The sequence below is a fragment of the Rhodococcus sp. NPDC060090 genome (assembly GCF_042729855.1).
Lineage (GTDB): Bacteria > Actinomycetota > Actinomycetes > Mycobacteriales > Mycobacteriaceae > Rhodococcus.
The window spans coordinates 56,153-113,618 of the sequence record NZ_JBHWXB010000007.1; the positions used below are offsets into that span (position 1 = coordinate 56,153).

Here is a 57,466-nt window from a genome sequence, read left to right on the forward strand (position 1 = left end):
TTCGTCTCGTGGCGCGACCACGTCGCGCTCTCCCACGATCGCGCGGCGCTACTGCGCAGCATTCTCGATCCGTCGCGTCCCCGGCACATCGGTCTGCTGCTCGACAACGTGCCGGAGTTCTCGCTCCTGCTCGGAGCGGCCGCGTTCTCGGGATCGGTGGTCGCGGGTCTGAACACCACCAGGCGCGGCGAGGCGCTCGCCCGCGACATCCTGCTCGCCGATTGCCAGGTGGTGTTCACCGAGACCACCCACCTGAGTCTGCTCGAGGGGCTCGACCTCTCCGGGGTGCGGGTGATCGACATCGATTCCGACGAGTGGCACACGATGATCTCCTCGTACGCGGGATCGGAGCAGATCGTCGACACCACCGATCCGGACGACCTATTCATGCTGATCTTCACGTCCGGCACCAGCGGCGACCCGAAAGCGGTGCGCTGTACCCACGCGAAGATTTCCGGGCCCGGTCATATGCTGGCCGAAAGGTTCGGGCTGGGTCCGGCCGACACCGTCTATCTTTCGATGCCGATGTTCCATTCGAACGCGATGATGGCAGGGTGGGGCGTCGCCTTGGCCGCCGGGAGTTCGGTCGCGTTGCGCCGCCGGTTCTCGGCGTCGGGATTCCTTCCCGACCTGCGTAAGTTCTCGGTGACGTACGCGAATTACGTGGGCAAGCCGCTGTCGTACATCGTGGCAACACCGGCGCGGCCCGACGACGCCGACAATCCCCTGCGGATCATGTACGGCAACGAGGGCAGTGCGCCCGCGGTCGCCGAGTTCTCCCGACGTTTCGATGCGGTCGTCGTGGACGGGTTCGGCTCGACCGAAGGTGGTGTGTCGATCGCCGCGACACCCGGCGCACCGCCCGGGGCATTGGGCCGACTTCCCGGCAATGTCGTGATCCTTCACCCCGAGACCGGACTGGAGTGTCCGGCCGCGGAATTCGATGCGGACGGCCGCATCGTCAACGCCGACGAGGCCACCGGTGAGCTCGTCAACAACGAAGGCGCAGGCGCGTTCTCCGGCTACTACAAGAATCCGGAGGCCGATGCAGAGCGGATCCGCGACGGCAGATACCACAGTGGCGACCTCGCCTATCGGGACAACGACGGCTTCGTGTATTTCGCCGGCCGCAGTTCCGGATGGTTGCGCGTCGACGGTGAGAATCTCGGCGCGGCGCCTATCGAGCGGGTCCTGCTGCGCTATCCGGGCTTCGCGCAGGTGACGGTCTACGGCGTGCCCGATCGATATGTGGGCGACCGGGTGATGACCGCGGTCGTTCCCACTGTGGACGACGATTTCGACCCGATCTCCTTCGCCCAATTCCTCGATGCGCAGGCCGATCTCGGTCCCAAACAGCTCCCGACGTTCGTTCGGGTGGCGCGTAGTCTTCCCCGCACTGCAACGTTCAAGATCCTCACGCGCTCACTGTCCGCCGAACGGTGGCATTGTTCGGATCCCGTGTGGGTCCGCGAACGTGGCCAGAACGAATTCCAGTTGTTGACAGACGAACTCGCGCACAACATGGACAAGGTCTCCACCGCCTGAGCATAGAACGCCTTATCCGGCGCAACGCATGCCGATTCCCTTGTCGCCCCACATACCCTGCGGTATGGTCTGGCGGAACCCGTAGTTCGGGAGCGTGATCCGTGGGGGAGGCGAGAGCACCGATGGTGTCGAATTCCCGAACCTCAGTGTCCCGAACCTCAGTGTCCCGAACCTCAGTGTCTCGAACCTCAGTGTCCCGGAATGTTGCATCCGCACTCGGTGGCTTCTACTCGCTGTCGCTCGACGCCTTCACCGGGTTGTTCCGCGCGCCGTTCCAGTGGCGTGAATTCCTCACCCAATTCTGGTTCATCGCTCGCGTTTCCCTCGTCCCCACCGTGCTGATGTCGATTCCGTTCACCGTGCTCGTGGTGTTCACCCTCAACACACTGCTGCTCGAGATCGGCGCGGGAGACCTCAGCGGGGCCGGCGCGGGCCTCGGGGCGATCACCCAGATCGGGCCCCTCGTCACGGTCCTCGTGGTCGCCGGCGCGGGCGCGACCGCGATCGCCGCCGATCTCGGCTCCCGCACCATCCGCGACGAAATCGCCGCGCTCGAAGTACTCGGGATAGATCCCGCCGCACGGCTCGTACTCCCCAGGGCACTCGCCTCGACCGCCGTCGCCGTCACGCTCAACGGTGCAGTGTGCGCGATCGGGCTCACCGGCGGGTTCTTCTTCTCCGTGATGTTGCAGAACGTCGACCCCGGCGCCTACGCCGCGGGGGTCACCCTGCTCGTAGGGCCCGGAGAACTCCTGCTCTCCCAACTCAAGGCCGCCGTGTTCGGTCTCCTTGCCGGACTCATCGCGTGCTATCGGGGACTCTCGGTCACCGGCGGCCCGAAAAGTGTCGGCGAGGCCGTCAACGAGACCGTCGTGTTCGCGTTCGTTGCACTGTTCCTCGCCAACATGCTGCTCACCACGGTCGGGATCGCGGTGATGGGCCGATGAACCGCGTGGGGTTCACGGCGAGCCGCGGGGTACTCGCGGGAAAACGTGCGGCCCGATCCGTGTCGCGGGGCATCGACTCCGTCGGTCGCCAGGTCATGTTCTTCGTCGGCGCTCTCGTATCGACCGGCCGTGCCGCACGCCACTACCCGCGCGAGACCCTGCGTGTGGTCTCCGAGATCGGTCTCGGCACAGGCGTCCTCGCGATGATCGGCGGAAGCGTCGCGATCATGGGCTTCCTGACGCTGTTCGCAGGCGCCACCGTCGCAGTCCAAGGCTTCACCTCACTCGGCAACATCGGCGTCGAAGCGCTCACCGGGTTCCTGTCCGCGTACGTCAACGTCCGAGTGGTCGCGCCCGTGGTCGCGGGTGTGGGATTGGCCGCAACCATCGGTGCGGGTACCACGGCCCAGCTCGGTGCGATGCGGATCAGTGAGGAGATCGACGCACTGGAGGTCATGGCCATCCGCTCGATTCCGTATCTGATGGGCACCCGCATCCTTGCAGGCCTCATCGCGGTCGTCCCCCTGTATGCGCTGTCGGTGCTCGCGTCGTTCCTGTCGAGCCGCATCGCGACGGTCGTCATGCTCGGCCAGTCACCTGGCGTCTACGACCACTACTTCGCCACATTCCTGCGTCCCGCCGACGTGCTGTGGTCGTTCCTCCAGGCCATCACGATGGCCGTCGTCGTGATGACCGTGCACAGCTACTACGGGTACACCGCCACCGGCGGCCCGGCCGGCGTCGGTGTCGCAACAGGGCGCGCCGTGCGGATGTCGCTGATCGGCGTGGTCACCGTGACCCTGCTGATCTCCCTGGCCCTCTACGGAAGCAGCCGGCAGCTGCACCTGGCTGGGTGATCCGATGCCCGCCGGTCAGTCCCCCACATGGCTCCCGAATATCGTCGCGGCCGCACTGGTCGTCGTGATCGCCGCCGTCCTGCTTCTCGTCTACCACAGCTTCCGCGGCTCGTTCACCCCCGGAATCACCGTCACCGTCGAGAGCGACAGGGCCGGTTTGATGCTCGAACGCGGATCGATGGTCAAAGCGCACGGGGTGCAGGTCGGCACTGTCACCTCTATCGCGCACACTCCGTCCGGAGCTGTCATCGAACTGAGCCTCGACCCCGACGATGCTGCACGGATCCCTGCCGGGGTGGGAGCCGACATTCGCGCCACCACGGTCTTCGGCGCCAAGTACGTCACCCTCACCGACCCGCCGATACCGGGACCGACGGGACTGTCCGACGGCACCGTTCTGCTCGCCTCGAACGTCACGGTGGAGACGAACACCGTCTTCGAGTCATTGTCGGGTGTGCTGCAGGCCGTCGATCCCGCCGAGCTCAACACCACCCTCGGTGCACTGTCCTCCGCGCTTCGCGGACGTGGCGATGCCCTCGGCGGAGCGATCGAGGATGCCGACGTGCTCCTGTCACAGATCGAACCTCGGCTCGACGTCATCGAACGCGACCTGGCCGCAGCCGAGGCCTCCGCCGACATCTACGCCGGCGCCACCGACGATCTGGTCGATGCGCTCGACAACCTCGCCGTCACCGGCGGCACGATCGTCGACCGCGCCGACGACCTCGACCAAGTCCTCCTCGCCGCCACCGGCATGAGCGACGCAGGACTCCGCGTGGTCGGTCCGCACACCGAGGAGATCGTCGAAGTCCTCGAGTTGCTGCGTCCCACCGCATCACTCCTCGACGAATACTCCCCGGTGCTGCCCTGCTTCTTCCAGGGCGCCGACCGCGCCCGCAGGCTCGCCGAACCGGCGTCCGGAGGCAACGGAGCAACCATGATGCTCAACTCCACGTTCCTGCTGGGTGTGGATCCGTACGAGTACCCGCGGCACCTGCCGGTCGTCGAGGCCACCGGTGGACCTCGCTGCGGATTGCTGCCGGTCGTCGAACCCGAACAGACACCGGCCCCCTACCTCGTCGCGCGCACCGGTGCGAATCCCTTCGAGCGGGGGAACACGTCGCCGGTGTTCGTGCCGGACTCACTGTTCGAACTGCTCTCCGGAGCGCCCTCATGACCAGGACGGCAGTCGCGGCGAGCATCTACGCGACGGTGATGCTGCTGATCCTCGGCGGACTGTTCGTCGTGTTCGGCCAGGTCCGATTCGGCGACACCACCGAATTCCGGGCGGTATTCGACGACGTGTCCGGACTCGAGGAAGGCCAGTTCGTGCGTGTGTCCGGCGTCGAGGTAGGGAAAGTGTCGTCGGTCGAGTACACCGACGGAAACCGCATCGAGATCGCGTTCGACGTCGAGTCCTCGTACACACCCACCCGAGCGACCGTCGCCACCGTCCGCTATCTGAACCTGGTCGGCGACCGGTACCTGGAACTGTCCGACGGGCCGGGGGACGCCACCCCCATGGAACCCGGCGAGATCATCGGAACCGACCGCACCGAACCCGCGCTCGACCTCGACGTGCTGATCGGCAGCTTCAAGCCCCTGTTCCGGGCGCTCGAACCCGAGCAGGTCAACCAGTTGTCCGCCGATCTCATCACCGTGCTCCAGGGCCAGGGTGGCTCCGTGGAATCGATTCTCGTGCACGCCGCGTCGCTCACCTCGAGTATCGCCGACCGCGATGCCCTCGTCGGTCAGGTCATCGCGAACCTCGACTCGGTGCTGGCAAACCTTGCCGCACAACGCGACACGATCGACACCGCTCTCGACCGCGCGCAGCAACTCGCGTCCGGTCTCGCTCAGGACAGCACCCTGCTCGCCGACTCCGTCGCTCATATCGACGCTGCCGGCGCAGAGGTGGCCGCGCTCCTCACCGAGGCTCGAGCCCCACTCGCGGGCACGATCCGCGAAACAGGAACCTTGGCAACGCTACTCGACTCGCGCAGCGACACCATCGAACAACTGACCACCGAACTTCCCAAAGCGTATGCCTCGCTCGCCCGCCTCGGCGCCTACGGCGGGTTCTTCAACTACTACCTGTGCGGCATGCTCATCAAGGTCAGCGATCCGTCCGGAAACACCCTCACCTCTCCGCTGTTCGGGCAGGCCGCGGGCAGGTGCACTCCACAATGACCCAATTCCGTGAGATGAACCAGGTCCGAGTCGGCGTCGTGGGTTCCGTCGCGATCATCGTGCTCATGTTGTGCGCCTTGAATATCCGGGCACTCCCGTTCGTCGACGACGGCAGCACCTATCGCGCCCGATTCGTCGACGCCGGCGGGTTGAACACCGGCGACGCCGTGCAGGTGTCGGGCAAGGACGCAGGGCGGGTCACCGACATCGAGATCGACCACGATGCCGTCGCCGTCACCTTCACCGTCACCGGCGACGTCGTCCTCGGCACCGACACCACCGTCGAGATCGCCACGGCCACTGCACTCGGCGCACGGCACCTGCGTGTGCGCCCCGCCGGGCCGGGAACCCTCGACCCCGACACCACCATCGACGTCGACCACACCACCGCTCCGTATCAGCTCACCGATGCCCTCGGGGATCTCACCGAGACCGCAGCAGAACTCGATGCCGAACAACTGCGCACCTCCATGGACGTCCTGTCCGACACCCTGCGCGACACCCCCGACGACGTCGCCGCAGCCCTCGACGGGGTCATGCGACTGTCCGGCACGGTCGCCTCCCGCGACGAATCCCTGCGCGAATTGCTTCGTCATGCCGAAGAAGTCACCACAGTGCTCGCCGAGCGCAGCACCGCAATAGATTCGCTGATCGTCGACGCGGATCGCATTCTCACCGAACTCGACCGCCGCCGCAGTTCGCTCGACACGCTGTTCGCCAACGTGCAGGCATTGTCGGTCGAGATCGGAAACCTCATCGTCGACAACGAAGCGCAGCTGGCTCCTACGCTGCAGAAGGTCAACTCGGTGCTCGACATCCTGACCCGCAACCGTGACGACATCGCCCTGGCGATCCAGCGGCTCGGCCCCTACGCGACCGAACTCGGTGAAGCTGTCGCGTCGGGTCCGTTCTTCAACTCGTACATCCAGAACCTACTGCCTGCGCAGATCATCGAGCCCGCGCTCACCGCCGCGCTCGAAGGTGCGGGTATCGCCCCGGTCGGAGGTGGCCGATGACCCGCGTACGCCCCCTTTTTGTTCGGCTCATTCCCCTGGTCGTGCTGGCACTCGTCGCGGTGCTGTCGTTCACGGTGGCACCGTGGCGTTCGTCGGTCGAATACGCCGCCGAGTTCGATACGAGTCGCGGCCTGTACGTCGGCGACGACGTGCGGGTGATGGGAGTCGAGGTCGGGCGGGTCACCGATATCGAACCTCGCGGCAATCACGTTCTCGTGACCTTCACCTCCGGTCGGCCCCTACCCGTAGACGCGCAGGCCGCGATCCTCGCCCCGACGCTGGTCTCGGCGCGGTTCGTGCAGCTCACTCCCGCGTACACGGGCGGGGCGGAACTTTCCCCGGGAGCCGCAGTTCCGCTCGAGCGGACGGCAGTGCCCGTCGAATGGGATGAGATCACCGAACAACTGACCCGGTTGACCACCGAACTCGGGCCGACCGTCGACGACCCGCAGGGCCCCCTCGGGGAGGTCCTCGACACCGCTGCCGCCAACGTCGAAGGACAGGGTCCGGCGATGCGCGAGTCCCTCGAACAGTTGTCTGCTGCGCTGCGCACCCTCTCGGACGGACGTCAGGACATGTTCGGCACCATCGGGAATCTCCAGGTGTTCGTGGAGGCACTGTCGCTCAGCAGCGACCAGATCGTCTCTCTTCACACCCATCTCGCGTCCGTGACGCAGACTCTCGACGACAACCGCGACGACATGGGCGCCGCGCTCGCCACCCTCGACACGGTGCTCGTCGACGTCGAACGCTTCGTGCGTGACAACCGTGGGAACATCGACACCACGCTCGATCGCACCGCCGCGCTCACCGAGACCCTCGCAGCGCAGCGCGACGGAATCGCGCAGGTCTTGCATGTCGCGCCGACCGCTTTGTCGAACCTGCAGAGCATCTACCAGCCCGCTCACAACACCGTGGTGTCCGCGCTGGCGCTGTCGAACTTCGCGAATCCGGCCCAGTTCGTGTGCTCGGCCCTTGCCGCGGCGGAGCAGGTCGATGCCCATACCGGCTCCGAACTGTGCGTGCAGTACCTCGGCCCGATCCTGCCGCTGCTCACGATGGAGTACCCGCCCGTGCGCATCAATCCCACTCGCGGGGTCGGGGCGCTGCCCGATTAACTGGTGTACACCGAACCCGACCTCGCCGAACTCCTGCTACCGGGGGCACCGTGACCTCACGACTCTCGAAGATCACGCTTGCGCTGTTGTGTACCGCTTTGACAGCCGGGTGCGAGTGGCGCGGACTGAATTCACTCGAACTGCCCGGTACCCACGGCCGAGGCGACGGCGCATACGAGGTCGTCATCGAGATGCCCGATGTCACGACACTCGAACGGAATTCGCGTGTACGGACCGGCGACGTCACGATCGGGCGCGTCGCCGATCTGCAGCTCGCAGACGGGCACGCGGTGGTGACGGTGATGCTCGACAAAGGTAGCGAGCTTCCCGCCAACGCGACCGCGAAGATCGGGCAGACCAGCCTGCTCGGTTCCGCGCACGTCGAGCTGGGCGCGCCGACAGCCGAAGCGCCGCGGGGCCGGTTGGAGGACGGCGACGTCATTCCGCTCGACCGGGCGGGATTGTTCCCCATGACCGAGCAGACCCTCTCGTCGCTGTCGCTGGTACTCAGCGGCGGGGGTCTCGCACAAGCGCAGGAGATCAGCCGCGAACTGAACACCGCTCTCGACGGACGTCAAGACTCGACGCGGGCACTGATCACCCGTCTCGACACCGTGCTCGCCGGACTCGACGGTCAGAAAGAGCAGATCATCGGGGCGATCGAATCCGTCGACGCGCTCGCCGCGGAGGTCGCCGAGCACAACCAGCGCCTCGCAGCCGCTACCGATCAGCTCGCCCCCACTCTCGAGGTATTGAACGAGCAGCGTGAAGATCTGACGAGGGCCGTCGATTCTCTGGGGCAGTTCGGCCGTGTCGCCACGGAGGTCGTCGAAGCCGGCGGCGACAACGCCGTCGCGAATCTCCGAGACCTCGAGCCGGTCCTCGCGGCGCTCGCGGGCACGGGCGACTCGCTGACCGAGTCGCTGCGCTACCTGCTGACGTTCCCGTTCCCCATCGACACCTACAAGAATGCGGTCCGCGGTGACTATGCGAACGGCACGGTCATCCTCGACCTCACGCTCCCGACGCTGGAGAACGCACTGCTGCTCGGGACGCCGTTCGAAGGCGCTCTCACCGGGTCGGGTCCTCCGATCCCCGACCTCGTGTCGCTGCTGGTTCCGCCCATCGAGGAGGCAACCCGATGAGTCCCACCGCAGCTCTGCGTGCCCGGCTGATCGTGTTCTTCACGATCGGTATCGCTGCGGTGCTGGCAGTGGCGCTGTGGGTCGTGAACCTGCCGCAGCTGCTCGGGGTGGGACGGTACGAGATCCGCGTCGAACTCGTCGATGCCGCAGGGCTGTATCCGTCGGCGAATGTCACCTACCGGGGATTCGAGATAGGTCGGGTGACCGATGTCGCGATGACCACCTCGGGGGCCGAAGCCGTGCTCTCGCTGGATTCCGGGGTCGCTGTGCCGATGGATGCACCGGCACAGGTCCGCAGTATGTCGGCGGTGGGTGAGCAGTACCTCGAGTTCCTGCCCGGCAATGTGGAGGGACCGTATCTGAGCGACGGTGCCGTCGTTGCCGCGTCGCAGGTCTCGATTCCCGAACCGATCGCCGGGGCGCTGGACCAGCTCGACGAGACCCTGCAGTCCGTCGGGAACGACCGGCTTGCGACTCTGCCGAACGAAACCTACACCGCGGTAGGTGAATCCGATGAGGCTCTACGGACGCTGATCGACGCTGCCGCGGCCGTGAGCGCCGACGGTGCCGACAGCGCCGACACCATCGCGGCGCTGCTCGATCAGACGGGCCCTCTGCTCGAAACGAATGTCACGGCGTCGGAGCCGATCACGCTATGGGCCGGCGCCCTCGCGGGAACTACCGCACAACTGCGGGAATCCGATGCGGACATTCGTGCGCTGCTCGATGTCGCTGCACCCGCCGCTGCGCAGGTGCAGGTGATGTTCGAGGAGATGGAGCCGACGATGCCGCTGCTGCTCGCGAACCTGATCACCGTCGAACAGGTTGCGGCCGTGTATCGGCTGTCGCTCGAGCAGATGCTGGTGTTGTTCCCGTCGATCATGGCGTCGACGCAGTCGGCGGCCCTCCCGAACGCCGACAATCCGGTACAGAACACGTTTTTCGTCAACTCCTACAACGATCCGCCGCCGTGCATCGAGGGCTTCCTTCCGCCCGAGCAGAGGCGCTCCCCCACCGAACTCGATGTGCCGGAGACGCCGCCGGATCTGTACTGCAAGCTCCCGGCCGATTCGCCGATCGCGGTGCGGGGCGCCAGGAACATGCCGTGCATCGAGTACCCGGGCCGACGAGCCGCGACGGTGCAGTTGTGCCGCGACGGCGGAGGTTCGGCGACGAACCTCGGGGAACTCATGACACCACCGGCGTGACCACCCGTGCGTGGTGCCGGTAGCCCCCGCTACCAGAACCACGCACGGGCGGAGTTCTATGCGTTCGCGGCGTCGTTCAGTCGCTCGAGGGTGCCTGTCGCGTCGAGGTACTCCTGGACCCACCGTTCGATGACCGCGGACGTCTTCTCTACCTTGGTGAACTGGCCGACGACCTGGCCCACCGGGTTGAACGCGACATCGACGGACTCGTCCGGGTACTTGTGGGTGGCGGCAACAGCCATGCCGGAAACCATGTACTGCAAAGGCATGCCGAGCGGCTTCGGGTTCTCGTCCTTCTCCCACGCCTCGGTCCAGTCGTTGCGCAGCATGCGGCAGGGCTTGCCGGTGAACGAACGGCTGCGCACGGTGTCGCGGCTACCTGCGTTGATGTAGGCATCCTGCTGGACCGCCGTGTTCTCTGCCTCCTCGACCATGAGCCATTGAGAACCCGACCAGACGCCCTGCGTGCCCAACGCCAGCGCAGCGGCGATCTGCTCGCCGCTGCCGATGCCGCCGGCTGCCAGCACAGGAACAGGCGCGACCTCCTTGACGACCTGCGGCCACAGGACGATCGAACCGACCTCGCCGCAGTGTCCGCCGCCCTCGCCACCTTGGGCGATGATGATGTCGACTCCGGCATCCGCGTGCTTACGGGCCTGGTACGGGGAACCGCACAGCGCCGCAACCTTGCGACCCGAGTCGTGGATGTGCGCGATCATGTCGGCAGGCGGAGTGCCGAGCGCATTGGCGATGAGAGTGACCTTCGGATGCTGCAACGCGACCTCGACCTGCGGCGTGGCGGTGGCCTCGGTCCAGCCGAGAAGTTGCAACGCGTTATCGTCGTCGTCCTTGGGCACGGGAACGCCGTGGTCGGTGAGGATTCCACGGGCGAACTCCAGGGTTTCCTGCGGCACCATCGACTGCAGCATCTTCGTCAGCTCGTCGGCGGACAGGTTGGAATCCATACCCTCGTACTTACCCGGAATCACGATGTCGACGCCGTAAGGACGGTCGCCGATGTGCTCATCAATCCAGTTCAGCTCGATTTCGAGCTCTTCGGGCGTGAAGCCGACGGCGCCGAGGACGCCGAAGCCACCGGCCTTGGCCACGGCGACGACGACGTCGCGGCAATGGGTGAATGCGAAAATCGGGAACTCGATGCCGAGTTGGTCGCATAGGGGTGTGTGCATTCGGCACTCCTCGAGAAGAGACGGTGAACAACTGAAACATGTTCCACCTTAGGTGCACCGCACCCGAATGAACATGCCCCGCAACACCGAAATGACTGTTATAGAACAAATGTTCGCAGGATACTTGCTAGTCGAATGTTTGTTCTATACAATTCGATCATGGGTGGGGATACCTGGAAATTCGATGACAAGCAGCTGATGGCCGAGACGCTCGCCGTCAGCGCCGAAATCCATACGTCGCAGGTACACCGCGTGGATCTGATGATCGCGATGTACGAACGCGACACCGTCAAAGAACACGGCTACCGCAGCCCCGCGCACTGGTTGTCCGCGGCGACACATCTCGAACTCGGTGAATGTCATCGCATCGAATCACTGGCAAAGTTGCTGAGACTCGAACCTGAAGTCCGCGAAGCCTATTCCTCCGGCCTGCTCGATGCGGAGAAGGCACGGCAGATCGCGTACTTCTGCCAGCACTACCCCCGCACCATGAACTCCTGCGACTTCGAGAAAGCCCGCGACATCCTCATCGAGCACGCCTCCGACACGGTCGCCACCAAAGCGACCGTGCGGGCGTTGATCCGCAGACTCGAGCATCTCTTCGGCACCGGAGAGGGACCACCACCCGGTGAAGACGCCACCCGCAACGAGCTGTTCGTCTCCACCACCCTGCACGGACGGGTCGTGATCAAAGGCGAGTTCGACGCCGTCACCGGCGCGCGTCTGCGTCATCTACTTTCACCGCTGTCGGCACCACGACCCGAGGTGGGTGGCGTCAAAGACGACCGGCCTGCCTCGAAACGCAACGCCGACGCCTTCGATCAGCTTCTGCAGTGCGTCGAGGCCGCGGGTCTCGTCCCCGTCGAGGGCGGTGTGAAGCCGCACGTGACGGTCACGGCATCGATCAAGGATCTGACGAAGAACACCGCCGTGAAGGAACTGTTCGCTCACTCCCCGGAGCATGGGTATGCGACGGAACCGTGGGCGGGTCCGCTGTCGATCGACGCTGCTCGGATGCTCGCGTGCGATTGTCAGGTCACCAGGATTCTCCTCGACGAACACGGGGTGCCGCTCGCGCACGGGCAGACCCGCCGCACCGCGTCCGCCGCGCAACGTCGAGCCCTGGCCGTACGGGACGGCGGATGCGCCTTCCCGCACTGTTCGACACCGCCGGCCTGGGCAGATGCCCATCACCTGACCCATTGGGTCGACGGCGGCGATACCGACCTCGACAATTTGGTGCTGCTCTGCGGCCATCACCACAGGTTGATGCACCACACCGACTGGGAAGTCGAAATGACTGACGAACGTCGGCCACAGTTCATCCCGCCGGCGAGTGTGGATCTGTTCCGTAGGCCGATACCGGGAAGCAGGCCGGATCTGGTCGCGTAGTTCCACAACAGAACACAAAGCAGGCACCGTCACCAGGGCACACGTGTGCCCTGATGGCGGTCGCGACCGTGTCTCGACGATTTCGCTGAATCACCTCGCCATCGATGACATCCGTATAGTCTCGCGACCGATTCCCCGTCTTGATGTCGCAACATTGGCAAGCCCCCGAACGCGTACAACCGAACGGAGCGAGATGACGTCAGTACAGGACGACACCGGAATATTGGCCGGCGACGATCGCATGCTGATCGACGGCGAACTTCAACACACCGGCAGCGGCGCAACATTCGACGTGATCCATCCCGGCAATGAAGAAGTCGTCGGCAGAGCCACCGACGGCACGGTATCCGACATGGAACGCGCTATCGGCGCCGCCCGCCGTGCATTCGACACGACCGAATGGTCACGCGACGTCGAATTCCGTTACCACTGCCTGGGCCAGCTTCACGAGGCACTCACGAGGAACATGGAGCGCCTGCGGCGGATAGTTGTGACGGAAGTCGGTTGCCCCATCGGGGTCACCAGAAGCCAGATCGAAGAGCCGATCGAGGAAGTGAAGCACTGGGCCGAATACGGCCGGAGCTTCGACTATCTGCAGGACACGGGAATGCACTCCACCGTGATGGGTCCGGCGCGACGGCTCCTGCACTTCGACCCCGTCGGGGTCGTCGGCGCAATCACCCCGTGGAACGTGCCGTTCTATCTCAATGTCGCCGAGACGATGCCGGCTCTGATGGCAGGCAACACCGTCGTACTCAAACCGGCGCAGCTCACCCCGTGGTCCGGGAGTGAACTGGGACGGATCGTGGCCGAGGAGACCGATATTCCGCCAGGCGTCTTCAACGTCGTGCTGTCGAACGCCAACGAGGTGGGCGCGGCGTTGTCGGCAGATCCGCGGGTCGACATGATCACGTTCACCGGGTCGACAGCGACCGGACGAGCGATCCTGGCGGCTGCCGCACCCACGGTCAAGAAGACGATGCTCGAACTCGGCGGAAAATCGGCCCACATCGTGCTCGACGACGCCGACCTCAGCGCGTCCCTTCCCATGGCGGCCGTGATGGCGTGCGTGATGTCAGGGCAGAGCTGCATCCTGCCCAGCCGGATCCTGTTACCGCGCAGCCGCTACGACGAAGGCATCGCGGTGCTGAAAGCCACGATGGAATCCTTCCCGGTGGGCGACCCGTGGGTCGCCGGCAACATGCAGGGCCCGCAGATCAGCGAAACCCAGCGTCAGAAGGTGCTCGGCCTGATGACCGACGGTGTCGAATCCGGCGCGACCCTCATCACCGGCGGTGGCATTCCGGAGAACCTGCCCACGGGCTACTACACCCAGCCGACGCTGCTGGGCGACGTCGATCCCGACTCCCGCATCGCGCAGGAGGAGATCTTCGGCCCGGTGCTCACCGTGACCGCCTACGACACCGACGACGAGGCCGTTGCGATCGCCAACAACTCGATCTACGGACTGTCCGGTGAGGTGAGCAGCGCCGACAACGATCGGGCGCTGGCCGTCGCACAGCGCATGCGTACCGGCAGTGTCACCGTCAACGGAAAATCCTTCTTCGGAATCACGAGCCCGTTCGGTGGCACCAAACAGAGCGGTCTCGGCAGGCGCAACGGCACGCAGGGTTTCGAGGAGTACCTCGAGATCAAGACGATCGGACTGCCGGGCTGAACGAGGAGCCGAATCCCTTCGGACGACACCGCTGCTAGATGACACCGCGTTCGCGCAGATCGGCCCGCTCGTCCTCGGTCACGCCCAACAGCTCGCCGTACACGGCGGCGTTGTCGTAACCGGCGATCGGCGGGCCGGCGCGACGCACCGATCCCGGAGTGTCCGCCAGGCGCGGCACCACACCGGGTCCGAGAACGTCGGCGCCGGTGCGTTCGTCGCGATGAGGTACCAGCATGTCACGCGCCTGGAACTGCTCGTCGGCGACCACTTCGGCCACCGTATTGACCGGCCCGGCAACGACACCGGACTCCGAGAGATGTTCGAGCAGCTCGGCGAGCGGCCACTTCGCTGCCCACGCTCCGATGAGATCGTCCAGCTCGTCCTGATTGGCGCCGCGTGCCAGATGGTCGGCAAACTTCGCGTCGTCGGCCAGTTCGGGACGATCCATCGCTGTGCAGAGACGCCGGAAGACGGTGTCCTGGTTGGCGGCGATGATGATCCACATGTCGTCGGAGGTCCGATACAGGTTCGACGGCGCAATACCTTCGAGGCGGGTGCCGGATGGGCCGCGCACCACCCCGGCAGCGTCGTAGTCGGGGATGACCGACTCCTGGACCGCGAGGCACGCCTCGGTCAACGCGACGTCGACGATCTGCCCGCGACCCGTGCGTTCGCGGCTCAGCAGCGCCGCAAGCACGCCCTGGACCGCGAACATGCCGCCGAGCGTGTCGCCGAGGGACAGTGCGAGGCGCGGCGGAGCCTGCCCCGGGTAGCCGTTCAGATGCCGCAGACCGCTTTCCGCCTCCGCGACCGATGCGTATCCGGCGTGCGAGGCCTTGGGCCCGGTCTGCCCGTATCCGGAGACCCGTGCGAGCACGATGCCCGGGTTGACCTCGGAGAGCACGTCGTAGCCGAGTCCCCACTTCTCGAGGGTGCCGGGACGGAAGTTCTCGACGACGACGTCGGATTCGGCGACCAGCCGGCGGAAGAGGTCCTGCCCGTCCGGTGATCGGAGATCGAGGGTGATGCACCGCTTGTTGCGTGCGTGCACGGTCCAGAAGAACCGGTGACCGTCCCGCTCGCCCTGCCCCCAGGTGCGCAGCGGGTCGGGACGCGTCGGGTCCTCGATCTTGATGACGTCGGCGCCCATGTCGCCGAGCAGCCGCCCGGCGAACGGCCCGGCGATCAGGGTGCCCAGTTCGAGCACTCTGATCTCCCCGAGTGCACCTGTGGAGCCGGCCTTCTCCGCCGACTCGTTCTGCGTATCCGCGTCAGTCACTCGGTGTTCCATTTCTGTCCGGGATCAGTAACCGAGGTGAACCGTCTTCTCCTCGGTGAACGCCTCGAGACCGCTGCGTCCGAGCTCACGCCCGATGCCGCTGGCGTCCCGACCACCCCAGGGTAGTGCCGGATCGGGCACACCCCAGCCATTGACCCACACCGTTCCGACCCGCAGCTGCGGAATCACACTGTGCACGGTGGAGAGATTCTGGCTGAAGATGAAGGCGTTGAGACCGTACTGGGTCGCATTCGCGAGCCGCACCGCTTCCTCGGTGGTCTTGAACGTGATGACCGTGGCGACCGGCCCGAAGATCTCCTCGCGCGCGATCGTCAGATCGTTGGTGCCGCGGAACACGGTGGGCTGCACGAAGAAGCCCTTCTCCCCCACGCGGGCGCCGCCGGTGAGCAGCTCCGCCCCCTCGCTGCGGCCCTTCTCGATGTATCCGAGGAGACGGTCGAGCTGCTTGCGGTTGACGATGGTGCCCTGGGTGGTACCGGCGTCGAACGGGTCGCCGATCACTGCGCTACGCGCGAACTCGACGAGTCCCTCTATGACCTGGTCGGCGATGGATTCGTGCACGATCACGCGGGTGCCCGCGGCGCACACCTGGCCCTGGTGGTAGAAGTTGCCCATCGCGATCCACGGCAGTGATGCCTCGAGATCGGCGTCGGGGAAGATCAGCTGCGGGGCCTTGCCGCCCAACTCCAGGGTCACCTTGCGGAACTTCTCCCCCGCCAGCGACGTGATGGTCTTGCCCACGGCGGGGCTGCCGGTGAAGGTGATCTTGTCGATGCCCTGGTGTGAGGCAAGCGCGGCCCCCGCCTCAGGCCCCAGACCCGGCACGACGTTGAACGCGCCGTCGGGCACGCCCGCCTCCGCGAGCAGATCGGCGAGCTTCAGCACGGCGAGGGAGGCGTCCTCCGCGGGCTTGACGACGACGGAGCAGCCCGCCGCCAGCGCCGGAGCGATCTTCCACGCCGCGACCACGGTCGGGTTGTTCCACGGCGTGATCGCACCGACCACGCCGAGCGGCTGACGGAGGGTGAAACCGAAACGGTGCTGCGGCCCGACGTCCGGCAGGATCATCGCCTCACCGGCGATCTTGTCGGCCCAGCCCGCGTAGTGCCGGAACGATGCAGCGGCGGCAGGGATGTCGCCCGCGACGGTGTCGGCGTACAGCTTGCCCATCTCCGCGGTTTCGAGCGCCGACAGCTCCGGCGCATGCTGTTCGATGAGATCGGCGGCGCGGGAGAGGATCCTGCCCCGCTCGGCGCCCGCCATCCGCGACCACGCACCCGAGTCGAACGTGTCGCGGGCGGCGTCGACGGCGGCATCGATGTCGTCGGCGCCGCCGCGTGCGATTTCGGCCACCACTTCTTCGTTCGCCGGGTTGATCGACGAGAACTGCGCGCCGGACCGGGAGGGGACCGCCCGGCCGCCGATGCGCAGCAGCGGTTCCGGCAGAACCACCGGAGCCGGAGTGACGGGAGCTGCAGTGTCGGTCATGAAGGGCTCCTATTTCGAGGGTGGGGTGAAGCGACGTTCCAGTCCGGCCCACGACGAGTCGTAGTCGGGTTGACGATGGGATGCAGACAGTGCCCTCTCGGTGACGGCGAGGGCGAGGCGGGTTTCGAACATGAACGACGTCGTGTTCTCGAGTTTCACCGGCGCCAGCTCTGCAGCGGACGCGAGATCGAAGGTCTCGCGGTCGGGTCCGTGTGCGCCCCACTGGTTGTGCAGCGAGGCTCCGCCGGGCACGAAGCCTTCGGCCTTCGAATCGTGTCGACCGCGGATCAGCCCCATGAACTCGGTCATCACGTTGCGGTGGAAATGCGGTGGCCGGAAGGTGTGTTCGCCGACGACCCATCGGTCGGGAAAGACACAGAAGTCGACGTTGGCCTGTCCGGCGACCGGCGTCGGCGAGGTCAGGACGGTGAAGATCGACGGGTCGGGGTGGTCCCACCCTCCCGTCGTCATCACGTTGAAGCGCGACAGATCGTATTTGTAGGCGCCGTGCGTTCCATGCCACGCGACGACGTCGAGCGGCGAATGGTCGAGTTCGGTGGCCCACAGGTGACCCCCGAATTTCTGTACCAGCTCGACCGGCCCGAGACGATCCTCGTACCACGCTGTGGGGTAGAGGAAGTCGCGCGCATGAGCGAGCCCGTTGGCGCCGATCGGACCGAGTTCGGGCAGTCGATAGGCGGCTCCGTAGTTTTCACAGACGTACCCGGTGGCCGTGCCGTCGAGCAGTTCCACCCGGAACCGCACACCCCGTCCGACGACGGCGATCTCCCCTTGCGAGATCGCGAGCCTCCCGAATTCGGTGCACAGCAGCAGCCCGCCCTCTTGCGGGACGAGCAGCAGCTCTCCGTCGGCGTCGGCGAAGTATCGATCGGTCATGGATGCCGACGCCGCATACATGTGTATTGCAATGCCCGTCCGGTCGTGCACGTTGCCGTTGACGGCGTAGGTCGTGATGCCGTCGACGAAATCGACCCCGGCGGGCGGCGCAGGTTGCGGATCCCACCGCAGCCTGTTCGGAGTCAGTACCGTGGCGGTCGACGGTGCAGACACCCAGCCGCGGTCATCGATCCGCTCGAACGGCCTGTGCGCGGCCGACGGCATGATCCGGTAGGTCCAACTCCTCGTGTTGATCTCACGCGGCTCGGTGAACGCGGTTGCAGAATGTTGCTCGGCGTACAGCCCGTACGGGGCTCGCTGCGGCGAATTCTGCCCCCACGGCAGCGCTCCCTCGACCGCTTCGCTGTGGTGTTCGTTGCCGAACCCGTGCAGGTACTCGAGGTCGACCGTCATGTCAGGGCTACCATCTCGTGCAAGGTCGAACCAGAACGATCGTATTGTTCGCCGTCGATGGTGACGGTCATGGTGAAATCGGAACGGAACCGGAAGTAGCCCGGACGACCGACGAGCCAGTGCACGAGCGGCTTGACGAGCTTGCTCGACGCGACGGGAATGTCCTCGAGGAGATTGTGGGCGTGGACGATCTCACGAACCGTCAGCGTCAGCTCGAGTGAATCGGCGACCGTGATCCGCAACCATGACGGATAGGTTCGATCGGCGACCGGGTCGTAGACCGCGGGGCCTTCCGTCATCTCGACCTCACCGTTGCTGAGGACCACTTCTCGCCCGTGCGCGATCATCACCGGCTGCGACCAGTGCGTCCCGTATTTCTTCTGGGTCTGCACCATCGCGTAGACCAGGGAGAAGTCCTCGGTGTAGAGGCGGCCCCAGTACCACTTGGAGATGATCCGCTTCATGTCGCCCACGCCCCAGTTGTGGTCGTGGTAGCCGCGGCCCGTCACCTCGGTGGTGACGCCGTCGACCGTCACCGTCCCCGCGACACGTGCGCGGGGTGCGCCGACGACCCACGCGAAGAACTCGCGGTCGTTGTAGCTGGTCTGTCCGCGTCCCGGCATCCACGGCGGCACCTCGGCCGTGAAGGTGAGGTCGAAGGCGAGATCCTCCTCGGTCACCGACACGCGATAGACGGGCAGCCCGTCTTCTTCGCCCGTCAGCTTCGCGAAGCTGCGACCGACCTCGACGTCGCACCGCTCCGCCGACACGGTGAGATCCGCGTCGGAATACTGTTCGACGACCGTCCGGCGCTCACCATCGGCGCTGTAGACGTGGATCTCGACACCGGGTTTGCGGTGCACCAGCTCCCGGGTCTGCAGCATCGCGACGACGATGCGGCCGTCGTCGAGATGCGCGTCGAAGTACCAGTGTTCGAATGCGTGCTTGTCGGTCGAGGGGTGAGCACCGTTGTCGCTGGGGACAACCTGGGTGATCTCTCCGTCGCGCCTTCCGGGACCGTTCCAGGCCTCGACGATCTGCAGTGCCGCCATTGTTCCTCCGGTGTATGTGGATTCAGCGCCGTATGTGGGTAGTCAGCGCCGTAGTGCGCCACTGGCGTCGAATTGTGCTTCTCGCCCGTCCATCTGGGCGCGGTACCAGTTCTCGCGATGCGCGACCATGATCTTCTCGTGTACGTCGGCGATCCCGGGGACACGACGTGCGAACTCCATCGCGGTGATGAGCGGGAACCTCACGATCGGAATGACGAGCCACGGAATGACCGTCGGCATCGAATATTTGCGACGCGTACCTGGACCCATGAACATCGCCGAGTAGACCGAGTTGATCCGGAAGTTGTATGCCGCCCGGAGTCTTTTGCGTCCCCGCTGACCGTCGCGGGGCGCGAACGCCTTCGGGTACGACTCGATCAGCTCCTTACCGTGATCGCCCGAATCGTAGGAACGGGACACGACGGTGGTGAGCAGCGTGCGGATACTGTCGCCGATCGTCTCCGGATACCAGTCGATGCGCACGCCGAGCAGGTACCCCATGTACTTCTGGAAGTGGATGAGCGCGCGTATCTCTCGCGGAGTCGTCTGATAGCCCAGGGTCCACAGGGCGAGGCCCGGAGTCAGGCTGCCGGCGATGAGGGTAAGCAGCATGTAGGTCTGGCTGATCGGTAGCCCCCATTTCTCCTCGTCCCATTCGGGATGCTTCGCGACCCGGTCGCGCACCGACACGTGCATCACACGTACCTTGAGTGCCGTTGCGCGCCCGACCGATCCGGGGGTGAGCAATGCGCCTGGCTCGGAAACGTTGCACCAGAATCGGCACGTCTCGAGGTAGCGGCGCAGAGCGTTGTCGCCCGCGTAGCCGCCGGCGAGCGACAACGGGGTCGCGACAGCGGATTCCGTGTAGATTTCGAGAGTTTCGGCCCCCGCGAAGCTGAACAGCATTGTGCCCCAGCGCCGCCAGATCTTCGCGCCTTCTTCGACGAGTTCGGGTTGCACCCAGCCGGGGACGGTCTCGAACTCCTCGAACAGCGCCTTCATCGCCTCCGGCGCATCCGGCACGGTATCGATACCGTCGGTCAGCGCCGCGTCGAGCAACTCCCGCGTCTTCTTCGGGCCGAGATCGCCGTGATAGACCTGCCCGACGAACCGTTCCGCGGTGGGGTCGCCGCTGAAGAGATCGTTGCACAGAGCACGGGCCGTCTCGTCGTCGTGCAGGATGTCGAAACCCGTGACCTTGCGGATGAGGTTCCGGACCCGCGCCACGCCCGGACGCTCGACGGCCTGCCAATAGGGAAATCGACTCGGGCAGCGGTCCTGTGCCGGTGGGATCGTCCTCGCGTCGAGTGTCCCGGTCATGGCGTTGCCTCCTCGAGAACGGTGCGGCGGATCCAGCCGGTGATGCGGCCGACGACGTCGTCGAGGCCACCCGGCTGGTCCACCAGGTAGTGATTGAGTCCGCGCATCTCGATCAGTTCGGTGTCTCCGCCCAGCGCCTGGTGCATCAGGCGCGAATCCTCCGCGAACGCAGCCTGGTCGCCGAGCAGGCTCATCACCATTGCCGGTGCGTCGACGTGCACCAGGTCTTCGAGGGCGTCGGCGTTGGTGCGGTCGGAGCTCCATGTACTGAGCCAGCTGCGCACCGTCACGAATCGAGCGAGGCCGCCCGCTGCGGTGTTCGCGGCGGCCGGGTCGCCGTACATGCTGCCGAGCTCGCGGTCGCTGGGATCGAGGGTGATGTCGACGAAGCGCGGGTCGGCCACAGTGCGGTGCACGACGAATCCTCGGTCGGATGCACCGGTCCGGTCCATCTCGTCGAGCTGGTCGAGCGCCCACGCATCGATGCGGCGCATGCGGGCAAGCTGCGCGTCGCGGTAGCCGGCAACCCAGTCACGGTCGAGCGGTGCGGCCCTGCCCGGTGCGTAGAGATCGAGTTCCGGGTCGACGCGGTACGGGTCTGCCTCGTCCAGGACCGCGCCGTCGATCCAGTGCCGCAGTACTCGTGCGCGTCCGGGGTGTGCGCCGACGAGCAGCACCGCATCGGCGGGACGCAGCTTCGCGTCGGGGAAGGACGCCGGGTCGCCGGCCGGTGTCTCGGTGACAGTGGGGTTCTCGGCCTGCGACTGATAGAACGACGCCAGCGAGCCGCCGCCGCTGAAGCCGAGCAGCACAACCTTCTCGAAGCCCAGTTCCTCGGCCATCCAGCGCACGCCGGTGCCGAGATCGAATGTCGCGCGTTCCATGATCAGAGCCGGTTCGTTCGATGCGTATCGGGTGTTGAGCCCCATCGCGGGAATGCCTGCATTCGCGATCGCGCGGAGCAGGAAGTGGCTCAGGAAATTCGATGCCGGGTGACACATGATCACGCCCACCTTGCGTGAATATCCCGGTGTGGCAACCAGGTTTCCGTGAAGGGTCGGATAGTGCCTGCTCAGCCCTGAGTGCATCTCGACGCGGCCGTCGGACGCGGGTTCGTAGGGAATGCGCTGGAAGTGGTCTACTACTTCATAAGTCATGGCACCGTCCGATATTCGAGCATCATGTCGTGGTCTTCGTGGTCGAGGATGTGGCAGTGCCACACGTATCCCTGTAGTTCACCGTCACCGTGGTGCGGCATCACATGCGCGTGGTCGTCGAACGTGTGCACCACAGGAGAAAAGGTCGCGTCGGGGTCGAAGCCGAGTTCCTCGGCTGTCGGGAAGCGCACCACGATGCGCGTGACCGAGTTCGGATCGCAGATCACCGTGTCCTTGAAACCCGTCTCCCACGGTTCGGGGCCGCGAAGCGGTTCGACGACGAACGGGTCGGCGTCGGGAGTCCACTTGATACCGAGCGGCCCCTGCGGATGCCGCGCGCACATCGCGAGGGTGTTGATCGCTTGGCGCCCGAGAACGCGGAAGGTCACGAGGTGCAGGTGGATCGGGTGCGGGTCAGGGGTGGCGTTGACGATGTTCCACTGCTCGATCGCGCCCTGCCGGGGTGTCTCGATGTCGTCGCTGTCGAAGGTGAGGTTGTTGAGCGACATGATCGACGGAGGCAGTCGAACATCCGACGGCTGGCTCAGCGACACGTTGCGTATCGTCTGGGGCACCGGGATCGGACCCACCACCGGGGGTTGCCCACGCCCGCCGCGCAGTGTCTCCGGGACGGGGCCGGCGAAACCTCGCTGCGTCCCGACGCGGAAGCGCATGAACACCGGCATCAGGACCGCACCGATCTGCGCGGCCTGCGGCGCGGCAGGTTCGGTGTTGCGCAGTTCGACCGTCGAATCGGGTTCGAGGGCACCGAAATCGACGAGGATATCGACACGTTCACCCGGCGAAAGCCGCACGCGGCCAGTGTGAACGGGGCATCCATCAGGCCGCCTTCCATCCCGATCACCCAGAACTGCATACCGCCGGAGAAGTGCAGATCCCAGACGCTGAACGAGGCCGCGTTGAGCAGTCTCATGCGGTACAGGCCGCGGTCGACGCGGGCTTCGGGCCAGATCTTGCCGTTCACGACGCCCACGTCGCCGACGGCTCCGCCTTCCCATCGTCCCTGGGGAACGACGGGTGTCGAGCGGATGCTCTGTGTGCCGTCACTGTTCACGATCTTTTCCTGCAGGACGAGGTCGAGTTCGTGTGCGCCCGTGGGCAAGCCCAGTGGGTTGCCGGGCTCGCCGGTGTCGTATTCGTCGCGCAGCAGATACAGCCCCGCCAGACCGGCATAGACGTTGAGCCGGGTGACGGCCATCGCGTGGTCGTGGTACCACATCGTGGTGGCCTCCTGCCGGTTCGGGAACCGGTAGGTGTAGCCCTGACCGGGGCGCGAGATCTGCTTCGGGTGTCCGTCGAACTCGGGCGGCGTGACGCCGCCGTGCAGGTGCATCGATGTGGGCACCGCGGTGCGGTCGTGTTCGGAGAGCCCGTGCAGTGAGGTGTCGAAGTCGGCGGCGAAGGGGTGCGACGCGATGCGGTTGCGGTAGTCGATCGTGGTTTCGCGCCCGCGCCTGGCGACGACGACGGGTCCGAGATAGCTGCGGTCGCCGTAGGCGAGGGCGGGGCCCGGGGCGAGGTCGCGGTGGAAGCTGTGCGATGTGGTCGTGGCATCGATCGACACCGTCGCACTGTCGATACGCGGGAGTACGGGCAGTTCATCGACGAACGGTTCGAGTCGCGGCGAATGAAACAGCAGCGGATTCGGAATGCCAGGCCCCTCGGCAACGGCCCGTCCGCCGCCGAACACCAGTGATGCTCCCCCGCCTGCCCCCAGAGTCATTCCGGCCAGAAGTGTTCTGCGACTGATTCGTTGCATCATGCGCTTTCGTGTCGATCCCACCCAGATTGACAAGAACACGACGGATCGTGACGGCCCTCACAGTACCATACGGTACGGTTTGGTCAATGCGCCCATCTCATTACCCGACGTGTAATCTCGCACCAGCGCAGAACAAGGAGAAGTGGTCGTGACTCGGCAATCGGAGAAGAAGAAACCCGCCTCCACCCGCCGGCCGCGGCTCTCGCTCGACGACTGGACCGACGCGGGTCTGCAACTGCTTGTCGCCGAGGGCCGCAACGCGGTGAAGATCGCACGGTTGTGCACCGACCTCGGTGTCACCAAGGGCAGCTTCTACTGGCATTTCACCGACATCGACGAGTTGATGCATGCCATCGCCACCCGCTACTGCTCGCACGACAACGACACGCTGCGCGGACTGACGAGTATCGAAGAGATGCCCGTCCGCGACCGTCTCGCGCACATGGGCGCGACACTCGTCGAGGACCGGGCCTGGGCCACCGAGGTGGCAATACGCGACTGGGCGCGCACCGACCCGCAGGTAGCGAAATCCGTGCGAGCCCTCGACCAGCGCATCATGTCGGTAGTCGAGAACGCCTTTCGTGAACTGGGTTTCGACGACCGCGAAGCGCGGATCCGCGCAGGCACCCTGGTGTATGCGGGTATCGGCTTCGTCTACGGTCGCGACAACCTCACCACACCGACGGCCGACGAGATCCAGGACCTCGTCGCGATCCTCACGCGGATGTAGCCGCCGAAATTCGAGTCAGGCGCACGCGTGACTGTCGCCCTCCGGTTCCGCATTCGCGCCCAGCAGTTCGTGCATACCGTCCAGAATACCGGCCAGTGAGACGTCCGGATCTGCGGCGACGAGCGGGAGGATCCGGTCGTTCTCGTCGACGAGGTGCGCTTCGAACACCACCCTCAACGCGTACGCGGCCGCAGCTGCACGCACCGGATCGGGTTCCTTCGCAATCCGGTCGACGAGACCGCCGAGGACACGATGCACGGCGATCATGGATTCGACGAGCAGCTTCGCCTCACGGCGGCCGGCCGCCGCAGGGTAGAGCGCGCGTTCTTCCGCAGTTGCGTGCGGCAGCACGGTACCGGTGAGGTAGTCGACCATCGCACGACGTCGTGCGTCGACATCTTTTCCGGTGGAGGCAGCGTCGAGCAATGCCTCGCTGAGGATCGCGATGCGTCCCGCGAGTTCGCTGTGGTGGCTCTTGACGGCATCTACAGCACGCGCATCCTCTGCTGCGCTGGTGGCAACGACGACCTGGTCGGTACTCATGGACGGCTCCTCTCGGTGGCGCCGCGATGGGCGTGCGGCGGGGTGGCCTTTCATCGATCAATTTACTACAGTTATTTCCGTGGAAAATAGGGAACTTCGGCCCGGGCCGCACGCGACACCGACACCGGCGTCGCATCTCGCACTGTCACCCCAACGGATCACCGTCCTCGACGATGTCCGTGCCCACGCCCCCGCGCGCATCAACGACATCGCCGAGCGACTCGGTCTGCACGCGAACACCGTGCGCGAACACCTCGACGCACTGGTCGGCCACGGCCTCGTCGAACGAACCACCGAACCGGCCCGAGGACGCGGACGTCCCGCCAAGGTGTATCGGCCCATGCCCGCCGCCGATCCAGCCCTGGCCGGTCGCGACTACGCAGGACTCGCGACCGCTCTCGCCGGGCACATCGCCCGTACCAGCAGCGACCCAGAAGGCGACGCACGCGCCGCCGGACGGGAGTGGGGCCGCGAACTCGCGCGCGAATCCGACTGCGACACCGACGATCCACACGCTTTCGCTCTCGACCTGCTCACACGGCTGGGGTTCGCTCCACACGATCGCGGACCCGCGCTCGGTGTCGCGCTGCCGATGTGCCCCCTGCTCGACGCCGCGCGCCGCTACCCGACCATCGTCTGCCAGGTCCACCTCGGCATCGTCGAGGGCGCGCTCGAAGAGATCGGCGCACCGACCGGCCCCGGGCTCGACCTTCTGCCCTTCGCCGAACCCGGCGCGTGCCGGCTCTTCCTTCCCGATCCCACAGTTCCCCCGGTGTGCTGCAGTCCGCGGAGCGACTCGTGAACGAGCGTGGAAGCTGGCATCTTCGCGCCGGCACGGTGGTTGCCGCGTGGTTCGCGGCACTGGTCGTGGTGTCCGTCGCACACCGATGGGTTCCGCAATCCGGTTGGCTCCTGGTCCATCTGCTCGGACTCGGGGCCGGAAGCAACGCGATCCTGATCTGGAGCGGACATTTCACCGATGCCCTGCTCCGGCGCCCTGCCGGAGGTACCCGCCGCGCCGACACTGCGCGGCTGATCGTGTTCAACTCCGGTGCAGTCGCGGTCATCGCCGGCATGCTGACCGGATGGTGGCCCGCGGTAGTGGCCGGTGGGTGTGTCGTCGCAGGGGTTGCCGGATGGCACGGGACCACACTGCTGCAGCGTCTGCGGGCCGCGCTGCCGTCCCGATTCGGGCACACCGTGCGCTACTACATCGCTGCGGCGTCCATGCTGCCGATCGGTGCGGGGATCGGAATCGCCATGGCGAATGTCGGTCTGCCCAGCGAACTGCACGAGCGGCTCGTGCTCGCTCACTCGGCCGTCAACGTCCTGGGCTGGGTGGGGTTGACGGTGCTGGGCACCCTCGTCACCCTATGGCCGACGATGCTGCGGACCCGCATGGCGGCGCGTGTCGAAACCGCAGCGCGGCGCGGACTCCCGGCGTTACTCCTCGGTCTCACAGTGGGAGTCGTCGGTGCAATCGCGGGCATACCCCTCGTCACAGCCGCGGGAGCCCTCGGATATCTCGCTGCCGCAGCCTACGTCCTCGAACCACACCTCGACGAGATCCGCCGCAAGCATCCCGCCGATTTCGCGACGTTGTCTGTGCTCGCGGGCATCATGTGGCTGCTCGGCTCACTCACGTACCTCACGGTGGGACTGGCGACGGCATCGACTCCGCTGGAAGCGAGCGAGACAGCGGGGTCGGTGACCGCAGCGCTGCTCGCCGGCTTCCTCGTCCAGGTGCTGCTCGGCGCCCTCACATATCTCGTTCCTGTCGTCATCGGCGGTCGTGCCGCAGTGCAGGGAGCGACGACCGAACTCGAGCGCGGCGCGCCGTGGCGCCTGTCGATCGCCAATGCGGGTCTGCTGGTGTGTGTCCTGCCAGTGCCGAGCCTCGTGCGAGTCGCGTGTTCGGTGCTCGTTCTGGTGGCGTTCGCGTCGTTCCTGCCGTTGGCCGTACGCGCGGTCCTGGTCGCCCGGCGCCTGCGTGGGATGCCGTCGAAACCGGGCCGTCCCGAACCTGTTCCGGCACGCAGACGCATCCGGGCCGCGGCAGCGGGCGTGGGCGTCGTCGTCTTCGCCGCGGCCGCCGGTATCGCGGCCGATCCGGCCGCCGTCGGTATCTCCACCGCCGATACCGGAAACGTGACGGCGAGTGGGCACACCACCGAAGTCGAGGTGCGGATCGAGGGCATGCGGTTCGTTCCCGACGTCCTCGACGTGCCGATAGGGGATCGCCTGGTGGTCACGCTCGTGAACACCGGCACCGATCGGCACGACTTGGTTCTCGCCAACGGCGCCCGCACCGGTCGCATCGATCCGGATGAGACTGCGACGCTCGACGTCGGACTCGTAGGAGGACAGGTGGACGGATGGTGCTCCGTTGCCGGGCACCGCCAGATGGGAATGACGCTCACCGTGCAGCCGACCGGTGCCGTCGACGACCGTGTCCACACCGAACACCGGCCCGATGCCCAAGCAGTTTCCCTCACCTCGTCCGACGTGTCGCGGAGCCTCGGCGCGCACCCCGATGCCGGCTTCGTCGCGCACGATCCGGTCGCGCCTGCAACGTCGGCCGATCACCGGATCACCTTGGCCGCAACAGACGAGCAACGTGAAGTCGCGCCCGGGATCACGCAGCGCCTGTGGACATTCGGTGGCACCGCCCCTGGTCCCACACTTCGAGGGAAGGTCGGTGACATCTTCGAGGTCACCCTCGTCAACGACGGGACCATCGGTCACTCCATCGACTTCCACGCGGGTTCGCTGTCCCCGGACGAACCGATGCGCACCATCGAGCCGGGCGAATCGCTCGTCTACCGGTTCACCGCGACCCGCGCGGGAATGTGGATGTACCACTGCTCGACGATGCCGATGTCACTGCACATCGCGAACGGGATGTTCGGTGCGGTCATCATCGACCCGCCCGACCTGCCACCGGTAGACCGCGAGTACGTCATGGTGCAGTCGGAGCTGTATCTGGGGCCCGAGGGTGGTGAAGCCGACGCCGACAAGGTTGTCGCCGACAATCCGGATCTGTTGGTGTTCAACGGATATGCGAACCAGTACGACCATGACCCCCTGGTCTCCGAGGTCGGCGAACGCATCCGCATCTGGGTGCTCGCCGCGGGACCGAACCGCGGATCGGCGTTCCACATCGTCGGCGGACAGTTCGACACCGTCTGGTCGGAGGGCGACTACCGCCTGCAACCGGGCACCGGAGGAAGCCAGACCCTCGGATTGTTCCCGGCCCAGGGAGGGTTCGTCGAACTCGAATTCCCAGAGCCGGGACACTATCCGTTCGTGTCGCACTCGATGGTCGACGCCGAGCGCGGTGCTCACGGCATCGTGGAGGTCCGATGAGCGGGTATACTCGCCTGGTTCAGCCGCTCGACCGCCTTGTCGTAGCCGTCGACGAGTTCGGTCATGATCTCCGCGACGGGGCGGATCTCGTTCATCCGTCCGACGATCTGGCCCACCGGCATCGCCACGACCTCGGGGTCGTTCCCGGCCGAGATGCGCTGGTGTGCCTCGCTGACGAGGATGTTCTGCAGCGGCATGGGCAGCGGCGACGGCGCGTCGGGCTTCGACCACGCTTCGGTCCACTTCGTCTTGAGCAGTCTCGCCGGCTTGCCGGAGTAGATGCGCGACCGCACGGTGTCGGACGAGCTCGCGCCGAGCAACGCCCGCTGAATCGACGACGGCCCGTTGGCCGCAGAACCGAGCTTGTACTCGGCTGTGGTCAGCCAGTACGAGCCCATCCACACGCCGGAGGCACCGAGCGCAAGTGCTGCAGCGACCTGCCGACCCGAACCCACACCGCCCGCGGCGAGAACTGACGCGGAATCCCCTATGGCATCGACGATCTCGGGCCACAACACCATCGACGCAACCTCACCGGTGTGGCCACCGGCCTCGTAGCCCTGAGCGATGACGATGTCGACGCCGTTCTCGACATGTCGTTTCGCATGGTCGACGGCGCCTGCCAGAGCCGCGACGGGCACTCCCTTCTCGTGTGCGAGATCGATGATGTCCTTCGGAGGTGATCCGAGAGCGTTGGCGATGAGCGCGGGGCGATGTTCGAGTGCTACGTCGACGTGTGAACGCGCGACCGAATGCAGCCAGCCCAACACCCCCGTGGCGTGTTCGGCGTCGTCACCGAGCGGTGGCACTCCCAGCTCGCTGAGGGTGCGGTCGACGAACGCGCGATGTTCCGCCGGGATGAGACTGTCGAGGTCGACGGCCGTGCCCTCCGTGGGTACCTTCGCCGGCATCACGATATCGACACCGTACGGTTTGCCGTCGGTGTTCTCGTCCATCCAGGTGAGAACCGCGTCGAGTTCTTCGGCATCGTTGAACCGGACGCAACCCAGCACTCCGAGGCCACCCGCCCGGCTGATGGCCGCTGCGACGTGTTCGGACGGCGTGAACCCGAAGATCGGGTACTCGATGCCGAACTTCTTGCTGAGATCTGTCTGCATGGCGGTCCTTTATCCTGCTGCGGCGGTGTCGTTGACGGCAGCGCTGTTGCTGTAGATGTCGTCTGCCGGACGGGTTTCGGTCTGTTCCTTCGCCCATCGGTAGTCGGGCTTACCCGCCGGTGAACGCTTGACCTCGTCGACGAACCAGAGGCTCCGCGGCACCTTGTATCCCGCTATCGAGGCGCGGGCGCGCTCGACCAGTTCGGCCAGGGCGGGACGGGTGCCCTGGCGCACCGCGACGACCGCAGCAACGCCTTGACCGAATCGCTCGTCGGGGACACCCACGACGAGAACGTCGAACACGTCGGGGTGCCCCTTGAGGGCGGCCTCCACCTCTTCGGGATAGATCTTCTCGCCGCCACTGTTGATCGATGCCGAGCCACGGCCGAGCATCGTCACCGTGCCGTCGGCCTCGACCTGCGCGTAGTCGCCCGGGATGGAGTACCGCACGCCGTTGTACTCGCGGAACGTCGCCGCCGTCTTCGCTTCGTCGTTGTAGTACCCGATCGGGATGTGCCCCTTGCGGGCGAGCAACCCCACCTTGCCGTCGCCCGGTTGCAGCGGAGTGCCGTCCTCGTCGATGACGTCGGTCGACGCGTCGATCTTCACCGTGGGAGCACCGACGTGCGCCTGCCCCTTCTGGACCACGCCGATACCGGAGAAACCGGTCTCGGACGAGCCGATGGAGTCGGTGATCATGCAGTTCGGGAGGAGCTCGAGGAAGCGCTCCTTGAGTGCCGGGGAGAACAGTGCGGCACTGGACCCCATGAAGTACATCGACGAGAGATCGTACGGCTTACCAGTTTTCGGGTTGCCCTGCTCGAGCGCGTCGATCATGGGGCGGCCCATCGCGTCGCCGGTGATGAAGATGACGTTGACCTTGTGTTCTTCGATGACACGCAGCGTGTCGTGGCCGTCGAACTCGGGGTGCATGACGAGCTTGCCGCCACCGAACAATGCCTGGAACAGCGCCCACTGCGCACCGCCGTGAATCATGGGCGGAATCGGGAAGCGCACCATCGCGGGATTCGCGGCACCTGTCTTGGCGAGTTCCCACTCGTCGGCCACGTATTCGCCGGTGAGGAAGTTGATGCCGCCACCGAGGACGCGCCACACGTCTTCCTGGCGCCACATCACGCCCTTCGGTTTACCGGTGGTGCCGCCCGTGTAGAGCATGTAGAGGTCGTCGGGGCTGCGCTCCTCGAAATCGCGCTCCGGTGAGCTCTGCGCGAGCGCCTGCTCATAGTCGGCTCCGCCGTAGCCGGAGTAGTCGAGTTCGGTGCCGTCGTCGACGACGAGGACCGTCTTCACGAGCGGCGTCGTCGGCAGGACATTCGCAACTTTGTCGGCGTACTGACGCTCATGGATGAGCGCCACCATGTCCGAATCCTCGAAGATGTGCTGCAACTCGTTCTCGATGTATCTGAAGTTGATGTTGACCATCACGGCGCGGATCTTGAACACCGCAACCATCGCCTCGACGGCCTCGATGGTGTTGCGGGAGTAGATCCCCACCTTGTCACCCGGCTTGACGCCGTGTTCGCGCAGGTAGTGGCCGAGCCGATTGGTCCGGTCCTCCAACTGCGCATACGTGAGTTCGCGACCGTCCGACGCGAGTGCGACGCGGTCGGGGACGAGGTCGATGGCGTGCTCTACGAGGTCTGCGATGTTAAGGGCCACGCCATCAAAATAGAACGTGTTATCGTTTCTGACAAGACCCGGAGTGAGATCCAGTTCACAACACATCAGGAGTTCTCAGTGTCCCCTACCGCCGCCACCGGCGCTGCCGAAACTTCGGACATTTCGGAGCGCGCTCCGCACTGCCTCGTCGAACAACGCGGGCACACCCTGATCGTCACGATGAATCGCCCCGAAGCACGAAATGCCCTGTCGGGCGAGATGATGGCGATCATGACCGAGGCGTGGGACCGCGTCGACAACGATCCCGAGATCCGTGTCGCGATCCTCACCGGTGCAGGCGGAGCCTTCTGCGCGGGCGCCGACCTCAAGGACATGAACAAGTCCGCGCCCGGCGACAAGTTCGAAGGTGGCGGCTGGGACCTGTCGCGACTGCCGGCACTGCTCAAGGGTCGTCGGCTGAAGAAGCCGCTCATCGCCGCAGTCGAGGGCCCCGCAATCGCAGGCGGCACCGAGATCCTCCAGGCCACCGACATCCGGGTCGCCGGCGAGAGCGCGAAGTTCGGCGTATCCGAAGCGAAGTGGGGCCTGTTCCCGCTCGGCGGCTCGGCAGTGCGCCTCGTCCGTCAGATCCCGTACACGATCGCCGCCGATATCCTGCTCACCGGCCGCCACCTGAAGTCGCCCGAAGCCAAGGAGATCGGCCTGATCGGCCACGTCGTCCCGGACGGTCAGGCCCTCGACAAGGCCCTCGAGATCGCCGAGATGATTTCCGCCAACGGACCGGTCGCGGTGCAGGCGATCCTCGAAACCATCCGCCGCTCCGAAGGGCTCCACGAAGAGGAGGCCTTCCGCATCGACGCAGAACTCGGTGCTGCGGTGTTCAAGAGCGCCGACGCGAAGGAGGGCCCCCGTGCCTTCGCCGAGAAGCGCCCCCCGAAGTTCACCGGCGCCTGACCATTCCCACCTCACCCATCTCCCCCAACTCCCCCCAACTCCGAGCGAATGAATCCTTCGTCTCGATCAAGAGAGGCAGTGTGCCATTCGTTCGGAGTGGGACAGTCAATTCTGCGGCAGAAGTAACCGGACATCGGGTCGCGGGCGCGACGCCGCCAGCTCGTAATGCCGCCGAAGTTCCTCCAGCACCCTGCCGGGAGCGTCGCGGAGGGCGCTCGGCACAGTCGACAAGACGATGATCCCGGCGCTTTGCATCCGAGCACGGCGTTCGACGGTCCGCTTGTAGTCGGCCGGCGACAAGTGCCACGCGAGCGAATCGATCTCCCACGCCATCGCGACGTCGTCGACCCAGCCGTCCGGCCGCGCAATGAATTTGCCGGCCGCGTCCACCACGTCGAAATTGAAGTGCATCTCGGGCAAGCCGCTGCGGAGCCACAGTTCGCGTGCCGTTGCCTCCGGGACGGAATGGACGTTCGCTGAAACTTCGCGAAGCACCTTCCGAGGCAGGGCTGAGCCTCGGTCACTGCCTTCCTCCAATTCCTCGATCAGCGCTGGCACCGTCACTTTCCCGCTCTGCACGACCTGCGCAATCAATGCACGTGACGAATTCAGAGTCGTGCACCGACGTGAAGCATCGAGAACCGCACGGACGAGTGGGGCGCACCGGAGCCGCTGACGGATAACCGGCTCCGGAAGTCGATGGGAGCGCTCGACGACGACGAATCCCTTCGACTGCTTGCGTCGCTCAGCGGGTAGCAGCAGATGCGCTTCATGAGTCGAACTGTCGAATCCGTACTCACGCAGCGCCGCGCGACCCGTGAGCATCGCATCGCGCCCGCCGTATTTCAGTGCTGCGATCCCGCGCTGTCGCGGCGACAGGGACCCATTGCCCAGGTAGAGGATCCCCGGCAACACACGCTGCCACGGACCGCCCGGTTTGCATCGCAGATGTATTGCCGACCCAGACACTCCGACCTGGCGCAGTGCGGCGTCGGCGACTATCCCGCGGTCCGCGATCTTCAGCAACGCTTCCGGGTCTTCCGCCCACTCTCCTCGTCTCATGAACAGCCACGGTGCAGCACTCGTACCCGGCCCGGTGCTCGGATTCGGTCGTACTGCCAAATCTGTGGATGGATCTCTGACCTGTGGATAACCCCGAATCCCACCCGATGCGGCCCGACCGCGCCTGCCCCCGCTGAACGAATGGCGCATTGCGTCTCTTGATCGAGACGAAGGATACATTCGCTCGAATCCGCCGGAGGCGGAAACACTTCAGCCCAGCACGACGTCGGCGAGCGACTGCACGTGCTCGGCATCGCGGCACGACACCAGGAGCATCGTCACCCCCGCATCCGCCCACCGCTTCACACCCGCACGAACCTCGTCGTGGTCGCCGACGATCATCGTCTCGGTCACCATCTCGTCGGGAATCGCTGCAGCCGCCTCGTCCTTACGACCCGCACGGAACAGTTCGGTGACCTCGTCGACCACGTCGCCGTATCCCATGCGGCGGTAGACCTGCGCGTGGAAGTTCAACTCCGGGGCACCCATTCCGCCGACGTAGAGCGCCGTCACCGGCTTCATTCCGGCGATGGTCGCTGCACGGTCGTCGGTCACCACCACCTGGCAGGTCGCCGCGATCTCGAAGTCCTCGCGACTGCGACGCGCTCCCGGGCGGGCGAATCCTTCGTCGAGCCATTCGTTGTACATCGGGGCAAGGCGCGGTGAGTAGTAGATCGCGAGCCAGCCGTCGGCGATCTCCGCGGTGAGTGCGACGTTCTTCGGGCCCTCGGCGCCGAGCCAGATCGGAATGTCGGACCGGAGCGGATGCGTGATGGGCTTGAGCGGCTTACCGAGTCCGGTCGCGCCCTCGCCCGAGTACGGCAGCGGATAGTGCGGGCCCGCGCTGGTGACGGGTTCCTTCCGCGCGAGGACGTCGCGGATGATCGACACGTATTCACGGGTTCGGGCGAGCGGCTTGGCGAACGGCTGCCCGTACCAGCCTTCGACGACCTGCGGTCCGGACACACCCAGACCGAGGATGTGCCTGCCGCCGGAGAGGTGGTCGAGGGTGAGCGCGTGCATGGCGCAATTCGTCGGGGTTCGTCCGGAGATCTGCACGACGGAGGTGCCGAGCCGTACTCGCTCGGTCGCCGACCCCCACCACGAGAGCGGCGTGAAGGCATCCGATCCCCACGACTCGGCCGCGAAGACCGCGTCGAAGCCCGCGGCTTCGGCTGCAGTAACAAGTTCCGGTCCGTTTCTGGGCGGCTGCGCACCCCAGTACCCCAGTTGCAGTCCCAGTTTCATTGCAGGCCTTTCAGGTCGGACGACGGGCCATGCCGCGCTGTTCACACGCTACTCTTGCCAGCGACATTAGAACCTGTTCTACTCGAAGATGTGAGCCTGGGAAAGAGCGCGGTAGCCGAACCGCCACTGAGAGCCCCGTTGAATCTTCAGTTCGACTACACCCGATCCACCGGGCCGACCATCGGCGCGTTCGTCACCGGATTGCGTGACGGGCGGATCGTCGGCGCCCGCGGATCGGACGGCCGAGTTCTCGTCCCTCCCCCCGAATACGACGCGATCACTCACGAGCCGCTCGTCGATTTCGTCGAGGTCGGACAGACCGGCACCGTAGTGAGCTGGACGTGGAACCCCGAGCCGCTGTCGGGCCAGCCGTTCGACCGCCCCTTCGCGTGGGCGCTGATCCGGCTCGACGGCGCCGACTCCTCCCTCCTGCACGCTGTCGACGTCTCCTCTCCCGACGACATCGAGACCGGCCTGCGGGTGCGGGTCCGATGGGCCGACGAGCGGGTGGGCGGCATCCACGACATCGTGGCGTTCGAACCCGGCGAGGCCGGCGCAGCACCTGCTGCCGGGGCCGACACCGAACCGGTCGCCATCATCACCACCCCCCTCGATCTGCACTACACGCACACAGCGTCTCCCGAGGAGTCGTGGTACCTGCGCGGACTGAAGGAAGGCAAGCTCGTCGGCGGGCGGACCGGACCGGGCGGCAAGGTGTACATCCCGCCGCGCGGCGCGAGCCCCACCGACGGCGTTCCGACGAAGGAGCACGTCGAGTTGCCCGACAAGGGCATCGTCACAACATTCTGTATCGTCAACGTTCCGTTCATGGGCCAGCAGATCAAGCCTCCGTACGTCGCGGCGTACGTGCTGCTCGACGGCGCCGACATCCCGTTCCTTCACCTGATCCTCGAGTGCGATGCCTCGGAAGTGCGCATGGGTATGCGCGTCGAGGCCAAGTGGCGACCGCGGGAGGAATGGGACTACACCCTCAAGAACATCGAATACTTCCGTCCCACCGGCGAACCCGACGCCGACTTCGACACCTTCAAACACCACCTCTAGGAGCCGCGAAATCATGACAGACATTGCAGTCGTCGGCTTCGCGCACGCTCCACACGTCCGCGAAACACACGGCACCACCAACGGTGTCGAAATGCTCGTGCCCTGCTTCCAAGACCTCTACGGGAAGCTCGGAATCACCAAGTCCGACATCGGTTTCTGGTGTTCCGGATCATCCGACTACCTCGCCGGCCGCGCTTTCTCCTTCATCTCGGCCATCGACGCGATCGGTGCAGTTCCCCCGATCAACGAGTCGCACGTCGAGATGGACGCGGCGTGGGCGCTCTACGAAGCCTGGGTCAAGCTCATCACCGGCGAGGTCGACACCGCTCTCGTGTACGGATTCGGCAAGTCGTCGGCAGGTACGCTGCGGCGCACCCTGTCCGCGCAGCTCGATCCGTATCTCGTCGCACCGCTCGGACTCGACGCCGTATCGCTCGCCGGTCTGCAGGCGCGGATCGGACTCGACTCCGGTAAGTGGACCGCCGAACAGATGGCCGAGGTCGCCGTGCAAGCCCGCGCCGCGGCGAAGAGCAGGCCCGACGCACAACTCAGCGGCGACGTCACCGTCGAAGAGCTGCTCGCGCAGCCGTACGTCGCCGATCCGCTGCGCACCCACGACTGCGCACCGGTCACCGACGGCGCCGCCGCGATCGTCCTCGCATCCGGCGACCGCGCCCGGGAACTGTGCGAGAACCCCGCCTGGATCACCGGGATCGAGCATCGCATCGACTCCCCGAATTTCGGTGCCGCCGACCTGACGACCGCGCCGTCCGCACGTGCTGCAGCGCAGGCCGTCACCCGTGGTGACACCGCCTTCGACATCGCCGAACTCCACGCGCCCTTCACACACCAGGAGTTGATCCTGCGTGAAGAGCTCGGATTGAACGGAAACACCGCGATCAATCCGTCGGGTGGACCTCTGACCGGGAACCCGATGTTCTCCGGCGGTCTCGAACGCATCGGTTTCGCCGCCCAGGCGATCATGGACGGGAAGGCCGGCCGTGCCCTCGCCCACGCGACGGGCGGCGCTGTGCTGCAACAGAATCTGGTAGCCGTTCTGGAGGGACGAAACTGATGACGAAGCAACCTGCGGCGGTCCTCGGAACGGGGCAGACCCACTACGTCGCAAAGCGGCACGACGTCTCGATGTCAGGACTCGTCCGCGAAGCAATCGACCGTGCGATGGCCGACGCCCATGTGGGTTGGGACGACATCGACGCCGTCGTGATCGGAAAGGCCCCCGACCTGTTCGAGGGCGCAATGATGCCCGAACTGGCGATGGCCGACGCGATCGGCGCCACCGGCAAGCCCCTGCTGCGCGTCCACACCGCCGGATCCGTCGGCGGTTCCACCGCCAATGTGGCCACGAGCCTCGTCCAGGCCGGCGTCCACCGTCGTGTGCTCGCCGTCGCGTGGGAGAAGCAGTCCGAATCCAACGCGATGTGGGCGCTGTCCACACCGGTGCCGTTCACGATGCCGGTCGGCGCGGGTGCCGGTGGGTACTTCGCGCCCCATGTCCGCTCGTACATCCGTCGCTCCGGCGCGCCCGAACACGTCGGCTCGATGGTCGCTGTGAAGGATCGCCTCAACGGCGCGAGGAACCCGTACGCCCACCTCAAGCAATCCGACATCACCCTCGAGAAGGTGCAGGCGTCGCAGATGCTGTGGGACCCCATCCGCTACGACGAGACGTGCCCGTCGTCCGACGGGGCGTGCGCTGTGGTCCTCGGCGACGCCGACAGCGCTGCCGCGGCCGAAGCTGCCGGGCGCACCGTCGCATGGATTCACGCCACCGCGATGCGCACCGAACCGACCACCTATGCGGGTCGCGACCAGGTCAACCCCGAGGCCGGTCGCATCGCGGCCGCGGCGTTGTGGAAGCAGGCAGGGATCACCGATCCGCTCACCGAAATCGACTGCGCCGAGATTTATGTCCCGTTCTCCTGGTTCGAGCCGATGTGGCTCGAAAACCTCGGGTTCGCCCCGGAAGGAGGCGGCTGGAAGCTGACGGAGGCAGGCGAAACCGCGATCGGCGGCCAGCTTCCCGTCAACATGTCGGGGGGTGTGCTGTCGTCGAACCCGATCGGCGCGTCGGGCATGATCCGCTTCGCCGAAGCAGCGATCCAGGTGATGGGCAAAGCCGGCGACCACCAGGTGGAGGATGCACGCAAGGCTCTCGGCCACGCGTATGGCGGCGGGTCGCAGTATTTCTCGATGTGGGTGGTCGGGTCCGACAAGCCGTCGAATTAGGGGTCTCTCATGGTGAAGTTCACCGTCGGCGTCGCAATGACGCCACTCGATCAGCTCGCGGGGATCGCCAAGACCGCTGAGGAATCCGGGTTCTCGTCGATCGCCCTACCGGATTCGCTGTTCTACATGGAGAAGCAGACCGTCGACTACCCGTATACCCCGGACGGGTCGCGGATGTGGACAGCCGAGACACCCTGGGTGGACCCGTTGATCGCCGCAGCTGCGATGGGGGCAGCTACGTCGACCATCGAGTTCTACACCCAGGTGCTCAAGCTCGGCTCCCGCAATCCGGTGTTGCTCGCCCGCCAGGTCGGTTCGGTCGCGAATCTCACGAACAACCGATTCGGTCTGGGCGTCGGGATCGGCTGGGCACCGGAAGAATTCGAATGGTGCGGCGTGCCCTACGCGCGGCGCGGCAAGCGGGTCGACGAGATGCTCGACGTGCTGAAGCTGATCCTCGGCGGTGGAATGGTCGAGCATCACGGTGAGTTCTACGATTTCGATCGTCTCCAGATGAGTCCCGCACCCAGCAAACCGGTTCCGCTGTACGTCGGTGGCCACACCGACGTGGCACTGCGCCGCGCGGCGCGGGCCGGCGACGGCTGGACCTCGGCGATGATCAAGTTCGACGATCTCGTCCAGGTGATCGACCGCCTGCGGACGCTGCGCACCGAATACGGCCGCAACGACGATTCTTTCGAAATCCAGACGGTGTGCATCGACAAGTTCGGCTCGTCCGGTTACGCCGCGCTCGCCGATGCGGGTGTCACCGACATCATCGTGGTGCCGTGGATCTTCGACGGCCACGGATTCGACTCGTCCCTCGAAGCGAAGCAGGAATCGCTCCGGAAGTTCGCCGAGAAGTTCATCAGCGCAGACAAGTTCAGCAGCGCAGACAAGTTCATCCAGGGGAAGGGCACGGCATGAGCGAGGAACATCCCGCACGTATTGCGGCACGCGCGTCGCAGACGGCTGCGAGCTCGAGACGCAAGGATGAATGGCTTTCACTGTTCGCCGAGGACGGATGCGTGGAGGATCCGGTGGGTCCGTCGGGGTTCGACCCGGAAGGCAAGGGCCATCACGGACGTGAGGCGATCGCGGCGTTCTACGACATGACGATCGCGAACACCGAAAAGCTCGAGTTCCTCGTCGACGACGCCCTCGTGTGCGGCAACGAGTGCGTCAACATCGGCACCATTCGCACCACCCTGGCCGGCAACATCATCGACGCCGAGGGTGTGTTCGTCTACCGGGTGAACGACGACGGCAAGATCGCGTCGCTGCGTGCATTCTGGGAGGTCGATCGAGCAATGAAGACAGTGCGGCCGGTCGCCTCCCCCGAATCCTGACCTCTGACACGAACACCACTTGCCCGGAGCCGGGCGCTCGGCCGTCGGTGGGCGACTCAGTCGCCGTCGAGGGCACCCGGCTCGGACAGGAGCTCTCGAATTCCCGAATCGATGAACGCAGTGTCCACCTCGTTGGCTCCGCCGCCTGCGAAATGCCCCCAGACACCCGGAATCACCCTCACCTCACCGCGTTCGATGAACTGGGACGCCCACTGCTCGTCCTCCGGCGGGAAGTACAGGTCCTTCTCCGCCGGCATGGCCAGCAGCGGACACTTGATGGACTGCAGGGCCTTCTCGACGTCCCCGCCGAACCCCGGGGTGTCACCGACGTTGCCGCTGTGCCAGGTGCGCAACATGGTGAGCAGGTTGTTCGGGTCCCGCCCGTCGCGGAAGAAGTCCTCCCAGAAGCCGAACAGGAAATCGTCCAACGACGTGTACCCGAGCGCGCGCCACGCCTCCTCCCAGTAGAACGCCTGCGAATACCCCCAACCGGAGTAGACCCGAGCGAAGGCGCGCAGTCCCTTCACCGGCCACGCGTCCGGCGCGTACTCACCGTCCGCCCATGCGGCATCCGCCTTCAGCGCGACTTCGAGTGATTCCAGGAACACCTTGTTGTGCGGCGCGGTGATACTCGATCCGCAGAACGGGGCGGCGCGTTGCACCATCTCGGGGTGGCTCACCGCCCACTGATAGGTCTGTCCGGCACCCATCGACCATCCGGTCACCAACGCGATCCGGGTGATACCGAACTTCTCGGTCACCAATCTGTGTTGGGCCTCGACCTGGTCGTAGAAGGTGACAGCGGGAAACCGGGCACGGTCGTAGGGCGCCGGCGCGTTCGACGGCGAGGTCGACAGACCGTTGCCGAGCATGTTCGGGACGATGACGAACCACTCGCGGGGGTCGAGTGCCATGCCGTCGCCGATCAGCCACTCGTTGTCGGTGTGCCAACCGGAGTACCACGTCGGGTAGACGATGACGTTGCTCTTGTCATCGTTGACGGTGCCGTAGGTCTTGTAGGCCAGCCGGGCGGCGCGCAGGGTGGCGCCGGACTGGAGGGTGAAGTCGCCGAGTTCGAAATATTCGGCATCGGTGGGGGCCGGCATGAGAATAGGTCTCCTCACAGTGGACGAGTGCCCGAACGCTACCGCATTGTGGTACTCCGTCCACCCGGAATCGCCCGGGCTTCAGTGGCGACCGCAGCCTGCTCCTCGGACATACCGAACTCGACCATAGACTCGGCCGATGACTGTCACCGGGATCGTCCTCGCTGCCGGGGAGGGCTCACGTTTGGGTGGACGGGCGAAAGCCCTGCTCCCCCACCGGGGCCGTCCCCTGCTGCATTCCGTCGTCGATGCTCTCGAAAAAGGCGGGTGCGACGAGACGATCGTGGTCGTCGGCGCGTACGCCGACGACGTGGCGGCCGTGTGCCCGCCCGGCGCAACCCTGGTGCGCAATCCTCGCTGGGAAGAGGGCATGTCGACGTCGCTGCAGTGCGGGGTCGATGCCGCAGCCGGTGCTGACGTGATCGCACTGACTGTCGTGGACTTCCCCGGCATCAACGCCGAGCTCGTACGTGCGGTCCTGTCGGCGCACGAACCGGGAACCATGACATTGCCGGTGTTCGGCGAGCGCCCCGGCCATCCCGTCGTCTTCGACCTGGCCGACGCGATAGCAGCGGCGCAGCAGGCACGTGGCGACGAGGGCGCGCGATCGTTCCTCGCCCGCCATCGCAACCGGGTCCGGCGGTTGGACTGCGCAGGTCTCGCAGATCCCGGCGACATCGACACCGTCGACGACCTGCACCGGTTGGACTGACTTCGTCTCCTCCCGATCGGATCACACACAGAAATAATTGATTGACTTACTAGTCAATCAATTATTACCCTGGGTTCATGGCCCGCACCGTCGACCCCGAACTCCAAGCGCAACGCCGCAACGCGATCACCGACGCGGCCGCCGCACTCTTTGCCGAACACGGCTACGAAACAACCCCTGTCACCGCAATCGCGAAGGGTGCCGGTGTCAGCTCCGGCACGGTCTTCCACTACTTCGGCGATAAACGCGGCGTCTTCCGAGCGATCTTCGAGCGCGACCTGCCCGAATCCCGAGCGATGGTCGAACGCTATCGCGACGCCCCGGATCCGCTGGAGGCGATTCTCGACATGGTCGCCGAGCTCGTCGGCCCCGCCTCCGACCCGCTGGCCGCAGGCCTCGTGGTCGAGGTGATCCGGCAGGTGGGGCACGACCCGCAACTCGCGACTGTCCTCGAGGAAGAGGATGCCCTCGTGAACGAGGGACTGATACAGCTTCTTCGTCGGGCCCACGGCCGGGTCGACCCCGCGCTCGATCCTGTCGCGACCGCCACCTGGATCCGGGCGATCACAGACTCGGCATTCCTCTACGCCGACAATCCGGCCGCCACAGCACCTGTAGACACCATGCGGACGGTCATCCGCCGCTATCTCACCGGACATCGAGGAGAGAGCTCATGACGATGATGCGTGACGATGCAACGAAGATCTCGGTCTCCTGGACGATCCCCGCCATCGTGGCGGTGGCGTGCATCCTGGTCGGCATCGGGCTCGGCTTCGCCGCTCCCCCGTTCTGCCGCTGGGCGGTAGACACCCTGCCGTCGGTCCCCGGACCGGTCGAACTCCTCGCGGAGCTCACCACCGCGTGGTCGTTGCCGATCCTGACGGTTCTCGGGATCGTGGGGGGCGTCGTCCTCGCCATGATCACCCTCAGCGAATCCCTCACCGTCACCGTCGATTCCGATGGCGCGCTCCTCGAGCAGGACGACGACGAGCTGTATGTTCCGCGAACAAAGGTCGCCGGTGTCCACCTCGACGACAAAGACCTCGTCCTCACCGACACCACCGGGCGCGAACTCGCCCGGCGCGGCACCGGTGATCTCGACAGGGCCGCCGTCGGCCGCGCGTTCACCGGGCACGGATACCCCTGGACCGAGAAGTCGATTCACGGTGGCGAGTTCTCTCGGTGGGTCGACGGTGACCCCGCCCTCGACGGCGAGACGCACGGACTTCTGCGCGAGCGACGCCATGCGCTCTCCCACAAGGAGACGAACACTGCAGAGGAACTGCGCAACAAGCTGCAGGCCGGCGGCATCGTAGTGCGCGACCGCGACAAGCGTCAGGAATACCGTCGAGTGCAATAACGAGGCCGTGTGAAACGAACCGCAGCACAACAACGATCGACTACGCTGCCGAGATGACACGAGTTCGGGTGAACGTCGACAATTTCGTCCGCGCAGAGACCGATCGGATGTTTGCCGATCTCCAGCACGACGCCGGAGGGATCAATACCCTCATGCACAATCGAGAGCCCGCTGCAGTCGAACATCAAACCGTGATTCGGATGAATCGCGACACCCTCTACAGCTTTGCGATCGTCGACGTCTCGGGCGGGGCGGTCGTCACTGTCCCCGAATCCGGAGAACGCTACGTGTCGGTGATGGTGGTCGACCAGGATCACTACGTCGACCGGATCTTCCACGACCCGGGTGAGCACCGACTCGCGACCGGCGATTTCCCGACAGCGTATGTCGCTGTCGCAATCAGAATTCTCGTCGACCCTGCCGATTCCGACGATGTACGCGCAGTCGCTGCACTGCAGGATCAGTTCCGCATCGACGCAGGATCGTCGACTCCGTTCGTTTCACCGGATTACGACCGAAAGAGCATGGACGAGACGCGCGACGCGCTGCTCGCGTTGGCGCGGAATCTCACCGACTTCGACCACACGTTCGGCACCAGAGATACTGTCGACGAAGTCCGGCACCTGATCGGTACTGCAGCAGGCTGGGGTGGGCTCCCGACCGAGGAGGCCGCGTACATCGGCGTCGATCCCCGACTTCCGGTCGGCGAGTACCAACTGACCGTGCGCGATGTGCCCGTCGATGGATTCTGGTCGATTTCGGTGTACAACGCGGACGGGTTCTTCGAGCCGAACGAACACCACGCGTACAGCGTCAACAACATCACCGGTGTCACCGACGAGGACGGTTCGGTCACGGTCCGATTCGGCGGGGATCCGCAGCAGGACAACGCACTTCCCATTACCGATGGCTGGAACTACCTCGTGCGCCTGTACCGCCCACGTGCGGAGATACGCGACGGCCAGTGGACGTTTCCCGCCATCACCACGCCGAGCTGACCCGATGCCGGGGACATGAACGGCCGTGAACACGCAGACCCCCGCTCCCGGAGGAGCGGGGGTCTGCGTGACACCGTACGTCAGTGCTCGACCGGGCAACCACCGGACGTCTTGTAGTCGACCTGGAACTCCTTGATGCCGTTGAGCCACCCCGACCGCAGTCGATGCGGGTCGGAGATCTTGCTGATATCCGGAATGTGGTCGGCGATCGCATTGAAGATCAGATCGATCTCCATGCGAGCGAGGTTCGCCCCGAGGCAGTAGTGCGCTCCTGTACCGCCGAATGCAAGGTGCGGGTTGGGGTCCCGGAGAATGTCGAACTCCCGCGGGTTCTCGAAGACCTCTTCGTCGTTGTTGGCCGACGCGTACAGCATCACGACGCGGTCGCCCTTCTTGATCGCCTGACCGCCGAGTTCGGTGTCTTCGAGCGCGGTGCGCTGGAACGAGATGATCGGAGTAGCCCAGCGGATGATCTCGTCTGCGGCGGTCTTCGGGCGATCACGCTTGAAGATCTCCCACTGCTCGGGATTGTCGAGGAATGCCGCCATGCCGTGGGAAATTGCGTTACGGGTGGTCTCGTTACCCGCGACCGCGAGCACGATGAAGAAGAAACCGAATTCCTCGGGCGCGAGTTCGTCGCCGTCGATGTCCGCTTCGATGAGAGCGGTGACGATGTCGTCGGCCGGGTTCGCCTTGCGCTCGGCGGCCATCTGGTACGCGTATCCGAGGACCTCCATCGAGGCCGCTGCCGGGTCTGCAGTGTTGTCGGGATCGTCGTACCCGGTCATCTGATTGGACCACTCGAAGATCTTCGCGCGATCGTCCTGCGGCACCCCGATGAGATCGGCGATGGCCTGCAGCGGCAGCTCGGCCGCGACCTGGGTGACGAAGTCGCCCCCGCCTTCCTGGCAGGCTTCGGCAACGATCTTCTTTGCCCGCGAGTCCAATTCGTCGCGCAGGCCGTTGATCGCGCGGGGGGTGAAGCCACGCGCGACCAGCTTGCGCAACTTAGTGTGCTCGGGAGCGTCCTTGTTCAGTAGGACGTGACGCTGAAGTTCGATGGCCTCGCGCGGCATGTCGTCGTTGAACCGCGGAATCGCGGTGTTCTCCCAGTTGGAGAACACATCGCTCCGGCGGGAGACCTCGCGCACTTCCTCGTGGCGGGACACGACCCAGAAGCCCTCGTCGTGGAAGCCGCTGACATCCGGCGACTTCTTGTTCCACCAGACCGGTGCCGTCTTACGCAGTTCGGCGAATTCTTCGAACGGCATACGCTCCGCGAAAAGATCGGGATCTGTGAAGTCGATGCCTTCGGGGATGTTGGGCTGTGCCACCACTGAACCTCTCCTGCCCTTGCGCGGTAACCCGCGCTGTAATGTGGAACACGTTCTAGAATCATTGAAGCACAGCACACGCGACACGCCAAGGAAACCGTGCTTCCGAACAACGAGACCACCTCTTGCACCACTCGATAACCTGTTCTATTTTCCGAGGTAGGAACGCTGCCCCGCGAGGGCGCACAGAAAGGAGCCCGCTGTGGGCACACCCGTCATCGTCGAGGCCGCACGTACCCCGATCGGCAAGCGGGGTGGATGGCTCTCGGGCCTCCACGCCGCCGAGATCCTCGGCGCAGCGCAGAGCGGACTGATCGAACGGGCCGGAATCGATCCGGCACTCGTCGAACAGGTCATCGGCGGCTGCGTCACCCAGGCCGGCGCCCAGTCGAACAACATCACCCGCACCGCCTGGCTGCACGCCGGACTCCCCTGGCAGGTCGGTGCCACCACGATCGACTGCCAGTGCGGCTCCGCGCAGCAGGCGAACCATCTGATCGCGGGCCTCATCGCGACCGGCGCCATCGACGCCGGAATCGCATGCGGTGTCGAAGCAATGACGCAGGTGCCGCTCGGCGCCAACGTCGGCGATCAGGCCGGACCGCGCCGCCCCGAGTCGTGGAACATCGACATGCCGAACCAGTTCGAGGCCGCCGAACGCATCGCCCGCCGCCGCGGCATCACCCGCGACGACGTCGACGCCCTCGGCGTGCGCTCCCAGCAGCTCGCGAAGCAGGCGTGGGACGAAGCCCGCTTCGAACGTGAGGTCCTGCAGGTCGTCGCGCCCGTGGTCGACAAGGAAGGCAACCACACCGGCGAGAAGCAGACCGTCACCCGCGACCAAGGTCTGCGCGACACCTCACTCGAGTCCATCGGCAAGCTGAAGCCCGTGCTCGACGGCGGCATCCACACCGCGGGCACCTCGTCGCAGATCTCCGACGGCGCAGCCGCGGTGCTGATCATGGACGAGGACAAAGCGAAAGCTCTCGGGCTGAAGCCGCGCGCACGCATCGTCTCGCAGGCGCTCGTCGGCGCTGAGCCCGAGTTCCACCTCGACGGCCCGGTGCAGGCGACGTCGAAGGTGCTCGAGAAGTCCGGCATGAGCATCGGCGACCTCGATCTGTTCGAGGTCAACGAGGCATTCGCGTCGGTGCTGCTGTCGTGGGCACAGGTCCACGGACCCGACATGGACAAGGTCAACGTCAACGGCGGCGCGATCGCACTGGGCCACCCGGTCGGGTCGACAGGGTCGCGGCTGATCACGACAGCGCTGCACGAACTCGAGCGGCGCGACGCCTCGACGGCGCTGATCACCATGTGCGCGGGCGGCGCGCTCGCCACCGGCACCATCATCGAACGCATCTGATCATGGGCAGCGAGGCGGCCCCGAAGGGGCTCGATTCGAAGACGACGTCGTCGATCATCAAGTGGATGTCGCGCGGGAACGTGGCTCTGTATCGGGCCACCCGTGGCCGCCTCGGTGGAAAGTGGCGGGTGGGCAGCGCATTCCCGTGGGGAATCCCGGTCTGCCTGGTCACCACCACGGGCAGGAAGACCGGACAGCCGCGGACCGCTCCACTGCTGTTCCTGGAGGACGACGACAAGGTGCTGTTGGTCGCATCCCAGGGCGGTCTGCCGAAGCACCCTCTGTGGTTCCACAACATCGTGGCGAATCCCGAGGTGACGGTCCAGATCCGATCGGACATACGTCAACTGAAGGCGCGCGTCGCCACCGAGGCGGAACGCGCACTGTACTGGCCGAAACTCACGGCAATGTATCCGGATTTCGACAACTATCAGTCGTGGACCGATCGCGTCATCCCCGTGGTCGTCTGCGAGTGACGTCACCTTCCCGCGTAGCGCCGCGAACGGCGATACTGGGAAGCGCATTGTCCATGCTCTCGAGAGGGGATGTCACGCGATGGCAACCACGAATCACGACCAGGTCCTCGATCGCCGCGAGGTCGCGGCCGCACTGCTGCGCGCACTCGAACGCCGTCACGAGGTGCTCGACGCGATCGTCGAGAGCAATGATCGGGCCGCCGCCATCGCCGCGATCGGGTCGATCCTCGACACCACCGATTTCTGCGCGGAGGCCGTACTCGCGCTTCCGCTGGGTCGTCTGACGAAGGCGGAGCGCAAGAAGATCCGTGCCGAACTGGACGATCTCGACGCGGTCGTGAAGTGGACGACGGATTCGCGCCCGTACGCGACCGGCGAGCATTTCCGGTTGCGTCCGATCAGCGAGGATTCCGCCGACACCGAACTGTTCAAGGCACGCTGCGCCGAACAACTCGGCGACGGCAGCGACGAGGCGGTGGAGAGGGAACGCCGCAAGGGCGCTGCACTGATGGACGACGAGTCGGGAATGTGGCTCGTCGCGGAAGACCTGTCCGGCGAGGAGCCGAAGAAGATCGGTTTCGCGTTCGGTGAGCTCAGCGGCAACGAGGTGGAAGTGCGGATCTGGGTTCGGCCCGAGGCCCGCAAGCAGGGCTACGGCACCGCCACGCTCAAGCAGGCCCGTACCGAACTTGCGGCCTACTTCCCCGGTTCGACGCTGATCATCCGCACACCCGCATAAGCGCAGCGAGGCGGCCGATGCGCGCTTCTGGTCGCCGGGGGCAACCAGAAGCGCGCATCACGGGTCTATGCGCCGTAGACCGGGGTCGGGGGCTCCGACGAGGAGATCAACTTCTCGACGACCGGCCCGAGCTCCTTGGGATCCCACCGGTCGCCCTTGTCGACGACCTCGCCGTGGCGCCAGCCGTCGGCCAGCGACACCTTGCCACCTTCGGTTTCGAACACGCGGCCGGTGACATCCTTCGATTCACTGCTGCCCAGCCACACGACGAGCGGCGAGACGTTCTCGGGTGCCATCGCATCGAATCCTTCTTCGGGCGCGGCCATCATCTCGGCCATCGCTCCGCCTGCGCCGACGGTCATCCGGGTCCGGGCGGAGGGTGCGATCGCGTTGACGGTGACGCCGTAGCGACCGAACTCGGCGGCAGCCTGGATCGTCAGTGTCGCGATACCCGCCTTGGCGGCTGCGTAGTTGCCCTGGCCGATGCTGCCCATCAGGCCTGCCCCGGAGCTGGTGTTGATGATGCGGGCGTCGACCGGATTACCGGCCTTCGACTCGGCACGCCAGTAGGTCATCGCGTGCCGCATCGGCGCGAAGTGGCCCTTGAGGTGCACGCGGGTCACCGAGTCCCACTCTTCTTCGCTCATGTTCGCGAGCATGCGGTCGCGCAGGAAGCCTGCGTTGTTGACGAGCACGTCGAGGCGACCGAAGTTGTCGAGCGCGGTCTTGACGAGGTTCTCGGCGCCGGCCCAGTCGGCGACGTCGTCGCCGTTGACGACGGCTTCGCCACCGGCCGCACGGATTTCCTCGACGACGAGTTCGCCCGGGGATTCACCGGTCGCGGAGCCGTCTCCACCGACACCGATGTCGTTGACGACGACCTTGGCGCCCTCGGCGGCGAAGGCCAGAGCGTGGGCACGACCGAGCCCACGCCCGGCACCCGTCACGATGACGACGCGTCCGTCCAGCAATCCACTCACTTTGTCTCCTTCGTTCGGGCCGCTGCCATGTAGGCAGGGCGTTCACCGCCGCCGTGGACGGTCAATGTCGATCCGCTGACGTACGCCGACAGCGGCGAGGCCAGAAATGCCGCGCAGTTCCCGATGTCGTCGGGGCTGGCCAGACGCCCCAGCGGGACGGTCGCGCCGACGGCGGCGATCCCGTCGTCGTCGCCGTAGAACAGGTGCGACTGCTCGGTGTTCACCATGCCCACCACCACCGAGTTGACGCGCACCTTCGGCGCCCATTCGACGGCGAGAGATGCTCCGAGACTGTCTATTCCGGCCTTCGCTGCACCGTATGCGGCGGTGCCGGGCGACGGGCGCGATCCGCTGACGCTCGAGATGTTGACGATCGATCCGCCGCCGTCCTGCGTCTGCATGACCGCGTTCGCGGCCTGCGCGACGAGCAGCGGCGCGAGCAGATTGAGCTCGACGATCTTCGCGTGGAACTTCGGGCTCGCATCGGCAGCAAGCGCATACGGCGACCCACCGGCATTGTTGACGAGCGCGTCGAGGTGTCCGTGTCGCTCGACGATGGCGGCCACCATGGCGTGGACCTGGTCGGCGTCACGGACGTCGCACGCGAGGAACTCCGAGGCTCGGCCGTCCACCTCGACCGCTTTCTCCGGCTCGTTGCGCGCGCAGGTCACCACTGTGGCGCCCGCACGAAGGAACGTTCTCGTGATGCCCGCGCCGACTCCTCTCACACCGCCGGTGACGAGTACGACTGCGCCGTCGAGTCCGAGATCCATCCTGCCTCCGGGTCTTCTCCATGGCCCCGACTGTGGGCCGACCCCAACTTACCAAGCAATCGCTTGGTTTGGTACCGCGGGCCGGGAAACCCACCACGGCTAGCGGCCGTGTGGCACATCGCAATTATTTCTGGAACACGTCCTAGTTCGCGGCGTCGGATACTGCCGTTGGCTCAGGCCGAGCGCGGGCTCAGTTCGACGAGCAGCAGATCGCAGCTACGCCGGATGTCCGTCTCCGCCTCGGCGGCGGTCGAGCGGCCGTTGAGGTACGAGATGATCACCCCGTACCAGAGCATCGAGAGCAACCGCAGCAGGTCCTTGTCCTGCTCGGTCGGTTCGGCGATGCCTGCAGTGCTCAGCAGAATCTTCTGGAACTGCGCTTCGATCTTGACCGTGTCGGGAACCGCGGATGCCACGGCTGCACTGTTGGACTGCAGCATGGCCAACGCGAGCGACGGATACTCGACGAGTCTGCGTGTCATCGCAATCAATGCGTCGCAGATCGCGTCCTGCACCGGCACGTCTCGGGTGCGGACGGGCGTGTATCCGCCGAACCGCTCGAGCCGATCCAGCATCACCCCTGCGAACAGGTGGGTCTTCGACGGGAAATATCGGTAGAGCGTGCCGATCGCGACACCGGCGCGCTTCGCGACCTCGGTCATCTGCACCCGCGGCAGGTCGTACTCGGTCGCGAGATGAGCCGCCGCGTCGAGAATGCGCTCGTGCCGGTCGCGCTGTTCGGCCGACGTGGGTTCGGCCCCGTCTCGCGCTACCCCAATTCTGGGCATCGAGCACTCTCCCTTCCGTGACGGATTACAACGATTCTCCCATCGAGGTGGCGGCGACACTCACCACGCCCCACAACTCCCGCCCACTGAGATGAAACGCCGGCTGCGGCACCGACTCGGAAGAAATGGCCGAGAAGTCCGCTGAGCGAGAATTCGGCACGGTCGCGTACCGCGGCGTCCATACATTCATGGCACGCGAACGTCGCCGGATCGAGGCGACCCGAGATGAATCGGAGTTGAGGCGCATGTACACCCAGACACGGACGCAGGTCCTCGCACCAGAACCTGAGCTCCCCGGCGCCCTCGACATGCGCAATGCGATGGGCCGCTTCGCCACCGGAGTCACCATCGTCACCGGCCTCGACGAGGACGGGCCGGTCGGCTTCGCCTGCCAGTCGTTCGCGTCGGTGTCACTCGAACCGCCACTGATCCTGTTCTGCGCCGATCACCGGGGTCGTGCTTGGCCGCGGATCCGCCCGACAGGACGCTTCGCCATCAATGTGCTGGGTGAAGAGCAGTCCGACCTGTGCGGGCGCTTCGGTTCGTCACGGGGCACGAAGTTCGACGGTCTCGACTGGGAGGTCTCGCGGTGGGACACCCCGTCGCTCCCGGGTGTCCTCATGCGTGCGCACTGCGAGGTCCACGACGTGCATACCGCCGGCGACCACGACGTCGTGATCGGCCGGGTCCTGGAACTCGAATGCCTCGACGACGACCGGCCCATGGTGTTCTACCGAGGTGCGTTCGGTCTCGACAACTGACGACGGTGCGGGCCGTCCGACCGACGGCCCGCACCCGCTACGAAGTCCTCTACGAATTGGCGGCGTGGATGCCTGCGCGGCGCCCGAAGAAGCTGCCGTCGCCGAGTGAGATCCCACTGCAGTAGCCGAACGCAGACAGCCCCGACGTGCACCGTCCCGCCGCGTACAGACCCGGGATCGGAGTGCCGTCGACGTGGAGGACCTCGGAATCGACCGTGGTCCGCAGCCCACCGAGAGTGAACCCGCCTGTGTTTCCGCGGAGGTCGATCGCCGCGACAGGCGAGCCGATCGGCGCGACCCATTCGGGCTTCTTGCCCAGCACCGGATCCGAGCCTCCGGCCGCGTGCCGGTTGTACATCTCCACCGTCGAGGTGAGAGATCCTGCAGGCAGGCCCATTTCGCCTTCGAGTTCGTCAACCGTCTCGCACACCCACGTCGGCTGACGCTTGAGCTGAGGGCTCGAACTCGGCGCCGCCATCCCTTCCTCGTACGACTTCTGGTCGATGACGAGAAACGCCTGATTGTCGTTCTCGAACAGTGTGAGCTGGCCGATCCGGCCCGGGTAGGTGTCTTCCTGGACGTACCGCTGGCCGCGACCGTTGACCAGGATCCCGCGGGCCATCAACTGCGGGTCACAGAAGAACGCGACCTCGCACGCATCCATGTGCGCGAGACCGGCTCCGAGCGCCTGTGCGACGAGGATGCCGCGTCCGTCGTGCTCCTCGACCGTCGCGGCAGGTCGCTTGTACAGGCGCGGGGCGTAGGCCTGCATCATCTCGTCGTTGTATGCGAACGACCCGGTCGCGAGGACGACACCCTTACGGGCACGGACGGCGACCTGCTTGCCGAATCGGGTCGTCACGAGTCCCACGACCCTGCCGTCGGCGTCGGTGACGAGACGCTGCATCCGCACATCAGTTTCGATGCGGACGCCGAGTTCTCCGGCCTTCTCGATGAGCGTCGTCATCAGGACGTAGCCGGCGCCCTGCTCACCGTTGCGGGGCATCGGCACCTGCGCGAGATGTCCACGCGGCGCGGGGTCCACGAGTGTCGAGAACGGAGCGGCGTTCTCGCCGCCGCTGTACATGAGCGAGTCATCGTTCGGGATCTCCCAGCCGGGCTGGTTCCAGAACCCTTCCTTGTAGGGCACGCCACACGCTTCGAGCCATTCGAAATGCGCGACACTTCCGTCGCAATAGGCGTCGAGTTTCTTCTCGTCGACGCCCGGCCCGAGGGCCGCGGCGAGAAAGGTCTTCATGTTCTCGGGGGTGTCGTCGATGCCGCACGCCTTCTGCAGGCGGGTGCCGCCGCCGAGGTAGACGATGCCGCCGGACAGCGCCGCGGCTCCTCCCCCGCCGCCGGTGCGTTCGAGCACGAGGACGTCGGCTCCGCTCTCGGCCGCCCCGATCGCCGCGGCGACACCGGCAATGCCGAATCCCGCGATGACGACGTCGGCTTCGTGGTCCCAGGATTCGATGCTGTCGGCCGGCACCGGCCGGACATCCGAGTTACTCAAAGAGACACTCTCTTTCGTTCGAGGGTAGTTCACTTCGGTCAGATCAGGTTGTCTTCGACCGGAAGCCCGAACGCGGCCCGACCGTACTGAGCCAGTGCACGTTCCGGCTCGTTGGCGACGTGCACGCTTCCCGCGTGCGCGTCTCGCCAGGCACGTTCTACGACGTTTCCCAGGAACAACGAGGAGCCGCCTGCCGTCTTGAACAACAGGTCGATCGCCTCGACGGCGCGTTCGGTTGCCCGCACCTGGTCGCGGCGGGCACGCGCGCGCAGCATCATCGGGATCTCCCGGCCGTCGACGGCGTGCTCCCACAGTTCGCGCAGGTTGCGGTTGGTCTGCAGGATCGCGGCGTCGATCTCCGAGGCGGCGCGTCCCACCGACGTCTGCGCGAAGGGGTCGTCGACGAATCGTCCACCACCCAAGCTCAACCGGACACGTTCGCGCATCGAAGCGAGGTAGTGCTCGTAGCAGCCCTCGACCACCCCGACGACGGGCATGCTCACCGTCGTGCCGAACAATGCACCGAACGGGAGCCGGTACAGGGGTCCGGTGTTGACCTTCTGACCGGGCCCACGCAGGTTCGCGGTCTCGAAGTTGCTCTTGACCCGGTACTCCGGCACGAACGCTCGGTCGACGGTGATCTCGTTGCTGCACGTCCCGCGCATCCCGACCACGTTCCACACGTCACGGATCCCGTAGTCGGTGCGTGGCACGAGCACGGTCATGAAGTCGACTGGCCGGCCTTCCGGCCCGGTGACGACGGCACCGAGCAGCGCCCACGAGGCGTATTCGCAGCCCGAGGAGAACATCCAGGTGCCGGACAGTTCATAACCGTCGTCCACCGGGGTGAGCTTCCCGACCGGTGCGTACGCCGAACTCACGAGCACCGACGGATCGTCGCCCCACACGTCGTGCTGAGCTCGATCGTCGAACAACGCGAGGTGCCACGGGTGGACGCCGAGCACCGAGGTGACCCACCCGGTCGAACCGCACACCGCGGACACTGCCCGCACCACCTCGTAGAACCCGACCGGGTCGGTCTCGTCGCCGCCGTAGCGACGCGGCTGCAGCATCCGGAACACCCCGGCCGACGCGAGAGCATCGACAACGACGTCCGGGACCCGCCGGGCCTCGTCGATGGTCGCGGCCCTGGCGGCGATGTCCGGAAGCAACGCGCGCACGGCGGTCAGTACGTCGTCGTTGCTCATCTCGAACTCCTGTCGGTGGAAACGGGCGATGCCACGCCGCGCAGCGGTCGTGGCATCGTCGTGCAGCGTGGTTCTTGCTCGGTCAGCTCTTGCTCGGCTGCGGCGAGAACGCCGCGAGCGGTTCCGATTCGGACCAGTCGTGGCCCCAGTAGCTGTCGGCGGTGATCTCTTCTGCGGTGTAGAAGGTCTCGTCGACGAGCATCCCTTCGGTTCCGAACTCGAGGTCCCAGCCGCCCGGTGCGCGCACGTAGAACGACACCATCTTGTCGTTCGTGTGCCTGCCCAGGGTCGACGAGATCGAGAAGCCCAGGGTCCGGACACGATCGAGCGCCTGCCCGACAGCATCGAGGGTGTCGACCTCGAGCATCAGGTGCACGAGCCCCGGTGCGGCGCCGGGAGGTGCCGGGCACAGCGCCAGACTGTGGTGACGGCGGTTGACGCCGAGGAACCGCACCCGGCGCACCGGAGGCGGCGCCGAGAGCCCGCCGAGTCGGACGGCGCCACGCGGCAGGAATCCGAGGACCTCGGTGTAGAAGGCGTACTCCGCATCGAAGTTCGCGACGGGCAGCACGACGTGCCCGAGCCCTTCCTCACCGGTGTGGAAGCGGCCGCCGAACGGCGTCACGATCGGGCTGTGGTCGAGGACCGGCCCGAAGAACACCTCGACGCGGGTTCCGGCCGGGTCGTCGAACGCGATGACCTGTTCCGCGTCGCGGTACGTCGCCTCGGCTTCCGACAGGAGTTCCACCTGGATTCCGGCCTTCTCGACGGCCTCGCGGACGCGCTGCAATGCGAACTGGTCGCGCACCTCCCAGCCGACTGCGAGTGCCTTGTCGGTGTCGCCGGGGAGCACGATCAAGCGAGCCCGACGTTCGTCGATCCGCAGGTAGAGGCCGTCGGACTCGGGTCCGTTACCGACCGCCATTCCGAGCCCGTCGACGACGAGCTCGCGCCACCGCGCGATGTCAGTGGTCTGGATCCTGAGATAGCCCAGGCCCCGGATATCCGTCATGTCCGAATATTCCTTCGCAGTTGTGTGTTGGGGAGGTTCTAGATCATTCCGCGCATGGCACCCTGGGGCTCGCCGCCGAGCTGTGTGAGGGTCGACGCGTGGAAGATCGAGCCGGGCACGTGGATCGCGTGGCTGAGGCCTGCGTGTGCATCGCGCCAGAAGCGCTGCAACGGGTTGCTCAGCTGGAGGGCGCCGCCACCTGCGCGGGAGAAGATCTCGTCGACGGCGCGCACCGCGCGCCACGCGGCGGCCGTCTGGGTCCGGCGACCGATCGCCCGCTGCTCGAAGGTGACCTCCTGGCCCTTATCGGTCATGTCCCAGAAACGGTCGACGGTCTCGAGCAGTGCCGCACGCGACGCGGCGATCTCCGCCGCTGCGTCGCCGAGTGCCGACAGCACATAGGGGTCCTGCTTGATCGCGGTACCGGAGATCGTCACACGCTCACGCTGGGTCTCGATGTAGGAGTCGAGCGCGCCCTGGGCGATGCCCACCAGCGATGAGGTGATGCCGAGGGGGAAGATGCACGAGAACGGGAACTTGTAGAGCGTCTCGTCCCGTCCGGCGTCCTTCCATGCGACGCCACCCATGACGCGCGCAGCCGAAAGGGTGCGGTACTCGGGTAGGAAGGCATCCTTGACGATGAGGTCCTTCGAGCCCGTGCCGCGCAGGCCGACGACGTTCCAGCTGTCCTGGTCGATCTCGTAATCCGACCGCGGAAGAAGCACGTGCAGGGCCTGCGGCGGGTTCAGGCGGTTGCCGTCCTTGTCTCCGATGGCCGCGCCGATCATGACCCACTGGCAGTGATCGGTGCCCGACGAGAACGACCATCGGCCGTTGAGGATGTACCCGCCGTCGACGGGAGTGGCGACACCCATCGGCGCGTAGGGAGACGCGATCCAGGTGTCGGGGTCCTCGCCCCAGACCTCCTGCTGCGCCTTGGGATCGAAGAAGGCCATCTCCCACGGGTGCACACCGACGATGCCGCTGACCCAGCCGGTCGCCCCGTCCATCGCGCCGAGCGCCATGGCGGTTTCGGCGAACTCCCGCGGGTGCACTTCGAGTCCGCCGAACTCCTTGGGCTGCAGCATCCGGATGACGCCGGCGTCCTTGAGTCGCTTGGCACTGCGGTCGGTCAGGCGCATGAGCTGGTCGCCTTCTGCACCGTCGGCACGGATCTCGTCGGCGAACGGCGAGATGGAGTCGAGAACCTGTCCCATTTTCTCTCCAGCTTTCTGATGTGGCGCCCGGAGGCTGACCGGGCGAGGTGTGTTCAGGCCGCTTACCGTCTCGACCTTCCGATGGCCTCTACGGTGGAGGATTCACGACCACAGTGCGCAAACTTTCCGCTCAGCGGGAACTCCGCGGAGCGCTGCGGATCAGGCGTCGTTCCGCTTCAGGAATGCCAGGACGGTGGCCAGCCATGCTTCGCGGGCCTCGATCATCGTCCAGTGGCCGCAGTTCGGGAAGACGTGCAGTTCGCCGCGACGCAGTTCGCGCATCGGCAGCATCGCCATGTCGACCGGGCTGACGCGATCATCGCGACCCCAGGTGAGCAGGGTGGGGGCTTTGATCTTCCCGAGCTGCGCCCAGTACGGCGTCTCGTTCGAGGCAGCGGCGGCACGTGCACCCGCGGTGAATGCCTCGGTGCTGTACATGCGACGAGCGATCTCGAGGGTCTTCGGCTCGGTGGCCAGCGCCCAGCGTTCCTCGATCAGTTCCTCGGTGACGATCGCGGGATCGAACACCATCGAGCGCAGCCAGCGGACCAGCTTCTCGCGGGTCGGGTCGTCGGTGAACTCCATGAGCAGCCGGATGCCCTCACCCGGAGCGGGGGCGAACACCGAGCGGCCTGCGCCACCGATGGTGACGAGTTTGCGCACCCGGTCGGGTTCGGCAATCGCGAACTGGGTTGCGACGATGCCACCCATCGAGTTGCCGATGATCGCGACGTCGGGCAGATCGAGGCCGTCGAGGAAGTCCTTCACCGCGAACTTGGCCATTGCCATGGGATGGCCCTCGCACGGGTCGCTGACACCGAAGCCGGGGAACTCGAGCACGAGGCACCGGTAGTGCTCCGCGAAGTCGGCGAGGACGCCGCGGTAGTTGCGCCACCCCGTCACGCCCGGACCGGATCCGTGCAGCAACAGCAGGGGCGGTCCGTCGCCGGCCTCGTGGTAGCGGAGAACTCCGCGGTCGGTCGCGAGTTCGCGTGCGGTGCCTTCGAGCGTCAGTTCTGTCGTCATAGCACCGACATTCCCAGTGATGCCGTTCACAATGCGCCGAAGCTCCCGTTCATCGAGACGATTACTCCTACATCCACTACATCCACTGCCCCGATTGCGTCGCGACCAGGCGTTCCATCGCCTGCGGCGACCACGACTGCGTGGGCTCCGCCACTGCGCGGCGGCTGCGGCGCGGGGTGCCGAGTTCGGGATGCAGGATGCGGGAGATGTCGCGGGCGGCGTCGGCGACCAGCGGCGCGACACGCTCGAGGTGGCCGGGGCGGGCGGGCCCGCACAGGGAGATTCCCGCAACCGGGCCGCCCGGGCTGCGCACTGCTGCACCCACACATGCCATGCCGTTCATCGCTTCGCCGGTTTCGAAGGCCAGTCCGTGGCGCTGCCGGATACGGCCGAGTTCCTGATGGAGGGTGGCGAGGTCGGGGATCGTTCGTTCGGTACGGCGCATGAGGTGCGTGCCGTAGAACGCGTCGACCTGCTCGGGCTCGAGGCCTGCGAGGATCGCCTTGCCGCACGCGGTGATGTAGGCGGGGACGCGGCCGCCGACGCGGGAGGTGAGGGTGGCGGCGAGCTGGCCACCGACCTTGTCGAGGTAGACGCAGTCGCCCCGGTCGAGGGTGGCGAGGTGCGCGACCATGCCGGTCTGCAGGTGGAGTTCGTGGAGGAGTGGCGCCGCGGCCTCCCGGATGCGGCTCTGACCGTTGTCGTGTGCGCCGAGCGACTTGGCGCGGCGGCCGAGGCAGTAGCCGAACGAGGCGTGGTCGACCCATTCGAGTCGGACCATCTGGTCGAGGATGCGGTGGACGGTGGATCGGGGCAGGCCGGTGCGGCACGCCACTTCTTCGAGGGTGAGGCGCGAGCCTGCGCCGTCGAACGCGTCGAGGATCAGTGTCATGCGCTCGACCATCGACGCCGGAAGTTCACGCTTGGACTCCGGTGTGTTCTGCGCGATCGTGTTCTGCCCGGTCGTGCTCTGTACTGAAACGGCCTGCATCTCTGCGGACTGGACCATCGTTTCTTCCTCTCCGAACCTTACTTCCACCTGGGCATACAAGAGAAACTGAAATTCATTCT

At 65.9% G+C, this 57,466-nt stretch carries 51 protein-coding genes and 1 pseudogene (1 of these 52 only partly in view); 28 read left to right on the forward strand and 24 right to left on the reverse strand.

The genetic code is table 11. The features are described from left to right. The 9 genes from ACFWCF_RS11375 to ACFWCF_RS11415 form a co-directional block, all read left to right on the forward strand. Nucleotides 1-1,545: the 3' portion of a long-chain-fatty-acid--CoA ligase gene (locus ACFWCF_RS11375; RefSeq protein ID WP_378560991.1), read on the forward strand. Its footprint begins 75 nt before the window's first position; 1,545 of the gene's 1,620 nt are visible here — the last part of the coding sequence; its start codon lies off the left edge, out of view; it ends in the stop codon at nt 1,543-1,545. Nucleotides 1,546-1,736: 191 nt separating this feature from the next. Continuing rightward, on the forward strand, nt 1,737-2,492 hold the full coding sequence (locus ACFWCF_RS11380) for an MlaE family ABC transporter permease (protein WP_378560994.1): 756 nt from the start codon (nt 1,737-1,739) through the stop codon (nt 2,490-2,492). Beyond that, nucleotides 2,489-3,349: an MlaE family ABC transporter permease gene (locus tag ACFWCF_RS11385; RefSeq protein ID WP_378560997.1), complete on the forward strand. Its 861-nt coding sequence runs from the start codon at nt 2,489-2,491 to the stop codon at nt 3,347-3,349. Before ACFWCF_RS11380 ends, ACFWCF_RS11385 begins: the two co-directional genes overlap by 4 nt. 4 nt (nt 3,350-3,353) lie before the next feature. After that, nucleotides 3,354-4,526 carry an MCE family protein gene (locus tag ACFWCF_RS11390; RefSeq protein ID WP_378561000.1) on the forward strand — a complete coding sequence of 391 codons (1,173 nt, stop codon included), beginning with the start codon at nt 3,354-3,356 and terminating at the stop codon, nt 4,524-4,526. Then, on the forward strand, nt 4,523-5,539 hold the full coding sequence (locus ACFWCF_RS11395) for an MCE family protein (RefSeq protein WP_378561003.1): 1,017 nt from the start codon (nt 4,523-4,525) through the stop codon (nt 5,537-5,539). Before ACFWCF_RS11390 ends, ACFWCF_RS11395 begins: the two co-directional genes overlap by 4 nt. Next, a complete protein-coding gene (locus ACFWCF_RS11400) occupies nt 5,536-6,555 on the forward strand; it encodes an MCE family protein (RefSeq protein WP_378561006.1) in 1,020 nt (339 codons plus the stop codon). Before ACFWCF_RS11395 ends, ACFWCF_RS11400 begins: the two co-directional genes overlap by 4 nt. Beyond that, a complete protein-coding gene (locus ACFWCF_RS11405) occupies nt 6,552-7,673 on the forward strand; it encodes an MCE family protein (RefSeq protein WP_378561009.1) in 1,122 nt (373 codons plus the stop codon). Before ACFWCF_RS11400 ends, ACFWCF_RS11405 begins: the two co-directional genes overlap by 4 nt. 50 nt (nt 7,674-7,723) lie before the next feature. Beyond that, nucleotides 7,724-8,818: an MCE family protein gene (locus ACFWCF_RS11410; protein ID WP_378561012.1), complete on the forward strand. Its 1,095-nt coding sequence runs from the start codon at nt 7,724-7,726 to the stop codon at nt 8,816-8,818. After that, a complete protein-coding gene (locus tag ACFWCF_RS11415) occupies nt 8,815-10,026 on the forward strand; it encodes an MlaD family protein (RefSeq protein WP_378561015.1) in 1,212 nt (403 codons plus the stop codon). Before ACFWCF_RS11410 ends, ACFWCF_RS11415 begins: the two co-directional genes overlap by 4 nt. A 56-nt stretch (nt 10,027-10,082) precedes the next feature. On the opposite strand, the gene ACFWCF_RS11420 is transcribed toward ACFWCF_RS11415, so the two are convergent. Continuing rightward, nucleotides 10,083-11,216, reverse strand: coding sequence for a nitronate monooxygenase (locus tag ACFWCF_RS11420; protein WP_378561018.1), 1,134 nt, complete (start codon nt 11,214-11,216; stop codon nt 10,083-10,085). A 159-nt stretch (nt 11,217-11,375) separates the two neighbouring features. Between ACFWCF_RS11420 and ACFWCF_RS11425 the strand changes: the two genes are divergently transcribed. Both ACFWCF_RS11425 and ACFWCF_RS11430 read left to right on the forward strand, forming a co-directional pair. After that, a complete protein-coding gene (locus ACFWCF_RS11425; protein WP_378561021.1) occupies nt 11,376-12,608 on the forward strand; it encodes a DUF222 domain-containing protein in 1,233 nt (410 codons plus the stop codon). Between the two features lie 193 nt (nt 12,609-12,801). Beyond that, the gene (locus ACFWCF_RS11430; RefSeq protein ID WP_378561024.1) at nt 12,802-14,286 is read left to right on the forward strand and encodes an aldehyde dehydrogenase family protein; all 1,485 of its coding nucleotides are present in this window, start codon (nt 12,802-12,804) and stop codon (nt 14,284-14,286) included. A 34-nt stretch (nt 14,287-14,320) separates the two neighbouring features. Here the strand turns inward: ACFWCF_RS11430 and ACFWCF_RS11435 are convergent, their stop codons facing one another. The 7 genes and pseudogenes from ACFWCF_RS11435 to ACFWCF_RS11465 all read right to left on the reverse strand — a co-directional run bounded on the left by ACFWCF_RS11435 (nt 14,321) and on the right by ACFWCF_RS11465 (nt 23,697). Continuing rightward, nucleotides 14,321-15,565 (reverse strand): CaiB/BaiF CoA transferase family protein, encoded by a 1,245-nt coding sequence (locus ACFWCF_RS11435; RefSeq protein ID WP_378561027.1) that lies wholly within the window; start codon nt 15,563-15,565, stop codon nt 14,321-14,323. A gap of 24 nt (nt 15,566-15,589) precedes the next feature. Continuing rightward, on the reverse strand, nt 15,590-17,074 hold the full coding sequence (locus ACFWCF_RS11440; RefSeq protein ID WP_378561030.1) for an aldehyde dehydrogenase family protein: 1,485 nt from the start codon (nt 17,072-17,074) through the stop codon (nt 15,590-15,592). A 9-nt stretch (nt 17,075-17,083) separates the two neighbouring features. Further along, the gene (gene hmgA / locus ACFWCF_RS11445) at nt 17,084-18,385 is read right to left on the reverse strand and encodes a homogentisate 1,2-dioxygenase (RefSeq protein ID WP_378561033.1); all 1,302 of its coding nucleotides are present in this window, start codon (nt 18,383-18,385) and stop codon (nt 17,084-17,086) included. Beyond that, entirely contained in the window at nt 18,382-19,437 is a 1,056-nt protein-coding gene (locus ACFWCF_RS11450) for a lipocalin-like domain-containing protein (protein ID WP_378561036.1), read from the reverse strand. The genes hmgA and ACFWCF_RS11450 overlap by 4 nt, the downstream gene beginning before the upstream one ends. 42 nt (nt 19,438-19,479) lie before the next feature. Beyond that, nucleotides 19,480-20,757, reverse strand: a complete 1,278-nt coding sequence (locus ACFWCF_RS11455; protein ID WP_378561039.1) for an oxygenase MpaB family protein — start codon at nt 20,755-20,757, stop codon at nt 19,480-19,482. Further along, nucleotides 20,754-21,914, reverse strand: a complete 1,161-nt coding sequence (locus ACFWCF_RS11460; protein WP_378561042.1) for an alpha/beta hydrolase — start codon at nt 21,912-21,914, stop codon at nt 20,754-20,756. Before ACFWCF_RS11460 ends, ACFWCF_RS11455 begins: the two co-directional genes overlap by 4 nt. After that, a pseudogene (locus tag ACFWCF_RS11465) lies at nt 21,911-23,697 on the reverse strand (multicopper oxidase family protein). The gene ACFWCF_RS11460 and the pseudogene ACFWCF_RS11465 overlap by 4 nt, the downstream one beginning before the upstream one ends. Nucleotides 23,698-23,845: 148 nt before the next feature. Between ACFWCF_RS11465 and ACFWCF_RS11470 the strand changes: the two are divergent. Beyond that, a complete protein-coding gene (locus ACFWCF_RS11470; protein ID WP_378561045.1) occupies nt 23,846-24,427 on the forward strand; it encodes a TetR/AcrR family transcriptional regulator in 582 nt (193 codons plus the stop codon). Between the two features lie 15 nt (nt 24,428-24,442). Here ACFWCF_RS11470 and ACFWCF_RS11475 read toward each other — a convergent pair whose 3' ends face one another. Further along, on the reverse strand, nt 24,443-24,970 hold the full coding sequence (locus ACFWCF_RS11475; RefSeq protein ID WP_378561048.1) for a hemerythrin domain-containing protein: 528 nt from the start codon (nt 24,968-24,970) through the stop codon (nt 24,443-24,445). 79 nt (nt 24,971-25,049) lie between these two features. Here ACFWCF_RS11475 and ACFWCF_RS11480 point away from each other — a divergent pair, with 79 nt between their 5' ends. Both ACFWCF_RS11480 and ACFWCF_RS11485 read left to right on the forward strand, forming a co-directional pair. Next, a complete protein-coding gene (locus tag ACFWCF_RS11480) occupies nt 25,050-25,772 on the forward strand; it encodes a helix-turn-helix transcriptional regulator (protein WP_378561051.1) in 723 nt (240 codons plus the stop codon). Next, a complete protein-coding gene (locus ACFWCF_RS11485; RefSeq protein ID WP_378561054.1) occupies nt 25,769-28,336 on the forward strand; it encodes a multicopper oxidase domain-containing protein in 2,568 nt (855 codons plus the stop codon). The genes ACFWCF_RS11480 and ACFWCF_RS11485 overlap by 4 nt, the downstream gene beginning before the upstream one ends. On the opposite strand, the gene ACFWCF_RS11490 is transcribed toward ACFWCF_RS11485, so the two are convergent. Beyond that, the gene (locus tag ACFWCF_RS11490) at nt 28,312-29,454 is read right to left on the reverse strand and encodes an NAD(P)H-dependent flavin oxidoreductase (RefSeq protein ID WP_378561057.1); all 1,143 of its coding nucleotides are present in this window, start codon (nt 29,452-29,454) and stop codon (nt 28,312-28,314) included. The two genes, ACFWCF_RS11485 and ACFWCF_RS11490, sit on opposite strands and share 25 nt — an antisense overlap. Before the next feature lie 9 nt (nt 29,455-29,463). Continuing rightward, a complete protein-coding gene (locus ACFWCF_RS11495) occupies nt 29,464-31,134 on the reverse strand; it encodes an acyl-CoA synthetase (RefSeq protein WP_378561060.1) in 1,671 nt (556 codons plus the stop codon). A 78-nt stretch (nt 31,135-31,212) separates the two neighbouring features. Here ACFWCF_RS11495 and ACFWCF_RS11500 point away from each other — a divergent pair, with 78 nt between their 5' ends. Next, nucleotides 31,213-32,049 carry a crotonase/enoyl-CoA hydratase family protein gene (locus tag ACFWCF_RS11500; RefSeq protein WP_378488975.1) on the forward strand — a complete coding sequence of 279 codons (837 nt, stop codon included), beginning with the start codon at nt 31,213-31,215 and terminating at the stop codon, nt 32,047-32,049. A 105-nt stretch (nt 32,050-32,154) separates the two neighbouring features. On the opposite strand, the gene ACFWCF_RS11505 is transcribed toward ACFWCF_RS11500, so the two are convergent. Together ACFWCF_RS11505 and ACFWCF_RS11510 are read right to left on the reverse strand one after the other, a co-directional pair. Beyond that, complete coding sequence (locus ACFWCF_RS11505) at nt 32,155-33,111, reverse strand: hypothetical protein (RefSeq protein ID WP_378561063.1); 957 nt, start codon at nt 33,109-33,111, stop codon at nt 32,155-32,157. 210 nt (nt 33,112-33,321) lie between these two features. Then, a complete protein-coding gene (locus ACFWCF_RS11510) occupies nt 33,322-34,359 on the reverse strand; it encodes an LLM class F420-dependent oxidoreductase (protein WP_378561066.1) in 1,038 nt (345 codons plus the stop codon). A gap of 90 nt (nt 34,360-34,449) precedes the next feature. Here ACFWCF_RS11510 and ACFWCF_RS11515 point away from each other — a divergent pair, with 90 nt between their 5' ends. From ACFWCF_RS11515 to ACFWCF_RS11535, 5 genes are read left to right on the forward strand one after another with little or no spacing between them, the layout of a single operon-like run. Then, entirely contained in the window at nt 34,450-35,424 is a 975-nt protein-coding gene (locus ACFWCF_RS11515; RefSeq protein ID WP_378561069.1) for a Zn-ribbon domain-containing OB-fold protein, read from the forward strand. Nucleotides 35,425-35,437: 13 nt separating this feature from the next. Further along, a complete protein-coding gene (locus tag ACFWCF_RS11520) occupies nt 35,438-36,499 on the forward strand; it encodes a thiolase domain-containing protein (RefSeq protein ID WP_378488979.1) in 1,062 nt (353 codons plus the stop codon). Next, on the forward strand, nt 36,499-37,674 hold the full coding sequence (locus ACFWCF_RS11525; RefSeq protein WP_378561072.1) for a thiolase domain-containing protein: 1,176 nt from the start codon (nt 36,499-36,501) through the stop codon (nt 37,672-37,674). The genes ACFWCF_RS11520 and ACFWCF_RS11525 overlap by 1 nt, the downstream gene beginning before the upstream one ends. A gap of 12 nt (nt 37,675-37,686) precedes the next feature. Then, on the forward strand, nt 37,687-38,601 hold the full coding sequence (locus ACFWCF_RS11530) for a TIGR03619 family F420-dependent LLM class oxidoreductase (RefSeq protein WP_378561467.1): 915 nt from the start codon (nt 37,687-37,689) through the stop codon (nt 38,599-38,601). Further along, nucleotides 38,598-39,023, forward strand: a complete 426-nt coding sequence (locus ACFWCF_RS11535; RefSeq protein WP_378561075.1) for a nuclear transport factor 2 family protein — start codon at nt 38,598-38,600, stop codon at nt 39,021-39,023. The genes ACFWCF_RS11530 and ACFWCF_RS11535 overlap by 4 nt, the downstream gene beginning before the upstream one ends. Nucleotides 39,024-39,079: 56 nt before the next feature. Here the strand turns inward: ACFWCF_RS11535 and ACFWCF_RS11540 are convergent, their stop codons facing one another. Next, on the reverse strand, nt 39,080-40,129 hold the full coding sequence (locus ACFWCF_RS11540; RefSeq protein WP_378561078.1) for an alpha/beta fold hydrolase: 1,050 nt from the start codon (nt 40,127-40,129) through the stop codon (nt 39,080-39,082). A gap of 139 nt (nt 40,130-40,268) precedes the next feature. On the opposite strand from ACFWCF_RS11540, the gene ACFWCF_RS11545 reads away from it, so the two are divergent. The 4 genes from ACFWCF_RS11545 to ACFWCF_RS11560 all read left to right on the forward strand — a co-directional run bounded on the left by ACFWCF_RS11545 (nt 40,269) and on the right by ACFWCF_RS11560 (nt 43,199). Further along, nucleotides 40,269-40,841 (forward strand): NTP transferase domain-containing protein, encoded by a 573-nt coding sequence (locus ACFWCF_RS11545; protein WP_378561081.1) that lies wholly within the window; start codon nt 40,269-40,271, stop codon nt 40,839-40,841. 77 nt (nt 40,842-40,918) lie between these two features. Then, the gene (locus ACFWCF_RS11550) at nt 40,919-41,518 is read left to right on the forward strand and encodes a TetR/AcrR family transcriptional regulator (RefSeq protein ID WP_378561084.1); all 600 of its coding nucleotides are present in this window, start codon (nt 40,919-40,921) and stop codon (nt 41,516-41,518) included. Continuing rightward, a complete protein-coding gene (locus tag ACFWCF_RS11555; RefSeq protein ID WP_378561087.1) occupies nt 41,515-42,201 on the forward strand; it encodes a hypothetical protein in 687 nt (228 codons plus the stop codon). Before ACFWCF_RS11550 ends, ACFWCF_RS11555 begins: the two co-directional genes overlap by 4 nt. Nucleotides 42,202-42,254: 53 nt before the next feature. Next, entirely contained in the window at nt 42,255-43,199 is a 945-nt protein-coding gene (locus tag ACFWCF_RS11560) for a DUF1254 domain-containing protein (protein ID WP_378561090.1), read from the forward strand. Between the two features lie 80 nt (nt 43,200-43,279). On the opposite strand, the gene ACFWCF_RS11565 is transcribed toward ACFWCF_RS11560, so the two are convergent. Further along, a complete protein-coding gene (locus ACFWCF_RS11565; RefSeq protein WP_378561093.1) occupies nt 43,280-44,533 on the reverse strand; it encodes a cytochrome P450 in 1,254 nt (417 codons plus the stop codon). A gap of 202 nt (nt 44,534-44,735) precedes the next feature. Here ACFWCF_RS11565 and ACFWCF_RS11570 point away from each other — a divergent pair, with 202 nt between their 5' ends. The 3 genes from ACFWCF_RS11570 to ACFWCF_RS11580 all read left to right on the forward strand — a co-directional run bounded on the left by ACFWCF_RS11570 (nt 44,736) and on the right by ACFWCF_RS11580 (nt 47,114). Further along, on the forward strand, nt 44,736-45,899 hold the full coding sequence (locus ACFWCF_RS11570; protein ID WP_378561096.1) for a steroid 3-ketoacyl-CoA thiolase: 1,164 nt from the start codon (nt 44,736-44,738) through the stop codon (nt 45,897-45,899). 2 nt (nt 45,900-45,901) lie between these two features. Further along, on the forward strand, nt 45,902-46,375 hold the full coding sequence (locus ACFWCF_RS11575; RefSeq protein ID WP_378561099.1) for a nitroreductase family deazaflavin-dependent oxidoreductase: 474 nt from the start codon (nt 45,902-45,904) through the stop codon (nt 46,373-46,375). 79 nt (nt 46,376-46,454) lie between these two features. Then, nucleotides 46,455-47,114 carry a GNAT family N-acetyltransferase gene (locus ACFWCF_RS11580; RefSeq protein WP_378488989.1) on the forward strand — a complete coding sequence of 220 codons (660 nt, stop codon included), beginning with the start codon at nt 46,455-46,457 and terminating at the stop codon, nt 47,112-47,114. A 65-nt stretch (nt 47,115-47,179) separates the two neighbouring features. Here the strand turns inward: ACFWCF_RS11580 and ACFWCF_RS11585 are convergent, their stop codons facing one another. The 3 genes from ACFWCF_RS11585 to ACFWCF_RS11595 form a co-directional block, all read right to left on the reverse strand. Beyond that, nucleotides 47,180-48,094, reverse strand: coding sequence for an SDR family oxidoreductase (locus tag ACFWCF_RS11585; RefSeq protein WP_378561104.1), 915 nt, complete (start codon nt 48,092-48,094; stop codon nt 47,180-47,182). Beyond that, complete coding sequence (locus ACFWCF_RS11590; protein ID WP_378561107.1) at nt 48,091-48,867, reverse strand: SDR family oxidoreductase; 777 nt, start codon at nt 48,865-48,867, stop codon at nt 48,091-48,093. Before ACFWCF_RS11590 ends, ACFWCF_RS11585 begins: the two co-directional genes overlap by 4 nt. Before the next feature lie 173 nt (nt 48,868-49,040). After that, entirely contained in the window at nt 49,041-49,655 is a 615-nt protein-coding gene (locus tag ACFWCF_RS11595; protein ID WP_378561110.1) for a TetR family transcriptional regulator, read from the reverse strand. Nucleotides 49,656-49,963: 308 nt separating this feature from the next. On the opposite strand from ACFWCF_RS11595, the gene ACFWCF_RS11600 reads away from it, so the two are divergent. Further along, nucleotides 49,964-50,416, forward strand: coding sequence for a flavin reductase family protein (locus ACFWCF_RS11600; RefSeq protein ID WP_378489118.1), 453 nt, complete (start codon nt 49,964-49,966; stop codon nt 50,414-50,416). A 49-nt stretch (nt 50,417-50,465) separates the two neighbouring features. Here the strand turns inward: ACFWCF_RS11600 and ACFWCF_RS11605 are convergent, their stop codons facing one another. From ACFWCF_RS11605 to ACFWCF_RS11630, 6 genes are all read right to left on the reverse strand, one after another. Then, nucleotides 50,466-51,932, reverse strand: coding sequence for an FAD-dependent oxidoreductase (locus ACFWCF_RS11605; RefSeq protein ID WP_378561113.1), 1,467 nt, complete (start codon nt 51,930-51,932; stop codon nt 50,466-50,468). 38 nt (nt 51,933-51,970) lie between these two features. Continuing rightward, on the reverse strand, nt 51,971-53,140 hold the full coding sequence (gene hsaA / locus ACFWCF_RS11610; RefSeq protein WP_378561116.1) for a 3-hydroxy-9,10-secoandrosta-1,3,5(10)-triene-9,17-dione monooxygenase oxygenase subunit: 1,170 nt from the start codon (nt 53,138-53,140) through the stop codon (nt 51,971-51,973). A gap of 82 nt (nt 53,141-53,222) precedes the next feature. Continuing rightward, complete coding sequence (gene bphC / locus ACFWCF_RS11615; RefSeq protein ID WP_378561119.1) at nt 53,223-54,152, reverse strand: biphenyl-2,3-diol 1,2-dioxygenase; 930 nt, start codon at nt 54,150-54,152, stop codon at nt 53,223-53,225. Nucleotides 54,153-54,190: 38 nt separating this feature from the next. Continuing rightward, complete coding sequence (locus ACFWCF_RS11620) at nt 54,191-55,369, reverse strand: acyl-CoA dehydrogenase family protein (RefSeq protein WP_378488996.1); 1,179 nt, start codon at nt 55,367-55,369, stop codon at nt 54,191-54,193. A 159-nt stretch (nt 55,370-55,528) separates the two neighbouring features. Continuing rightward, complete coding sequence (locus tag ACFWCF_RS11625; protein WP_378561122.1) at nt 55,529-56,395, reverse strand: alpha/beta fold hydrolase; 867 nt, start codon at nt 56,393-56,395, stop codon at nt 55,529-55,531. Nucleotides 56,396-56,471: 76 nt separating this feature from the next. Beyond that, on the reverse strand, nt 56,472-57,299 hold the full coding sequence (locus ACFWCF_RS11630) for an IclR family transcriptional regulator (RefSeq protein ID WP_378561470.1): 828 nt from the start codon (nt 57,297-57,299) through the stop codon (nt 56,472-56,474). Nucleotides 57,300-57,466: the final 167 nt, after the last annotated feature.

What these genes read in the sequence shown, in the direction of transcription:
- ACFWCF_RS11450 (WP_378561036.1), bottom strand. Translation starts at nt 19,437, where the DNA reads ATGGCGGCACTGCAGATCGTCGAGGCCTGGAACGGTCCCGGAAGGCGC.
- ACFWCF_RS11630 (WP_378561470.1), bottom strand. Translation starts at nt 57,299, where the DNA reads ATGGTCGAGCGCATGACACTGATCCTCGACGCGTTCGACGGCGCAGGC.
- ACFWCF_RS11545 (WP_378561081.1), top strand. Translation starts at nt 40,269, where the DNA reads ATGACTGTCACCGGGATCGTCCTCGCTGCCGGGGAGGGCTCACGTTTG.
- ACFWCF_RS11510 (WP_378561066.1), bottom strand. Translation starts at nt 34,359, where the DNA reads ATGAAACTGGGACTGCAACTGGGGTACTGGGGTGCGCAGCCGCCCAGA.
- ACFWCF_RS11620 (WP_378488996.1), bottom strand. Translation starts at nt 55,369, where the DNA reads ATGGGACAGGTTCTCGACTCCATCTCGCCGTTCGCCGACGAGATCCGT.
- ACFWCF_RS11590 (WP_378561107.1), bottom strand. Translation starts at nt 48,867, where the DNA reads ATGGATCTCGGACTCGACGGCGCAGTCGTACTCGTCACCGGCGGTGTG.
- ACFWCF_RS11540 (WP_378561078.1), bottom strand. Translation starts at nt 40,129, where the DNA reads ATGCCGGCCCCCACCGATGCCGAATATTTCGAACTCGGCGACTTCACC.
- ACFWCF_RS11580 (WP_378488989.1), top strand. Translation starts at nt 46,455, where the DNA reads ATGGCAACCACGAATCACGACCAGGTCCTCGATCGCCGCGAGGTCGCG.
- ACFWCF_RS11405 (WP_378561009.1), top strand. Translation starts at nt 6,552, where the DNA reads ATGACCCGCGTACGCCCCCTTTTTGTTCGGCTCATTCCCCTGGTCGTG.
- hsaA (WP_378561116.1), bottom strand. Translation starts at nt 53,140, where the DNA reads ATGAGCAACGACGACGTACTGACCGCCGTGCGCGCGTTGCTTCCGGAC.
- ACFWCF_RS11600 (WP_378489118.1), top strand. Translation starts at nt 49,964, where the DNA reads ATGCGCAATGCGATGGGCCGCTTCGCCACCGGAGTCACCATCGTCACC.
- ACFWCF_RS11520 (WP_378488979.1), top strand. Translation starts at nt 35,438, where the DNA reads ATGACAGACATTGCAGTCGTCGGCTTCGCGCACGCTCCACACGTCCGC.
- ACFWCF_RS11420 (WP_378561018.1), bottom strand. Translation starts at nt 11,216, where the DNA reads ATGCACACACCCCTATGCGACCAACTCGGCATCGAGTTCCCGATTTTC.
- ACFWCF_RS11575 (WP_378561099.1), top strand. Translation starts at nt 45,902, where the DNA reads ATGGGCAGCGAGGCGGCCCCGAAGGGGCTCGATTCGAAGACGACGTCG.
- ACFWCF_RS11475 (WP_378561048.1), bottom strand. Translation starts at nt 24,970, where the DNA reads ATGAGTACCGACCAGGTCGTCGTTGCCACCAGCGCAGCAGAGGATGCG.
- ACFWCF_RS11455 (WP_378561039.1), bottom strand. Translation starts at nt 20,757, where the DNA reads ATGACCGGGACACTCGACGCGAGGACGATCCCACCGGCACAGGACCGC.
- ACFWCF_RS11555 (WP_378561087.1), top strand. Translation starts at nt 41,515, where the DNA reads ATGACGATGATGCGTGACGATGCAACGAAGATCTCGGTCTCCTGGACG.
- ACFWCF_RS11490 (WP_378561057.1), bottom strand. Translation starts at nt 29,454, where the DNA reads ATGCAGACAGATCTCAGCAAGAAGTTCGGCATCGAGTACCCGATCTTC.
- ACFWCF_RS11460 (WP_378561042.1), bottom strand. Translation starts at nt 21,914, where the DNA reads ATGACTTATGAAGTAGTAGACCACTTCCAGCGCATTCCCTACGAACCC.
- ACFWCF_RS11525 (WP_378561072.1), top strand. Translation starts at nt 36,499, where the DNA reads ATGACGAAGCAACCTGCGGCGGTCCTCGGAACGGGGCAGACCCACTAC.
- ACFWCF_RS11425 (WP_378561021.1), top strand. Translation starts at nt 11,376, where the DNA reads ATGGGTGGGGATACCTGGAAATTCGATGACAAGCAGCTGATGGCCGAG.
- hmgA (WP_378561033.1), bottom strand. Translation starts at nt 18,385, where the DNA reads ATGACGGTCGACCTCGAGTACCTGCACGGGTTCGGCAACGAACACCAC.
- ACFWCF_RS11550 (WP_378561084.1), top strand. Translation starts at nt 40,919, where the DNA reads ATGGCCCGCACCGTCGACCCCGAACTCCAAGCGCAACGCCGCAACGCG.
- ACFWCF_RS11390 (WP_378561000.1), top strand. Translation starts at nt 3,354, where the DNA reads ATGCCCGCCGGTCAGTCCCCCACATGGCTCCCGAATATCGTCGCGGCC.
- bphC (WP_378561119.1), bottom strand. Translation starts at nt 54,152, where the DNA reads ATGACGGATATCCGGGGCCTGGGCTATCTCAGGATCCAGACCACTGAC.
- ACFWCF_RS11400 (WP_378561006.1), top strand. Translation starts at nt 5,536, where the DNA reads ATGACCCAATTCCGTGAGATGAACCAGGTCCGAGTCGGCGTCGTGGGT.
- ACFWCF_RS11385 (WP_378560997.1), top strand. Translation starts at nt 2,489, where the DNA reads ATGAACCGCGTGGGGTTCACGGCGAGCCGCGGGGTACTCGCGGGAAAA.
- ACFWCF_RS11415 (WP_378561015.1), top strand. Translation starts at nt 8,815, where the DNA reads ATGAGTCCCACCGCAGCTCTGCGTGCCCGGCTGATCGTGTTCTTCACG.
- ACFWCF_RS11395 (WP_378561003.1), top strand. Translation starts at nt 4,523, where the DNA reads ATGACCAGGACGGCAGTCGCGGCGAGCATCTACGCGACGGTGATGCTG.
- ACFWCF_RS11440 (WP_378561030.1), bottom strand. Translation starts at nt 17,074, where the DNA reads ATGACCGACACTGCAGCTCCCGTCACTCCGGCTCCGGTGGTTCTGCCG.
- ACFWCF_RS11505 (WP_378561063.1), bottom strand. Translation starts at nt 33,111, where the DNA reads ATGAGACGAGGAGAGTGGGCGGAAGACCCGGAAGCGTTGCTGAAGATC.
- ACFWCF_RS11595 (WP_378561110.1), bottom strand. Translation starts at nt 49,655, where the DNA reads ATGCCCAGAATTGGGGTAGCGCGAGACGGGGCCGAACCCACGTCGGCC.
- ACFWCF_RS11560 (WP_378561090.1), top strand. Translation starts at nt 42,255, where the DNA reads ATGACACGAGTTCGGGTGAACGTCGACAATTTCGTCCGCGCAGAGACC.
- ACFWCF_RS11430 (WP_378561024.1), top strand. Translation starts at nt 12,802, where the DNA reads ATGACGTCAGTACAGGACGACACCGGAATATTGGCCGGCGACGATCGC.
- ACFWCF_RS11535 (WP_378561075.1), top strand. Translation starts at nt 38,598, where the DNA reads ATGAGCGAGGAACATCCCGCACGTATTGCGGCACGCGCGTCGCAGACG.
- ACFWCF_RS11625 (WP_378561122.1), bottom strand. Translation starts at nt 56,395, where the DNA reads ATGACGACAGAACTGACGCTCGAAGGCACCGCACGCGAACTCGCGACC.